The following is a 57,671-nucleotide window of genomic DNA, read 5'->3' on the forward strand; positions in this document are numbered from 1 at the left end:
GAGTTTGAAGCAACGTTGGACTTCGTCCTTCGTTTTCTTCGCTCGACAAAGTGAATAAATTCTCTTTGTACTCGCTTGTCGAAAACGTTCTTTTAGGTGGTTATAGCAGTGAGGTCCCACCTCTTCCCATTCCGAACAGAGAAGTTAAGCTCACTTACGCCGATGGTACTGCGGTTTTCCCGTGGGAGAGTAGGTAGCCGCCTCTTCAAGGTCAGATCGAAAGGTCTGACCTTTTTTTGTACTTGTACTTTTGCTGTCAGCTCCTGAAAAACGATCGCTGACCCTTCGGGGCGGGACGAAGCCGCTGTTTTTTATTTCTTACATCTTTTGTGAAACCCGCAGTGGCTGCATGTCAACTCGTAGGTATTCTTGTGGACGGAGAGTAGGTGCAATGAAATGTGATGGCATTTGGAGCAGCGCAGTGTCGATAATAACAATTCATAGTGTCTGAACAGGGGGATATTCATGCTGCTTACAGCGATGCAGGACAAGCCGAACCAAGGGTCTTGGCAGGCAAATGCAAGGAGCAACCCGCCTGCCATTATCAGAGAAAGTAGGGCCAGTCCGGACAAGCGGATGATTCTGTTCTGCATGTGTTTCGAGAACCAGAGCGGCAGTGTGGCGCAAATACTGACTGAGGCAGGGACGAAACTGATGCAGATTAGCAGTAGATAGCTATTCATAATATCAGTCAGCCGGTCCCTCGGCGTATGTAAGTGGGATTGTAGCATAAAAAACGTGGGACAAAACTCGTATATCTGCTTTTCGAGGTCTTAGGAAACCATGTAGTACAAATATAGAATGAAGCCCACGTTGGAAACGTGAGCGTCAAACTTCATTCCTCGTACTACTTCAGAAAGTTCCTAAGTTTCGAAAAGCAAGGTATAAAGCTAACGCTTTTTATATGTGTGCCCTGTTATTTTTGAATGCGAGGGCGTAATAATCTGAATTGGAGATCTTCTGTTGTTAATTCATAGGCAGCTGTATTTAATATTCTTCTCCGCAAATATATATAAAAAATCGGAATTGCCGAAATGGAGGCCGATCGCCGGCATCGTATGGAAATTTGATTATCTTTGCTGCAACACCTGAAATTGAAAAAATGCTCGAAATTCCCGAATCTTACTCGTTTGCACGGCAAGCTGCCGATATGCTCTCCGGCCGCACCGTCACGGATGTATTCAATGCCACCCATCCCCACAAATTTACTTGGTACTTGGGTGATCCGGCCGATTACCGGGCACGACTCGTCGGTAAAACGGTTCGTGCCGCCGAAGGGCACGGAGCATTCATCGACCTGCTTCTGGACGATGAGGCGCATATCGCTCTTTCTGACGGCGTCAATCTGCGTTATCATGCGCCCGGAGCCGAGGTTCCGCCGAAATATCAGCTTCTGATCGCTTTCGACGACGATAGTTTTCTGGTTTTTACGGTCGCCATGTACGGCGGGATCATCGCATTCCGGAAGAATTTCGACAATCCGTATTATCTCGGCGCACTCTCGAAGCCCTCTCCGCTGGACGACGCTTTCGATGAAGCCTGTTTCGGCCGGCTTCTCTCCGATGCCAAGTCCAATTTGTCGGCAAAGGCGTTCTTGGCGACGGAACAGCGTATTCCCGGACTCGGAAACGGTGTTTTGCAGGATATCTTGTTCAAGTCGCATATTCACCCCAAGCGCAGGCTGGCGACGCTGGGTGATGCAGAACTGGGGCGGATGTATTCATCGGTGAAATCGACCCTGAGGGATATGGCGGATCGCGGCGGACGCGATACGGAGAAAGATTTGCTGGGCCAGTCCGGCGGCTACAAGACCCTGCTCTCTAAAAATACCTTTGCGGAGCCTTGTCCGGGCTGCGGCGGTGCGATTGTCAAGGAGGCTTATCTGGGCGGAGCCGTCTATTACTGTCCTGTCTGTCAGCCGCTGATAAAATAGCGGGATATGCAAAAAAGCCGCCCTAAAAGGGGCGGCTTTTCTGTTGTATAAGTGTGCCGATGCGAAGGCTGGCGTACTGCTGCGGCGGGTTTTATTCCGGACAGTCGGTTTTATTCCGAATATGGTCGTTGCCGGATTTCTCGGCCGTTGAACGCGGGAACTCCGCTGCGGCTTGACGGTCTACTGCTGTTGTGCGGCCGTGTAGGCATCGGCTTTCTCTTTCATGCGCGCAGCGCGTTTTTCGCTGTCAGGATGCGAAGAGAACATTTTCTGTACCGTCGAGGACTTCGCTCCCTTGGAAAGCTCGACCAGCTTGTTCAGCGAATTGCCCATGCCGTAGGGGCTGAAACCGTTCTTTACGGAGAATTCGAATCCGTATTCGTCGGCTGCGTATTCCTGCTTCTGCGAGAACTGGGCGCCGGTGAATGCCGTCACGACCTCGCCGAGCTGCGAGTCGCTCAACTTGGCCAGCGTGCTGCCCTCGGCGGCTCCTGCGGCATTGCGCGCCGCCGATGAGAGGTAGGCGTTTTTCATCGCGTGTTTTACGTCGGCATGTACCACATGGCCGATCTCATGGCCGATGATCGCCATCTGTTCGTCGTCGTCCATCAGGTCCATCAGGGCGCTGAATACGCGGATCGAACCGTCGCCGCAGGCGAAGGCGTTGACGTCCACGACATGGTAGACCTTGAAGTTGAGCGGCAGTCCGTTGATCTCGGTGATCCCCTCGGTCAGCCGCTTGAGACGTGCGCCGTATTCGGTCGTTTCGTCGGCGATGGGGTTGTTGGCATCCATCCATTCGACCGCTTCGCGGCTCAGCTGGGCAATGTCCTTGTCGCTCAATGTCACGGCTTTGGCCACGTCCTTTCCCGCTTCGAGCAGTTTTCCGGTGTTGAGTTTCCGGCCGCCGATCATATAGTTTTATATTCGGACCAAATGAACAGCTTTGTGCCTCTTTTCAGCTGGGCTGCGGCGTCGGCGGGCCACATGGCGCACAGAAGCAGGGCAAAGCCCATAAAGAAAAGTTTTTTCATTTCAAGTATGTTTTAATTAGCGTTTGTGGTTTTTTCGGGACAAATATAACGCAATTCTGCTGCGGATACAAAAACGGACCGGAATTTCCGGTCCGCTTTCGTTATTTGCTCCAGCGCTTGAGCGTCGGAAAATACTCCCGCATCAGCCTGACAGCCTCTTCACGGGTATAGCTTTTGCCGTTCTCGTCGCGGAATTCTTCGTGGAACTCGGCGCAGTGCCGGATCATCTCTTCCATCGTGCACGCTTCGGTAAAGGCGCCGTTTTTGTAGCAATAGACGCAGTAGTCCGCGCTCGCGCCGCCGTCGGCTTCCGTGCCGAAGTCGCCCGCCGTCTGCATCGGCATGCCGCAGCTCTGACAGAATTTCATCTCTTCGTTCATCGTTCAAAGGTTTTATGTCCTGCCGGAACCGATGAGACGCGGTTCAGAGAGGATCGGTTTAGTCTGTTCCGGGAATGGGATCGAATCGCGCCGGCTGAACCCCGGAGAAATTATCGCCCGAACAGTTTTTTCGCGCTATTCGATTTTTTCATCGTGGACGAAATCCAGTATCGCCTGAGCCGCCGCTTCCGGCTCTTCGAGGAATCCCATGTGTCCCGAATTTTCCAGCCATACGACCTGCGCCTGCGGGTGTTCCGCAACCATCTTTTCGGCTGCTTCGGGCGGTATGTAACCGTCTTTTCGACCGAGTATGAAAAGCTGCGGGACCTTCGACGTGCGCAGCATTTCGTTCTGGTCCCTGCGGGCGATCATGCCGCCCAGCAGGGCTACGATTCCCTCGTCTTCGGTGACGAAAACCTGCTCGGTAAGGTCTTCGATTTCGTCCCGCATGCGTGCGCGGTTCTCTTCGGCGAATCCTGCGGCGGGAGCTACCCGCGCCAGCATCTCTTTCTTCCCGGCCTCGACGAGCGCGATCTCCCGGCGGCGGTTCTCGGCCTTCTCCGGCGTGTCGGGATTGGGCGTGGAGCTGAGCAGCACCACGCCGTCGAGCATTTCGGGATGGCGTTCGCAGAAAGCCAGCGCCACGTATCCGCCCATCGAATGTCCTACGAGCGTGCAGCGTCCGATGCCGAGGGCTTTGAGCGCGTCGGCGACCGTGTCGGCCAGAAAATCCATCGTGTGGACCGCGCCCGTCACCACCGAAATGCCGTGGCCCGGCAGATCGAGCGTCACCACGCGCACCTCCTTATATAGATAAGGTACGAAATCCTCCCAGACGAGCAGCGATTCGAGATAGCCGTGCAGCAGCACGACGCATTTGTCTCCGGCCTGCGAGTCGCAGACGTGCAGGGCCGTGGAGCCGGCCATAATAAATTTTTCAGTCATGATTACAGGGGTTACTCCTCGTCCTGATCGTCGAGGTAGTCGAGTACGGATTCGCGCCGGGGCATGAGTTCTTCCTCCTCCTCTTCGTCGATCGAACGGTAGAGCGAATGGCGCTCCTTGCCGCTTTTGCGCATCGGTTCGAGACGTTTGGCTTTCCGAAGTTCGTCCGCTTCATGTTCGCGAATTCCCTTTTGTGTTTTCATGGATGGGAAAAGATGAGTGGTTTAGAAATTGTCGGTTTCGAATACCCCTTTGAAGACGCGCCGCGCAGGGCCCGTAAGCCGGATATCCGTATAGGTCTGCGTGCCGGGTTCATGCGAGAAGCCTACGTGCAGTTCGCCTCCGGGCACCGTGATTCGGTATTTGGTCGTTTCGTGCTGCAAAGCGTAATTGGTTATGATCGCCGCGGCGGTAGCTCCCGTGCCGCAGGCCAACGTTTCGTTTTCGACGCCCCGTTCGTAGGTCCGCATCCGGATTTCGCCCTCGCCTGCGATCTCTGCGAAATTGACGTTCGTCCCCTGCGGAAAACGCGCCGTGTCGTGACGGATCATCCGTCCCAGACCCTTTACGTCCACGCCGTCCAGCTCCTCCGTGAATTCCACATAGTGGGGAACGCCCGTATTGAGGAACCACCAGCCTTTGCCGCTGCGGATTTCCGATACATTTATCATGCCCAGCTCGATCTCGCCCGTCCGGTTCTTCGCGCGGCGTATGCGCGCGGTGTGCATGCCGTCCGTGGCGTCGAAATACTTGGTTTCTCCGCCGATGCCCAGATGCTCGGCGAAAAGCGCGAAACACCGTGCGCCGTTGCCGCACATTTCGCCCGGCGAACCGTCGGCGTTGTAGTAGCGCATCGAGCAGTCCATCTCGACGCTGCGCTGCAGGGTCATCAGCCCGTCGGCTCCGATGCCGAAGTGGCGGTCGCACAAGTCCGCGATCAGCCGTGCGTCGGCGCTGAACAGCTCTTCGCGGTCGTCGATGAGGATGAAATCGTTGCCTGCGCCCTCGTATTTTACGAATGATACCAGCATTCCGGATAGTGGTTATATCATCGCAAAAATAATAAAACTTCTAAAAGTTTTACTATTTTTGTGGAAAATAAGCGCATTCGCCCGGACCGGCGGACGCTTGTATTGTTTTTATACAGAACCGATAAAAGAAAAAATCCATGAAAAGTGTGCTTTTCAAGCATCGTTCGATACGTAAATTCTGTTCCACACCCGTTCCCGAAGAGCTGCTGCAGGAGATACTGGCAGCGGCTTCGCGGGCTTCGACCTGCGGCAACATGCAGCTCTATTCGCTGGTCGTGACGCGCGATGCGGCCCTGCGCGCGAAACTCGCCCCGTGCCATTTCAACCAGCCGATGGTGACGCAGGCGCCTTGCGTGGTGACGGTCTGCGCCGACGTGCACCGCTTCTCGATGTGGTGCGAGCAGCGCGACGCCGATCCCGCATACGACAACTTCGCATGGTTCCTGAACGCTTCGACGGACGCCCTGCTTGCGGCCCAGAACCTCTGCGTCGAGGCCGAAATGAACGGGCTGGGCATCTGTTACCTCGGTACGACGATCTATACGGCCGGGATGATCGCCGAGATACTCGAACTTCCGAAGGGGGTGATTCCCGTGACGACCATCGTGCTGGGCTATCCCGACGAATCGCCCGAACTGACCGACCGTCTGCCGCTGGAAGCCGTCGTGCATTACGAGAAATACACCGACTATACGGCCGCCGAGATCGACGAATTGTGGGCCGAGCGCGAAGAGTCGGAGCTGACCAAGCGTCTGCTGGAGGAGAACGGGCTGCCTAATCTGGCGCAGATTTTCACGCAGCGCCGTTATGTGCGTGAGGACAACCTCTCCATCTCGAATTCCTACTTCGCTCTGCTGAAAGAGAAGGGGTTCTTTAACAACTGATCGGGGGCGTGCGGGGCTTGAGTCGTATATTAGCTGTCGCCGTGCTGGGCTTTTTGTGCTCCGCGTGCAGCGTTACGCGCAAGATTCCCGAAGGGCAGTACCTGCTGCAGAAGGTGACGATCGAGTCCGACAAATCGACGCCCCGCAAGGAGCGCATCACGGCTGCCGACCTCGAAAAATACGTGCGCCAGACCCCCAACAAGCGTTTTCTGGGGACGAATTTCTATGTCTGGCTCTACGAGCAGGCCAATCCGGGCAAGCAGAACTGGTGGAACAACTGGAAACGCAAGATCGGGCAGGAACCCGTGCTGCTCGACATGAGCCTGACCGAGCGGAGCGCGCAGAACCTGAAGGTCTATATGGACACGCGCGGGTTCTTCTCTTCCCAAGCGACGTTCGAAGTCGATACCACCTCGCGCCGCAGGCGCGCCAAGGTCGTCTACCGCACCCGGCAGGGCGAGCCTTACCGCATCGACAGCATTTCGTACGATTTTCAGGACAAGTTCCTCGAACAGATCATCCTGCCCGACACCGCCAATACGCTGATCCGTCCGGGCCGGGTTTTCGACATCGCGGTGCTCGACCGCGAGCGGGAGCGCGTCACGGCTTTCCTCAAGGAGCGCGGCTATTACAACTTTACGGTCAACAACATCGACTATGTCGCCGACACGCTCGGCGGAAACCATCAGGTCGATGTGCAGGTCAATATCAAGCAGTATCTTACGGGTTACAACGAACGCGGACAGGCCGTGATGGACAACAATATGGTCTACCGCATCGACCGGATCAACGTCTTTCCGGCGTACGATCCGACCGTCGCGCGGACCGATTCGACCTTTCTTTCGCGGCTCGATACGCTCTATTACCGCGGTCTGAATATTATCTATGAGAAGCATCCGAACCTGCGTCCGGCCATTCTGCGTCAGTCGGTGCCGCTCTATCCCAACTACGTCTACAACTCGGCGCAAGTGAACCGCGCCTATACCGACCTGATGTCGCTCGGCTATTTCAAGAGCGCCAAGATCGCCTTCGTCGAGCAGCCCCGGAGCGTCGATGTCACCAATTACGTCTCCTTCATCGGCGCCTCGGCGGATTCCACGCAGACCCGCTTTACGAAGGAGGGCTATCTGGAGTGCAACATTTTGTGCACCCCGGCGCTCAAGCAGAGTTTCAAGGTCGATCTCGAAGGCAGTACGACGTCGAGTTTCTACGGACTGAAGGCTACCGTCGGTTACCAGAACCGCAACATCTTCCGGGGAGCGGAGGCGCTGGACGTTTCGTTTACGGCGGGATACGAGTTTATGAAGGCGCCCGACGCCAAGAAAAAGCGCGCCACGGAATTCGGCGTTACCACCGGACTCACCTTCCCGCGTTTTCTGGTGCCGTGGCGTACGCGGCGGTTCCGTTCGGTGAACCAGCCGAAGACCAAGGTGGAGCTTTCGGTCAATTTTCAGGACCGCCCCTATTATCGGCGTACGCTTTCGAGTGCGGGAATCACCTACCAGTGGACCAACAACCGTTACTCTTCGTTCTCGCTGCGGCCCGTCGATATCAACGTCGTCGATGTGAATCGGCTGGACTCGACCTTCCTCGGCAAGACGACGAATAAATACCTGAAAAACAGTTTCCGCACCCAGTTTATCGGCGGCCTTTCGTTTGGCTACAGCTATAACAACCAGCGTAAGAATCTGGGCGGCAACGCCACCAATATCCGCTTCAATCTGGAGACGGCGGGCAACCTGATCGACGCGGTGGACCGGCTGTTCTATGCGCGGCCGAAGGAGGGCGAGCCTGCCAAAATCTTCGGCATCGAATATTCGCAGTATTTCCGTACGGACCTGAGTGTCAGCCGCAAGATAATGCTTGGCGAGGTGTCGGCTCTCGTGGGGCGTCTCTACGGCGGCGTGGCGATGGCCTACGGCAACTCGTCGGCCGTGCCCTTCGACCGGCAGTTCTATGCCGGCGGCAGCAACGGCATGCGCGGCTGGACGCCCCGCACGCTCGGTCAGGGGTCGGTGCCCAATCCGCACGACTCTTTCCCGATACAGACGGGCGATGTCAAGCTGGAGGCCAACCTCGAACTGCGCTTTCCGATCTGGGGTATGGTGCACGGCGCGACTTTCTTCGATCTGGGCAATATCTGGTATATCCGGCGGAATCCTTCGGAGTACTCCGACGACGCCGTCTTCTTTTTCGACAAGTTTTATAAGCAGCTGGGATTCAACACCGGACTGGGTCTGCGTTTCGACATCAAGTTCGCCGTGCTCCGGCTCGACTGGGGCGTGCAGCTCCACAATCCCAACAATCCGGCGGGCGAACGGTGGATTCACAACCTGCGCTGGAAGAATACCGCGCTCAACTTCGGCGTCGGATATCCCTTCTGACGAGGCTTCGCGACGACAAACCCCGGCGCAGTGCTGCGGCCGGGGTTTCGTATGCAGGAGGGTGTGCATACTGCCGGATATGCGCTGTCAGACATGCTCTGTCAGACATGCTCTGTCGGATATGCTCTGTCGGATATGCACTGCCGGATATGCCTCTCCTCGACATGCCCCGCCGGATGCTGGCCCTTGTCAGTTCTGCGCCTTGTACTGCGAGGGCGACATGCCCGTGTTGCGCTTGAAGTAGCTGCCGAAGAACGACTGGTTCGGGAAGTTCAGGTAGTAGGCGATCTCCTGTATGCTCATCGTCGAGTATTTGAGCAGGGTTTTGGCCTCCAGAATCACATAGTTGTCGATCCACTCCGAAACCGACTGTCCGCTGATGCGCTTGATGAGCGTGGTGAGGTATTTGGGCGTGATGCAGAGCTGGCGGGCGTAGAATCCGACGCTGCGCTCTTCGCGGAAGTGTTCGCCCAGCAGGTGGGTGAATTGCTTGAAATACTCTTCGGCACGGTTGTGCGAATTGTTCTGCTCTTCGGGATGCTCCGCGAGGTAGTGGTACATGATATCCCCGACCTTGTAAATCGTTGCGGCGATCAGTCCGCTGACGATGTCGAACGAGAAATGGGTCTCCGGCCCGCGGGTTTCGCGTTCGATCTGGGCGATCATGCCGCGCATGGAGCGGCTCTCTTCGGGCGTCAGCGTCAGTGCGGGGTTTTCGACGAATTTGAGGAACAGCGGCATCATGTTTTTGATGTCGATGTTGATGCGGCGCATGAAGTCGGGCGATATGGCGATGACGTCGGCCTTGAAATACTGCTGCGAATTTACCTGCAGGATATTTTTCGGGGTGAAGATGAACATCGAATCCTTCTTCAGCCGGAATTCATGCAGGTTGAACGATACGGAGGTCTCCCCTTCGGTGCCGACTCCGATTATGAAGGCGTCGATGCGGCACGGGAACCGGAAGACCTGCATCTGGGAGTCGCTGCTGGCCGTAATGCATTCGCGCATCAGGCCCTGACGTTGTTCGCCGGCCAAGTCTATAAGTTCGGCCAGCGTAAATGAGTTGATCGGTGTTTGGCTCTCTGTATTGTTCATTTCGTCTTTGGTTTTTGGATGAAATATAGCGATAAAAACTCATATTCAGTTCATATAGTTTTATATTCGGACCAAATGAACAGCTTTGTGCCTCTTTTGATCGCCGCTTGCGGCAGGGGCATGAAAAAGGCGCCGGAATCGCCGGCGCCTTTTTCATGTTCCATCGGGAAATCCCGGAGTGACTTATTTCGAAGCAGCGGGTGCGGCCGCAGCGGCGGGAGCATCCGTAATGCCGAGTTCTTTCTTCACTGCGGGGGCGATGTCGGTGAGGGAAGCCTCGTCGAAATAGGCGAGCGAACCCGTCGAAGTGTCGAATACTGCCAGATAGCCGCCTGCGGCAGCCACTTTGTCGATCGCGTTCTTGGCCTTCTCGATAATCGGGGCCAGCAGCTCGTTCTGACGCTTCTGGAAGTCCTGCTGGGCTGCCTGCTCGAACTCGTTGCGGCGCTGAATCAGGGCGTTGAGATCGTTCTCCTTGAGCTGGCGTACCGATTCCGAAAGAGTGTTGAAATTCTTCTGGAACTCCTGCAGTTTCTGGTTGTATTCGACGGTCATGGACTCCAGATTGTCCTGAAGATCCTTGGCATAAGCCTCCATGTTGGTCTGCATCTCCTTCGTTTCGGGCATCCCCACGATGATCTCCTGCGTGTTGATGCGTCCGAATTTCTGTTGTGCGAAGAGCGATGTCGCGCCCATCACGAATACAACCGCAAGGGTTAGTTTGATTGCTTTTTTCATAAAAGATTATTAGTTAATTGTTTGATGTTTCTACTTCTTCAGTATGTCGATCAACTGCTGCGTGCGCTCCACACTGGGATTCGTATAGAGCAGCGTGGGATTGTTCGCCGAGTCGAGCACCACGTCGGCGCCGGCCTGCTTGGCGTAGGCTTCGATGGCCGCGAAGACCTTCTTCTGGATCGGCTCGATCATTTCGATCCGCTTTTTCATCAGCGCGCCGTCGTTGCCGAAGAGGCTCTCCTGAAAGGTCTGCGCCTCTTTTTCGCGGGCGAGAATGGCGTTTTCGCGGGTCTGGCGGGTTGTCGCCGAGAGCGAAGCCTTCTGATTCATATAGGCGTTGTAAAGCGCTTCCACTTCAGCGAATTTGGCGTCCACCTGTTCCTGATATTGCTTGGCGAGTTCGTCCAGATCGGAGATCGCCTTGTTGTAGGCCGCGACGGATTTGAAAACCTTTTCGCTGTTGACGATTATGTAATTCTGCGCTGCCAGCGTGCCGGCCGTGAGAATGAATGCCGCGATTAAAATCAGACGTTTCATAATCTTATGTTTTTAAGTTAATATTCAGCCGGTTTCCCGGAACCATACCATAAATATAACTATTTTCTTTCAAATTTATTGCCAGCCTCTCTTTTTTTGCAAACGCCTCCGCCGGAATTCCGGGTCCCCCTTTTCAAAGGGAGATTCGAATACGTGGGGATTGTCCGCGGAATCGTGCGCCGGTTAGAACTGCTGGCCCATTACGAAGTGGAACTGGCTTCCGCTCTTGCCGCTCTGACCTGCCGGCGAGTCGAAGCCGTAACCCCAGTCGATACCCAGCATACCCACCACGGGCAGGTAGAGACGTACGCCGAAACCGGCCGAACGCTTGATCTTGAAGGGCGAGAACTTCTTCCACGAATCGAATGCGTTACCGCCTTCGAGGAATCCCAGCACATAGATCTGCGACGAAGGTTTCAGGATGACGGGGTAGCGGATCTCGGCGGTGTATTTGTTGTATGCCACCGAATAGTCGTTCGTGGGATCGAGGGCGCCGTCTTCGTAACCGCGCATCGAGATGATGTCGATACCGTAGATGTTGTATCCCGACATGCCGTCGCCGCCGACTTCGAAGCGTTCGAAAGGCGAAACCTTATATTTGTTGTAGTTGCCGAGGTAACCCATTTCGGCCTTGAGCATCAGCACGAGATTCGAGTTCTTGGTCAGCGCTTGGAACCACTGCGCCTTGAACTGCCACTTGTGGAATTCGACCCAGCGGTAACGTTCCTGATTGGCTTTGTCCGCCACCTTGCTGTCCGTGCTGTTGGCAAGCTCCGCCAGCTTCTTGTAGTCTTTGCCGTCCCAGAGCGAGTAGGGGGGCGTGAACTGCACCGATGCGCTGAACTCCGAACCGCGGCGCGGATAGATCGGCTGGTCCACCGAGTTGCGTGCGAAGACGAATTTGAGCGAGAGCAGGTTGGCGGCGCCGTTGGTCATGCCGAACGTATTCCAGTTTTTGAGCGAGAAGCGTTCGTAGCTCGCCTCGCCGTAAAGCGTGAAGTAGGGGTCGGGCCAGTTGAGACGCTTGCCCAGACCTGCCGCCAGACCGTACGTGCGGAAGTATTGCGTACTCTTCTGCCATACGTAATAGGCGTTGTTCTGCTCGGAGAAGTGGGCCGATATGGTGAACGAATTGGGCTTCTTGCCGCCCAGCCACGGGTCGGTGAAACTCAGGGCGAACGCCTTGTAGTAGGTGCCGTTGGTCTGCGCCGACAGCGACAGCCGCTGGTTCTGGCCCATCGGGTAGGGGCGCCATGCGCCCTTCTTGAAGAAGTTCTTGATCGAAAGGTTGTTGAGCGTGATGCCCACCGATCCGACGAACGTTCCCGAACCCCAGCCGCCGGCGATGTTGAACTGGTCGGAAGCCTGCTCTTCGAGCGGCCAGTTGACGTTCACCAGCTCGTTCGAAACGGGTTTGATGTCGGGCATGATCGCTTCGGGGTTGAAGTGGCCCAGCGAGCCGAGCGTGCGGATAGTCTGCATGAGCAGCGAGCGGTCGTAAAGCTCGCCCGGACGGGTGTAAAGCTCGCGGCGTATCACCTCGTCGTCCACGCGCTGGTTGCCCGTGATGCCGACTTCGTTGATGGTGAACTGCTTGCCTTCGAATACCTTGACCTCGATGTCGATCGAGTCGGCGCCGATGATGGTTTCGGCGGGTTCGATCTGCGACATCAGGTAGCCCTTGTTCTGGTAGAGCGACGATACGGACATTGCTTCGGGATCGGTCTCCTTGCCGATGCCCAGACGCTTGTGCATCGACTTCTTGTCGTACGTGTCGCCCTTGTTGACGCCGAACATGCGCTGCAGGTCGTCGGTTTCGTACACCGAGTTGCCGACCCACGACACGTTGCGGATGTAGTATTTGTTGCCTTCCGAAATGTCGAGGTCGATGGCCAGCCGCTTGTCGCTGATCGGATAGATCGAGTCGCTGACGATCGTGGCGTTGCGGTAGCCTTTCGAGTTGTAGAAGTCGATCAGCAGGTCCTTGTCGTTCTCGTAGTCGCTCTCGTTGAGTTTGGTGCCGCGGAAGAAGTTGATGCTCTTCTGGTGCGTCTTCTTGAAGGTCCGGCGCAGGCGCTTGTCCTTGAACTGCTCGTTGCCCGTGAAGTTGATCTTGCCGATCTTGACTTTGTGTTTGCGGTCGATCAGGAAGGTTACGTTGACCATCTGCGGGCGCAGCGTGTCGTTGGTGATGCGCGTCGAGACCTCCGTGTTGCGGAAGCCCTTCTCGGACCAGTAGGCCTTGATGAGTTTCTGGTTCTTGTCGATGACGTAATCCGAAAGCTCGCTGCCGCGTTTGAGCTTGAGCTTTTCGAGCAGGTCTTTCTTCTTGCCCTTCGAGATGCCTTCGAAGTCCCAGTTGTTGACGCGCGGCCGCTCTTTGAGGAACACCTCCAGATCGAGGCTGTCGCCCTCGATCTCGGCTCCGATCTTCACGTCCGAGAAAAACCGCTGGCTCCACAGACGCGAGATGGCGTTTGCGATGAAGTTGCTCGGCAGGTAAATCGAATCGCCGGGGATCAGCCCGGCCGAAGACTTGAGAATGTCGGGGTTGAGGTACTGCACGCCGTGAATGTTGACGTCGCGGATGTAGTAGAGTTTCTGCGCGCCGTCCTGCCGCAATATGGGTGCGTCTTCCGGGAATGCGGGCTTGGCCGAAGCCGCGGTGTCAGCAGGATTCTGCTCTTGGGCGAATATATTCGTGCAGCACAGCACGAGGGCAGCGGCTGCCGTGAATATCTTACCGAAATAATTCATCTATTTAAATCTAATCTTAACTTCATCTATTTTACCAGCCCGAAACGGCGGTCGCGCCGGGCGTATTCCTCCATTGCACGGTCGAACTCCTCCTCGGTGAAATCGGGCCACAGCACCTCCGGGAAGTAGAGTTCGGCGTAGGACGCCTGCCAGAGCAGGAAGTTGCTGAGCCGGTGTTCGCCGCTCGTGCGGACGATCAGGTCCGGGTTGGGGTAGGGTGCCGTGTCGAGCGCCGCGCTGATCGTGCCTTCCGAAATCTCCTCCGGCGCCAGCTCTCCCGATGCGGCCCGTGCGGCGATTTGGCGTACGGCGCGGGTGATCTCGCTGCGTGAGGAGTAGTTGAGCGCCAGTATCAGCGTCAGGGTCTTGCCCCCGGCGGTCCGCTGCTCGGCTTCGGCCAGATAACGCTGCACCTTTTCCGAAAAACGCGTGCGGTCGCCGATCATCCGGATCTCCACCCCCTGACGGATCAGTTCGGGCGTTTCGTTGACCACGCTTTTGCAGAAAAGTTCCATCAGCGCATCGACCTCCTGCGCGGGACGTCCCCAGTTTTCGGTCGAGAACGCATAGAGCGTCAGGTACTTCACACCCCAGCGCGCGGCGGCGCGCAGCGACGCCCGTACGGGTTCGACGCCGGCGACATGGCCTTCGTAACGCTCTTTGCCGCGCAACTCGGCCCAGCGGCCGTTGCCGTCCATGATGATGGCGACGTGTTGCGGTATGCGATTCTGCTCGCTCATATTAGGGCACAAATATAGGGAATAAAAATGAAAAATACCTATTAAATGAACAACTTTACACCGTTTTTGTGCAGGGCATTAACTGCGGATGTCGATGCCCCACATCATTTTATTCCGTAACGTGTCGTAAAATGATATATTGTGCGGTACGGCCAAAAAAATCTTCTGTTCGGCGCGTTTGACGGTGAATGTCGCCTCCTGCCCGACGGCATAGACGCGGTTGTCCAGAGTGACGAATGCGTCCGAGCGGCGCGTGTGTACGTGAAGCGTGATGACGGCGGTGTCGGGAATGACCACGGGGCGCATCGTCAGGTTGTGCGGCGCCAGCGGCGAGATCACCAGACAGGCGCACGTCGGAGCTACGACCGGGCCGCCCGCGCTGAGCGAGTAGGCCGTCGAGCCGGTCGGCGTCGAGAAGATGACGCCGTCGCCGTGGTAGGTGGCGACCATCTGGTCGTCCACGTAAGTTTCGACCGAGATCATGCCTGCGCCGTGGCGCTGAACGGTGAATTCGTTGAGCGCCAGTGTGGTGTCGGGCTGCTCGGCGTAGTCGCCCGTGACTTCGATCATCGAGCGGGCCTCGGTGGTGAGACGCCCCTCCGCGATCTCCTTGAAGATCAGGTTCAGGCCGGCGGACGGGGCGCTGGTCAGGAAGCCCAGATGCCCGGCGTTGATGCCCATGACGGGAATCGGCGCGCCGCAGAGACGGTGCACGCCTTCGAGCAGCGTGCCGTCGCCGCCGTAGCAGACCATCACCGAATTGGCAGGCTGTTTGCCCGTGCATTGTCCGTAGATCTTTTCCGGCGGAATGCGGATGCCCGTAAGCTCTTCGGCCAGAGGCGCGAACTCCTCGTTGACGGCGTAGTCGAACCCGAAAATGCGGAAGGCTTCGAACAGCTGGCAGATCTCCCCGGCGGTGTGAGGCAGCTGGCGGCGGGAAAAAAGTATGATTTTCATCGGCGGAGTTTCGAAAAAATAAGTAACTTTACCACGCCAAGACGATACAGGAAGCCGGTTCGTGCCTCGTCCGGATCGCCCGGCGCAACTTGGTTCAACATCGGGGACGGCGCAGTCCGCATTCCGGCTTCATCCGGCAGCGGCCGCAGGCGGCTCCCGAATGCAAATATAGCGAATTTTATGACAAAGTTGAGTGTAAACATCAATAAGATTGCCGTGGTGCGCAATTCGCGCGGCGGAAATCTTCCCGACGTGGTCCGTGCGGCCCTCGATATCGAGCGTTTCGGCGCGGAAGGCATCACGGTCCATCCGCGTCCCGACGCCCGCCACATCCGCTACGACGACGTGCGGAACCTGAAACGGGTCCTCGCCACCGAATTCAATATCGAGGGCAATCCGATTCCGAGCTTCGTCGATCTGGTGCTGGAGGTCGTGCCGACGCAGGTGACCCTCGTGCCCGACGCCCATGACGCCATTACGTCGAATGCCGGGTGGGACACGCTTGCCAACCGCGGATTCCTGACCGAAGTCACGGCGCGGTTCCATGAGAAAGGCATCCGGGTCTCGGTTTTCGTCGATCCCGATCCGGCGATGGTCGCCGGGGCGAAGGCCTGCGGCGCCGACCGGGTGGAGCTTTATACCGAGGCCTACGCCCGCGAATACCCCGCCGGCGCCGAAGCCGCGCTGGCGCCCTATCTCGCGGCGGCCGAGGAGGCCCGCCGTCAGGGACTCGGCCTGAATGCCGGACACGACCTCAATCTCGAAAACCTGCGCTTTTTCGTCAGCCGCATCCCGTGGACCGACGAAGTCTCGATCGGCCACGCGCTGATCTGCGACGCGCTCTATTACGGGCTGGAAAACACGGTCCAGCTTTACAAACGCGAACTCCGATAAATAGAAAATGATAAAAAGAAGCCGACCATGAAAAAAATCGTTCTCCTTGCCGCGGCGCTTCTCCTTGCTGCCGCATCGTTCGCCCAGAGCGAATACAACTACCAGAAACGCAGTCTTTTCGAGCAGTTGCCGATTCGCGGCAACGACATCGTTTTCCTCGGCAACAGCATCACCGACGGCGGCGAGTGGGCCGAGTTGTTCAACAACCGCCATGTCAAGAACCGCGGCATCAGCGCCGACCGTTCCGGCTGGCTGCTCGACCGGCTCGATCCGATCATCAACGGCCATCCCAAAAAGCTGTTCCTGATGATCGGCACCAACGATCTGGCTGTCGGTATCGCGCCCGAAGAGGTCGCCGCCAATGTCGAAAAACTGCTCGACCGTTTCGCCGAGGAGTCGCCGTGGACGAAGATCTACGTGCAGAGCATCCTTCCCGTAAACGGCGTGGATACGAAGGCCAAGCCGAAGAACCACTGGAAGAAGGGCGCCGAGATCATCGAGACCAACAAGCTGCTCGAAACGCTTTGCGAAGGGCGCAAGAACGTGATGTATGTCGACGTCTATTCCGCGCTGGTCGATGAGAAGGGCATGCTCGACAAGCAGTACACCAACGACGGCCTGCACCTGATGGGCGAGGGCTATCTGGCGTGGAAGACGGTGATCGAAAAATTCGTGAGGTAGCCGCGTGCCGCTGACGAATCCCATATTCCGGCGAATCTCGCGTCTGGCCGAGGAGCAGGGCGTGAGGGCTTTCGTCGTAGGCGGTTACGTGCGCGACCATTTCCTGCGCCGCCCCTCGACCGACATCGACGTGGTGGTCGTGGGCAGCGGTATCGCGCTGGCCGAAGCGCTGGGCAGCGAACTGCACGCCAAGGTCTCGGTATTCAAGACCTTCGGCACGGCCATGCTCCGCCACAAGGGCGTCGAGGTCGAGTTCGTGGGCGCCCGCCGTGAGTCCTATACGCAGGATTCGCGCAAACCGCAGGTCGAGGCGGGCACGCTCGAAGACGACCAGCGCCGCCGCGACTTCACGATCAACGCCATGGCGTGGTCGCTCAACGCCGGTTCGTTCGGCGAGCTGGTCGACCCGTTCGACGGCATGGACGACCTCGAAGAGTGCGTCATCCGCACGCCGTGCGATCCCGACGTTACCTTCTCGGACGACCCGCTGCGCATGATGCGGGCCGTGCGCTTCGCGTCGCAGTTGGGGTTCACGATCGAAGGCGAGACCTTCGACGCCATCCGCCGCAATGCGCACCGCATCCGGATCGTGTCGCGCGAACGCATCGCTGCGGAACTTAACAAGATCGTCCTTTCGCCCGTACCCTCGATGGGCTTCGAACTGCTGGAGCTGACGGGGCTTCTGGAGCTGATTTTCCCGGAGATGCACAACCTCAAGGGCGTCGAGAAGCGGGGCGCGCATGCCCATAAGGACAATTTTATCCATACGCTCAAGGTGCTGGACAACGTCGCCCGCCGCAGCGGCGATCTGTGGCTGCGCTGGGCCGCCGTGCTGCACGACATCGCCAAGCCGCTGACGAAGGCTTACGATCCCAAGGTCGGCTGGACGTTCCACGGCCACGAGGTCCTCGGCTCGAAGATGGTGCCGGCGATCTTCCGGCAGTTGAAGCTGCCGCTCAACGAGCATATGAAATTCGTGCAGAAGCTGGTTTTCCTCCACCTGCGGCCGATCATCCTCTCCGAAGATCTGGTCACGGACTCGGCCGTGCGGCGTCTGCTGTTCGAGGCGGGCGACGACGTGGAGCAGCTGATGATCCTGTGCGAAGCCGACATCACTTCGGGCATCGACGCCAAGGTCAAACGCTATCTGGCCAATTTCGAGCTGGTGCGCCGCAAGATGAAGGATTTGGAGGAGCGCGACCGCATCCGCAACTTCCAGCCGCCGATCACGGGCGAGATCATCATGCAGACCTACGGCATCGGTCCCTGCCGTGCCATCGGCGACATCAAGGAGGTGATCAAGAACGCCATTCTCGACGGCGAAATTCCCAACGATTACGACGCGGCCTACGCCCTGATGGAGCGGCTGGCGGCGGAGAAGGGATTGACCAAAGCCGCGGTTCAGAACCTCTGAAAACGGTCTTGTCCGTTCAGGGCGTATTTGTAAATCAAAAGGTTGAGTTGCAGATACTCAACCTTTTTTCATGCCCGCTTCCGCCTCCACCTGCGCCCGCGATTTGGATTTGGTCACCAGCCAGACCCCGGCGAAGACGCACAGGGCCGCTGCGGCCTTGGTGAACCCGAAGGAGTCGAGACCGATTGCAACCGAGAAAAGCACCGCCACGACGGGTTGTACGTAGTTGTACATCGACACCACCGTGGGCCGCAGGTAACGCTGTCCGATCGGCACCATGAAGTAGGAGAGGAAGGTCGAGCAGACGACCACGTAGCCGATTCCGGCCCATGTCCGGGGCGCGAGCGCGGCGTAGTCCACCGCCGTGAGCGGCCGGTAATAGACCGCGGCAGCGACGACGGCCGCGAAGAGGAACATCCACTTCATGGTCGTTACGGGCGAATATTTGACGATTACGTTGCGGAAAGCGGTGAGGTAGGTGGCGTAGCTGACCGCGCTGACGAGACACAATACGTCGCCCTTGACGCTGCTCGTGTGCCCCGTCCCGTGCCGGCTGACCAGAATCAGCAGCAGCGCCCCGGCGCAGCCGAGGAACACGCCGCCCGCCTTGAGCCATGTGATCGGCTCGCGCAGGAACAGCGTCGCCAGCACCATCGTCAGTACGGGGACCACCGTGGCGATGATCGACGAGTCGATGGGCGAGGTGAGCGACAGCCCCCAGAGGAAAAGCATCTGGTTGAGCTGGATGCCGAACACCGACGCGAAGAGCAGCAGCACGATGTCGCGCCGTGCGACTCTCTCGCGGGGCAGGAAAAACGAAACGCTCCAGAATAGCAGGCAGGCGCCCAGCATGCGGTAGACGCTCAGTGCGAACGGACTGACCCCGCCGGGATTGCTCTCCGACCAGAGCACGCTCTTGCCGATCGGCGCGTTGAGGCCCCAGACGAGATTTGCGACCCAGAGGGCCGCGTGGCCTTTCAGTTTTCCTTTGTCCATGTCATTGCGGGATTGACGCGGCAAATATAGGTAAAATTTGGTGTAATAATTGCCCCTCGGAATTCCCGTGAGCAAAACGCGTTACAATATCGATCTGGTATTTGCCAACCTCTTTTTCGGAGCGAACTTTTCGTTCTATGTCTCCCTTACGCGCAATTATCTGGACTTCCAGCAGATATTCATGCTTCAGGTCCTTTCGGCGGCGGTGTTCTTCATTCCCTTCGCGCTCTTCTCGAAGCAGTCGTTCCGCATCCGCTGGCGCGACGCGGGCAATATCCTGATCGTCACGATGCTGATTGTCTACGGCTGGATGTACATGCTGTTGTGGGGATCGTCCTACACCTCGCCCATCGACGCTTCGATCATCTCGACCCTCGGTCCCGCCGTGACGCTGATCACGGACCACCTGATGCACCCGCACAAATACATCAGGGCGCGGGTCGTGGGCGTCGTCTGCGCCCTGATCGGCGCCGCCGTCCTGCTCTTCGACCACGGGTTCGTGCTCACCCACGGCAGCCGCGCCTACGGCAACGCGCTGGTGCTGGTGGCCGTGGTGGCGATCGCCATCAATACGGTGATTATCAAACCCCAGCTCGAACGGCTGGGAACGCTGGTGGTGATGGGGTGGTACTACATCATCGGATTGGCCGTGACGGCGCCATTCTTCTGGAAATACATCGCCCATACGCAGTTCCTGAAACTGCCCCTTCAGGCGCAGGCCGAACTGGCCTATATCCTGATTCTGGGCACGGTCCTGCCCATGTACCTGCTGTACCGGGGTACGGAGAAACTCACCTCGGTCCATACGGCGCTCTACCGCTATATCCAGCCGGTGACCGCCGGAATTCTGGCCATCGTCCGCGGTCAGGCCGTCTTCGACACGGCCAACGTCGTGGCCCTTGTCTTCATCTTCGCAGGCGTGGTGCTGGTGGTGATCGGCTATAAGTATTACGTCCGCCACGGACTGCCGCCCGTGGGCAGCGACGGGAAACTGCGGGCCTAGTCCGCCAGCAGGCGTTCGCGCCACGCATCGGGCACGGGCATGCTTTGCTGCCGCGAGAAGTCGAATGCGACCATCACCGAGCGGCTCTCGCTGCACACCCGGTCGCCGGCGAGCAGCCGCTGGAAGAGCGTGAGGCTTTTGTTGCCGATCTTCTCGCAGGTGGTCGTGACGCGCACCCTGTCGTGCAGGCGGATCTGATCCATGTACGAGGTCGAAGTGGAGACGGTGACGATGCGCAGATCGCCGAGCAGCACCTCGTCGCCGAGTATCTTTTCGTAATACTCCATTTTTCCCACGTCGAAATACATCTGCTGCGAGACGTTGTTCACATGCTGGAACGGATCGACGTCCGAGAAGCGCTTCTGGATGAAGGTTTCCAACGTTTTTGCCATGTGTGTTATTCGCGTATGATTTTCACTTCGCCGCCCTCGCCGAAGGCGATGATCGACGACGCCTTTTTCGTGGGCTTGCCCTCGAAGCGGGGATTGACGACGAAATCGACGCCGTCGATGATCTCGCGCGACACTTCGGCGAGTCCTGCGGGCGTCGCCTCGCCCGAAATGTTGGCCGAGGTCGAGACCACGGGCCGCCCCAGCCCCCGCAGTATCCGGCGGCAGAATTCGTGGTCGGGAATCCGCACGCCGAGCGTCCGCTCTTCGGGAATCAGGTTCTCGGCGACGCCGGCCGCTCCCGGAAGGATCGCCGTCAGCGGGCTGGTCGCCAGCTCCATGACCTCGAACGCGATGCCGGGAGCCTTGTTTACGTAGCGCACGACCATGTCGGCCGACGCGCACAGCACGAGCATCGACTTCTTGTTTTCGCTCCGTTTGAGTTTGTAGATGCGCTCCACGGCTTCGGCGTTGGTCGCGTCGCAGCCCAGCCCCCAGACCGTGTCGGTGGGGTAGAGGATGATGCCTCCCGCTTTCATCACGCGGACCGCCTCATCGGCCTCCCGCTGCAATTCGGTGTTGTTTTGCATAGGTGTTTGTTTTGACGCGCCGCCGCCCTTCGGGCCGCATGCGCTGCGGTTTTGCGCCGTTTCGCGCGCCGCGGCTTCGGCCGGCGGCGCGTGAATGACGCCGTATGGGTATTCCGCTTATTTTACGGGCAGCACCTCGATCCAGTAGTCGTCGGGATCGCTGATGAAATAAAGCCCCATGTCGTGATTCTCGTAACAGATGCAGCCCATGGCGCGGTGGTATTCGCGGACGGCGTCGTAATCGCCCGCCACGCGCATGCAGAGATGGCTCTCGTTTTCGCCCAGTTCATAGGCGCCGGCGTGGTCGCGCAGCCATGTCAGTTCGAGGCGGAATCCCGTCTCCCCGTCGCCCAGATAAACCAGTATGAAGCTTCCGTCGCCCGCTTCCTTGCGGCCTGTTTCTTTCAGGCCCAGCGCCTTGTCGTAAAATTGGAGACTGCGTCCGAGGTCGGTGACGTTGATGTTGAAATGGTCGAATCTGCTTTTGATTTCCATAATTACCGGATTTAGTGCTGCGCAAAATTACACAAATATCCCAAAATCCGCATACGCGCCGCGCATAATAAATTTTGGCCGTAATTCTTAATTTTTAATTCTTAATTTTATACCTTTGCACCACGAACGAAAAATAATAACGAAAAATTCATATGGGAAGAGCTTTTGAGTATCGCAAAGCGCGTAAAATGAAGCGTTGGGGACATATGGCCCGCACGTTCACCAAACTGGGAAAAGAGATCGAGATCGCGGTCAAGGCCGCCGGACCCGATCCTTCGGGCAACACCCGTCTGCGTATTCTGATGCAGAACGCCAAGGCCGAGAACATGCCCAAGGAGAACGTCGAACGCGCCATCAAGCGCGCCACCGAGAAAGATGCCGCCGATTACAAGGAGGTCATCTACGAAGGATACGGCTCGCACGGCATCGCATTCCTCGTGGAGACCGCGACCGACAACACCAACCGCACCGTGGCCAACGTGCGCATGTATTTCAACAAATGCGGCGGTACGCTGGGCAACAGCGGCAGCGTGGCGTTCATGTTCGACCACAAGTGCGTCTTTAAGTTCCGCCCGGCCGAAGGCGTCGATATGGAGGAGCTCGAACTGGAGATGATCGATCTGGGCGTGGACGAGTTCTATCCCGAAGAGGACGGCGTTACGGTTTACGCTCCCTACGAGTCGTTCGGCGCCATCCAGAAATGGCTCGACGACAAGGGGTACGAGATCGTGTCGGGAGAGTCGGTTTACCTGCCCACCGATACGAAGGAGCTGGACGCCGAGGGCCGCGAGTCGATCGAAAAACTCGTCGAGAAACTCGAAGAGGACGACGACGTGACCAACGTCTACCACAACATGAAGGAGGCCGAGGAGGAGTAGTTTCCCGCCTCAGGACGATACGGTCCGCCCCGAACGGCAAGTCCGTCCGGGGCGGATTTTGTTTTGCGGCCGTTTGTCCTTATCTTTACATTCCTGAAAGGGGCGCCCATAATAATTGTAGCTTATGATTCGTGCCGATTTACATATTCATTCGCAATACAGCAGCGACGGAGAGTTCCGTCCCGCCGACATCGTCGGCAAATGCGCCGCCGGGGGCGTTGACCTCTTCGCCTTGACGGACCATAACACCGTGCGGGGGCTGGACGAAGCCTGCGACGGGGCTTTGCAGGCCGGATTGGAGTTCGTGCCGGGTATCGAGATCGATTGCAGCTTCGAGGGTACGGACCTGCATCTGCTGGGCTATCGCATCGACTGGAAGTCTCCCGATTTCCGTGCGCTGGAAGAGACCGTCGCCGCCAAGGTCATGGCGTCGTTCGGCGAGACGGTCGGGAAGCTCCGTCGGCTGGGCTTCGCCGTCGATGAGCAGGCCGTGCTGGCCGCCGCGGCGGGCAAGCTGCCGACGCTGGAGCTGATCGCCGAAGTGATGCTCTCCGACCCCGCATGCGATACGCCGCTGCTGGCTCCCTACCGGAAGGGCGGCGCGCGCGGAGATATGCCCTATATCAACTTTCACCTCGACTTCGGCGCGCAGGGCAGGCCCGCTTTCGTCCCGGTGGAATATATGAGCTTCCGCGACGCCGTCGAGCTGGTTCGCGACAACGGGGGCGTGCCGGTGGTCGCGCATCCCGGACTCAATCTGCGGGGCCGGGAGCGTATCGTCGAGAAGTTGCTGGAGCGCGGGCCGAGGGATTGGAAGTTTTCAATAATTACCACGATGATCGGCAGATCGCCTATTTCGCGCCGCTGGTCCGGCGCCGTGGGGCCTTGATGACCTGCGGCAGCGATTTCCACGGCAAAACCAAGCCCCTGATCCATGTCGGGTGGTTCGGATACGACGTGCGCTGGGAATCCTCTCTGGCCGATTCGGTCGCGCGGCTCGCGAAAGGCGTGTGAAAATCCGGATTCGGCGGTGCGTCAATCTTCGAACGCGACGAACCTCCGCCCGTCGGTCAGGCAGCAGGGGCAGTAGGAATCGCTGCACCCCGCCGGATAGATGTTGCCGCAGGTCGGACAGACCAGATAGCCTTTCGGTGCGTTGTCTGCCGTAGCGTCCGGCCGACTGTTTTCCGAACCTTCTGCTGTTCCGCGTCCTGAAGCGCGGGCCGTCCCGTTCGCCGGGACGCCTGCCGTGCCATTATTTGCCCTCCTGCCGGCGATCTCATTCCGTGCGTCCGCAGGTCCGTTGGCCGCCAGCCGGCGGCGGCAGGTCTCCATCAGCGCCAGATGCCGCATGTCCCCGGACCTCGCCCAGATCAGCACGCGGGCCGCATAGCGGTTGCCGCTTTGCAGGGCGCGCTCGATGTCGTCTGCATGCAGCTCCTCCGGCGGACGGCGTGCGAAGTCGATGCTCCGTCGCAGGTTGTCGTCGGTCGTACCCCGGAAAACGGTGACGTGCTCCGGCGGTGCGTAGCGGCCGCCGAGCCGGACGATGGCGTTGGCGCAGTTGTACTCCTGAAGTCGCTCGGCATGGGCCATGGCCCGGAACAGCCGTTCGGCGTCGTGTTCCCGCTCTTGCCGGGCGATGCCCGCGAAATGGTCGTACTGCGCCGATTTGACGTGCTTGCGGCGGCTGCATGCGTCGAGGTCCGACAGCACGCCGGCCCATTTGTCCTGCCGTGTCGTCGTTCCCTCGCGCGTTGCGGCGTAGTACATCCCTGCGAGGATGACTGCCGATGCCGCGAACAGCAGCAGAACCAATAACGGACGTCCTTTCATAATCATATCGACGGTGGAATAAATTTCCGGAAGCATTTTTTGTGCCAACGGGAAGCTGTTTTTCATGGACGGCCCCGGTAGATTCGGGCAAAATAAAAAGCGGAGTCCGGAGACTCCGCCTTCTTGCCTTATGTGCGGGCGTTACAGCCGTGCCTTGATGGCTTTCGAAGCCTCTTCGTAGCCGGGTTTGTCCAGCAGGGCGAACATATTCTTCTTGTACGCCTCCACGCCGGGCTGGTCGAACGGATTGACGCCGAGAATGTAGCCGCTGATGCCGCAGGCGCGCTCGAAGAAGTAGAGCAGCGAGCCGACGGCATGCGCGTCGATCTGCGGAATCTCGATGCGGATGTTCGGGACGCCGCCGTCCACGTGGGCCAACTGCACGCCCAGCTCGGCCATGCGGTTTATCTCCGAAATGCGCTTGCCTGCGAGGAAGTTGAGGCCGTCGAGATTCTCTCCGTCGGCTTCGACGACTACCTTGCCGGCGGGTTCGGCGACCGAAATGATCGTTTCGAACAGCGTGCGTTCGCCGTCCTGAATATACTGTCCCATCGAGTGCAGGTCGGCCGTCAGCGTCACGCTGGCCGGGAAGATGCCCTTGCCGTCCTTGCCTTCGCTCTCGCCGTAGAGCTGTTTCCACCACTCGTTGATGTATTGGAGCTTCGGCTCGTAGGAGCCGAGAATCTCGATCTTCTTGCCGCCTTCGTACAGCTCGTTGCGCACGGCTGCGTAAACTGCCGCCGGGTTCTTTTCGAACGGCGTGCCGTCGGCCGTCGCGCGCTCCATCTCCTGCGCGCCGCGCACCAGTGCGGCGATGTCCACGCCGGCGGCCGCCAGCGGCAGCAGGCCCACGGGAGTCAGCACCGAGAAGCGTCCGCCCACGTCGTCGGGAATGACGAACGTCGGGTAGCCCTCGTTGTCGGCGAGCGTCTTCAGCGCGCCGCGCGCCTTGTCGGTGATGGCCACGATGCGCTCGGCGGCTTCCTGCTTGCCGTAACGCTTTTCGATCTCGGCTTTGATCAGGCGGAAAGCGATGGCCGGTTCGGTCGTGGTTCCCGACTTGGAGATGACGATCGTGGCGATCGAGTACTCCTTCACGGCTTCGAGCAGTTCGTGGGTGTAATCCTCCGAGATGTTCTGGCCTGCGAACACCACGACGGGTTCCGTTCGCTTCTTGTGCAGGAACTTGAACGAATCGCTCATGGCTTCGAGCACGGCCTTGGCGCCCAGATACGAGCCGCCGATGCCGATGCAGATGATCACTTCGGCCTTCTCGCGGAGCTTCGCGGCCTGCTTCTCGATGGCTTCGATCCGGTCGGGCGTGATCGACGAGGGCAGGTGCACCCAGCCGAGGAAGTCGCTGCCGGCGCCTTTGCCCGATTCGAGCAGGGCGTTGGCCGCCTGCGCCTTGGCCTGCATTGCGGCCGAAACCGCAACGCCCGTTTTGGAGATGTCTAATTTCAGAGTTTCCATGTTATTGTCAAATTAATTTGGATGTCAGTTCTTTCATGCACTTGCGCGCCGAAGCCCCTTTGTAGAGCACGTTGTAAACCATTTCGGCGATCGGCATTTCGATCTTGTGGCGGGCGTTGATGTGACGGATGCAGTCGGCGGCGAAGTAGCCTTCGGCGACCATCGTCATTTCGTTGAGGGCGCTTTTGACCGTGCAGCCGTGGCCGATGAGCAGTCCCAGCCGCCGGTTGCGGCTGTAGACCGAGTAGCAGGTCACCAGCAGGTCGCCCAGATAGCCCGACACCAGCGTGTCGCGCTCGGCCGGATAGCTCTCTTCCAGAAAACGGCGCATCTCTCCGGCGCTGTTGGCGATCAGCACCGCGAGGAAGTTGTCGCCGTAACCCAGCCCGACGGCGATGCCGACCGAGAGGGCGTAGATGTTTTTCAGGATGGCGGCGTACTCGATGCCGTACAGGTCGGTCGAGTAGCTCAGGTGAATGTAGTCCGTGGCGAATTTCTCGCCCAGCATCTGGGCGTTCTCCGGGTCGGTGCAGACCACCGTGAGGTAGGAGAGCTTGCCGCGCGAGACCTCCTCGGCGTGCGACGGGCCGGTGATGATGCCGATCTGTTTGTACGACAGGTCGTAGCGGTCGTGGACGTATTCGACGATGGTCTTGTAGTCGCCGGGAACGATGCCCTTGATGGCCGAGACGACGAATTTGTCCTGCAGCGAGACCGTCAGCGGTTCGAGGAACGTCTTGAGGTAGGCCGACGGAGTGGCCAGAATGACGATGTCGGCTTCGCGGACCACCTCCTCGAGGTCGTCGGAGGGGGCGATGCGCCGGCGGTCGAACTCCACGTCGCTCAGATAGCGGGGGTTGCGGCCTTCGCCGAGCAGTCCTTCGAGCACTTCGGGATTGCGGACGTACCAGCCTACGCGGGCTTCGTTCGCGGCGAGCAGCCCCACGATGGCCGTCGCCCAGCTGCCGTAGCCGATCACGGCGCAGCGGGCCTCTTTTCCGATTTTGTATTCCATGTACGGATCGATTGTTTCGGTCTACAAATGTAATTAAAAAAAATAATAAAAAAATGTAAAAATATCCCTCGCTTTTTGTTACCTTTGTCCGGATATGTCGCCTTACGGCGGCAGCCCCGGCGGGAGGTTAGGCCGGGCGAGATACAGAACGTTGATTATAAAATAATTAAGGAAATATAACAGTTGGGTGTAGCACTATGGGAATTTTTTCACTGACACAGGAGCTGGCCATCGACCTCGGTACGGCCAACACGCTGATAATCTACAACGGCAAGGTCGTGGTCGATGAACCGTCGATCGTGGCGCTCGACGTGCATACGGGCAAGGTCGTGGCCATCGGCCATCAGGCGCGCCAGATGCACGAGAAGACCAACCCTAACATCAAGACGATCCGGCCGCTGAAGGACGGCGTGATCGCCGATTTCAACGCCACGGAGCTGATGCTGCGCGGCATGATCAAGAAAGTCAAGACTTCGGGCAGTCTCTTCGCCCCCTCGCTGCGTATGGTGATCTGCATTCCGTCGGGTTCGACCAACGTCGAAATCCGCGCCGTGCGCGACTCCGCCGAGCATGCCGGCGGCCGCGAGGTCTACATGATCTACGAGCCGATGGCCGCGGCGCTGGGCGCCGGTCTCGACGTCGAGGCTCCGGAAGGCAACATGGTCATCGACATCGGCGGCGGCACGTCGGAGATCGCCTGCATCTCGCTGGGCGGCATCGTCTGCTCCGAGTCGATCAACACCGCCGGCGACGTCTTCACCAACGACATTCAGAGCTACGTGCGCCAGCAGCACAATATCCGTATCGGCGAACGTACGGCCGAAGCCATCAAGTGTTCGATCGGTGCGGCCGTCTCCGATCTGGACGAGGAGCCCGAAGACTTCGTGGTGACGGGTCCCAACATGCTGACGGCCCTGCCCCAGACCGTGTCGCTCAGCTACAGCGAGATCGCCTATGCGCTCGAAAAGTCGCTCACGAAGATCGATGCCGCGCTGATGAAGGTGCTCGAATCGATGCCGCCCGAACTGTATGCCGACATCGTGAAGAACGGCATCTATCTGGCCGGCGGCGGCGCTCTGATCAAGGGGCTGGACCGGCGCCTGAACGAGAAAACCGGCATTCCGTTCCACATCGCCGAAGACCCCCTGCGCGCCATTGCGCGCGGTACGGGCATCGCGCTGAAGAACATCAACCGCTTCTCGTTCTTAATGAAATAGTTGTAACGCACTCCGGCCCGGCCGGAGGTGAGAGGTGAATAAATGAATACGGATTGCGGGCATAGTGTCCGCAATCTTAAATTAACGAGAACCCGTGCGCAAGCTCTTAGAGTTTATCCGAAGCATCTATGTCATGGTGCTCTTCGTCGTGCTCGAAGCGATAGCCGTCAGCTATTACGCCCACTCGACCTACTACACGCAGGCCCGGCTGCTGGCGCGTTCGAATCAGGTGGTCGGCGGCGTGCACGGCATGTTCGCGGGCATCCGGCATTACTTTTCGCTCGGACGCGAGAACCGCGACCTGCTCGCGCACGTGGCCGAGATGAAAGAGCGGCTGGCCGTGTACGAGGAGGCCGAGACCGCCGCGCGGCTGGACAGCTACATGCAGGACGTCGGAATCTCGAAATACCGCGTCATCACCGCGTCGGTGGCTTCGAATACGGTCAACCGTGCGCAGAACCTCGTCGTTCTCAACCGCGGCCGCCGCGACGGAGTGGCCGAGGAGATGGCGCTGCTGGCGTCCGACGGCTCGATGGCGGGCTATGTGGTCGACTGCACGGAGCGCTATTCGGTGGCGATGTCGGTGCTCAACACCTCGTTCCGCGCCAGCGGCAAGTTGGTGGGCTCCGATTATTTCGGTTCGATCTACTGGGACGGCGCCGACCCTCACACCGTGGTGCTGGACGAACTGTCGAAGTACGCCGATCCGCAGCCCGGACAGGAGGTCGTGACCACGGGCTTCTCGCAGTATTTTCCCGCCGACGTGCTGATCGGCTGGGTCGAAAGCGCCGAGCTGAACGAAACCCGCACGGCGTTCAAGGTGCGCGTGCGGCTGGCGGCCGAAATGTCGCGCCTGACGGATGTGATTCTGGTCGAGAACCGCGACCTGACCGAAATCCGCGATTTGCAGAACAGTGAAAAAGTAGAACAACATACCCGGCTGAACTAAATGCACAGAACGCTTCCATACATTTCGCTCTTCGTCGTGACGGTGCTTTTGCAGGTCTTTCTGTTCGACAACCTGTCGATCAGCATCTACCTCAATCCGCTCGTCTACGTGGCGTTCGTCGCCCTGCTGCCGCTGGATACGCCGCCCGTGGCGCTGCTTGCGTCGGGACTGGCCATGGGCGTGACGATGGATTTCGCCATGGGAGCCGCGGGCGTGAACACCATTGCCACGCTGCTTGTCGCCTTCGTGCGTCCGGCGCTCCTGCGGACGCTGTATACCCGTGACGATCTCCGCGAAGGCGGCGTCCCCTGCGCCGGGCGGCTCGGACGGCGCGTATTCCTGAATTACCTGATCGTGCTGGTGCTCCTGCACCATGCCGTATTCTTCTCGCTTGAGGCCCTTTCGTGGATGCACCTCGTGCGTACATTGGTGCGTATCGTCGTCAGCGGCGCCGTGTCGGTGGCCTTTATCTGGATTATCGCCCGTATTTTCACCGCAAAACTTCCCGTGCGCGTATGAGAGACTCCGAAGGATTCGTCCGGATGCGCACCCTGCAGTGCGTGGTGCTCTTCGTCTTCCTGCTGATCGGCGGCCGTCTGGCCTATATCCAGCTTGTCGACTCGCGCTACAACGAACTGGCCAAAGCCAACGTGCTGCGCCATGTGGTGCAGTATCCGCCGCGCGGCGAAGTCTTCGACCGCAACGGGGAGTATCTGGTCCAGAGCCGCGAGTGCTATGACCTGATGGTGATCTACAGCGAGATCGACAAGAAGGGCTTCGACACCCTGCGCATGTGCGAGGTGCTGGGCCTTTCGCGCGAAAAGCTCGAAAAGGAGCTTGCCAATGCCCGGATGCGCCCCCGTGCGCCCCGCGTGGTGACGAGCTATATCTCCAAGGAAGACAAGCTGCGTTTCGACGAATGCAACTTCCGGGGATTCTATGCCGTCTACCGTACGGTCCGCCGTTATCCCCGCAAGGTGGGCGGCAACCTGCTGGGATTCGTGGGCGAGGTGAACGCCGATTTCCTGAAGCGCCACCCGGACTACAAGTCCGGCGATTATGTGGGTATGAGCGGCGTGGAGTCGGCTTACGAACCCCTGCTGAAAGGCCGGAAAGGCGTGAAGATTCAGGAGATCGACACCCACGGGGCGATCAAGGGTTCCTATATGAACGGCGTTTACGACTCGCTGCCCGAACCGGGGCGCTACCTCGTCAGCACGATCGACGCCCGCCTGCAGCTGCTGGGCGAGGAGCTGATGCGCGGCAAGGTCGGGGCGGCCGTGGCGATCGAACCTTCGACGGGCGAGATACTGATGATGGTCTCCTCGCCGACGTACGATCCCGACGAACTGGTCGGCCGGGAGCGCGGCAACAACTACATGAAGATGATCTACAACAAGCGGCATCCGCTTTTCAGCCGTGCCGTGAAGGCCAAATACCCGCCGGGATCGACCTTCAAGCTCGTGCAGGGCCTGATCGGGCTGCAGGAGGGCGTGCTCAGGCCCTCGGACCTGCACGTCTGCCACGAAGGCTATCAGGTCGGCCGCCGGCGCATGAAATGCCACGCCCACGCTTCGCCGCTGGACCTGCGCTTCGCCGTGGCGACCTCGTGCAACGCCTATTTCTGCTATGTCTTCCGCGACATTCTCGACAACCGCAAATACGAGAGCGTGAAAGACGGCTACGACGTCTGGAAAGAGTATGTCGAGAGTTTCGGTTTCGGCCGCAAACTCGGCTCCGACTTCCTCGACGAGGGCAACGGCTACGTGCCCGACCGCTCGTACTACGACCGCCAGTACAGGGGTTCGTGGAATTCGCTGACGGTCATTTCGCTGGCCATCGGTCAGGATGCGCTGGGCTGTACGCCCTTGCAGCTGGCCAATCTCGCGGCCATCGTCGCCAACCGGGGCTACTACTACATTCCGCATATCGTCAAGAAGATCGAGGGGCAGGATTCGCTCGACCGCCGTTTTTACGAACGCCACTATACCAAGGTCGATCCCAAGCACTTCGAACCGATCGTCGACGGCATGTGGCGGGGCGTCAACGTCGGCGGCACCTCCACGGCGGCGCGTCTGGAAGGACTCGACGTCTGCGGCAAGACCGGTACGGCCGAGAATCCCCGCGGCCGCGACCACTCGACCTTCCTCTCGTTCGCGCCCAAGGACAATCCGAAGATCGCCATTTCGGTCTATGTCGAAAACGGCGGTTTCGGCGCTTCGGCGGCCCTGCCGATCGCCAGTCTGCTGGAGGAGTACTACCTGACCGACACGATCCGCCGTCCGGCCCTGCTGGAGCATATCAAGAATATGAACATCTATTACCCTTCGTATGACCGCTAACCGCCATAGTATCTTTTACGGAGTGGACCTCTGGACGGTCCTGCTGTACGTGCTGATCGTGCTGGCGGGGTGGGTGTCGATCACCTCGGCGTCGTACGACGAGGGCACGGCCGATATCTTCTCCTTCTCGCACTTCTACATGAAGCAGCTGATGTGGATCGGCGTGGCGTGGACCACGGCGCTCGTGGTGCTGCTGCTCGACGAACGGTTCTACCATATGTTCGCCTATCCGGCCTATTTCGCGGGATTGGCGCTGTTGCTGGGCGCGCTGTTGTTCGGCCGCGAGGTGAATGGCGCCAAGGCGTGGTTCGAATTCGGTTCGTTCCGCCTGCAGCCCGTCGAATTCGTGAAGATCGCCACGGCTCTCGCGCTGGCCCGCGTGATGAGCGCCTACTCCTTCTCGATCAACCGTCCGGGCGACCTCTTCAAGGTGGGCGTGGTGATCTGCATTCCGCTCTTCATCATCATCCTGCAGAACGACACCGGTTCGGGTATCGTACTGGGCTCGTTCCTCTTCGTGCTTTACCGTGAGGGACTCAACAAGTGGCTCTGCATCCCGGTGCTGCTGATCGCCGCGCTGTTCATCGTGTCGTTCCTGCTTTCGCCCATGACGCTGCTCGTGTCGATCATTCTGGTCTGCACGCTCTCCGAAGCGATGATGACCGGGGAGTGGCGCTCGCGCCTGATCTATCTGGCGTCGCTGGCGCTGGCGAGCATCCTGCTCTGCATGACGATGGCGCTCGTCGCGCCCGGCGTGATGGACCTGCACGCCTGCCTGCTGACCGTGACGCTGCTGTCGCTGGTCGGCGTGCTCGTCTATGCCTTCCGCATGAACCTGAGCAGCACCCTGATTACCGTGGGGCTTTTTCTCTGCACGATGATCTTCCTCCCCACCACCGACTATATCTTCAATTCGATTCTCAAACAGCACCAGCGCGACCGCATCCTGAGTTTTCTGGGCATCATCAGCGATCCCCTCGGCACGGACTACAACGTCAATCAGTCGAAAATCGCCATCGGTTCGGGCGGGTTCTGGGGCAAGGGATTCCTCGAAGGCACGCAGATCAAGTACGGCTTCGTGCCCGAACGGCATACCGACTTCATCTTCTGTACGGTAGGCGAAGAGTGGGGCTTTCTGGGGACGATGGTCGTGCTGGCCCTGCTCTGCATGCTGATCCTGCGCCTGATGCGCATGGGCGAACGGCAGCAGGAGCCTTTCGGCCGGATTTACTGCTACTGCGTGGCCGCGATCCTGTTGTTCCACGTGCTGGTGAACGTGGGCATGACCATCGGCCTGATGCCTGTGATGGGCATTCCGTTGCCGTTCATGAGCTATGGCGGTTCGTCGCTTATTGCGTTTACCATTTTGTTGTTCATCGCCGTGCGGCTCGACGCTTCGACGCGGCAGTTTTCCCTGAATTAAATACTGCATACCAATGATCCGTTACAATCCCAAAGGTTTATCCTCGCAAGAGGCCGCAGACAGCCGGCGGACGCATGGCGACAACGTCATCACGCCGCCCAAAGACGATTCGGCATGGAAGCTTTTCGTCGAGAAGTTCAAGGACCCGATCATCCGCATTCTGCTGCTGGCCGCGGTGCTGTCGCTTGCCATCGGGTCCGTTCACAAGGATTTCACCGAGTCGATCGGCATCATATGCGCCATTATTCTGGCGACCTGCGTCGGGTTCTGGTTCGAGTGGGACGCCATGCGGCGTTTCCGCCGGCTGAATCAGGTCAACGACGATATTCCGGTCAAGGTGATGCGCGACGGCTCGATCCGCGAGATTCCCCGCCGCGACGTGGTCGTGGGCGACGTGGTCTATATCGAAAGCGGCGAAACCGTGCCCGCGGACGGCGAGCTGGTCGAAGCTGTGTCGCTGCGCATCAACGAATCGACCCTCACGGGCGAACTGGAGGTGGATAAAACCGTCGACGAGGCGCATTTCGATTCCGAAGCGACCTATCCTTCGAACGTCGCACTGCGCGGTACGACCGTGGCGGACGGTTACGGCGTTCTGGTTGCTACGGCCGTGGGCGATGCGACCGAAGCGGGCCGCGTCACGGAGCAGGCGACCGTCCAGAGCGACGAGCAGACGCCGCTCAACCGCCAGTTGACGCGCCTCTCGAAACTCATCGGCCGGGCCGGCATTGCGCTTGCGGTCGCTATTTTCTGCGTCATGCTCGGCAAGGCGGTCTTCGTCGGTGGGTTGTTCGAGCGCGACTGGCTCGAAATATCGCAGCAGGTGCTGCACATTTTCATGGTCTCGGTGGCCATCATCGTGATGGCCGTTCCCGAAGGACTTCCGATGAGCATTACGCTGTCGCTGGCGATGTCCATGCGGCGCATGCTCAAGACCAACAACCTCGTGCGGCGCATGCACGCCTGCGAAACGATGGGCGCCGTGACGGTCATCTGCACCGACAAGACCGGCACGTTGACCCAGAACCGGATGCACGTGCAGGAACTGGTGCGTTACGATGCGCTTCCGGCGCATGATTTCGCCGAGATCGTGGCCGCCAACTCCACGGCTTTCCTCGACGCTTCGGGCGCCGTTATAGGCAACCCGACCGAGGGCGCCCTGCTGGAGTGGATGCGCTCGCAGGGCGAGGATTACGAACCCCTGCGCTCGGAGGCGAAGATCGTCGACCGGCTTACCTTCTCGACCGAACGCAAATATATGGCGACGATCATCGAAAGCGGCGTTTCGGGCCGCCGGATCGTCTGCGTCAAGGGTGCGCCCGAAATCGTGCGCGCCATGTGCGCCCCCGACGGCAAGGATACGCAGGTCGCCGAGCAGCTGGCCGGGTTTCAGGGCCGCGCGATGCGTACACTCGCCATAGCGTGGGCCGAAACCGCCGAGGACGACTGTCTGCGTGCCGTAGCGGCGTCGCAGCTGCATTTTTCGGGCGTGGCGGCTATCTCCGATCCGGTGCGCGAGGATGTCCCCGACGCCGTGCGGCGCTGCCTGAACGCCGGGATAGACGTCAAGATCGTTACGGGCGACACTCCCGCTACGGCGCGCGAGATCGCCCGCCAGATCGGCTTGTGGGACGATGCCCGCGACAACGACCGCAACCACATGACCGGTACGGAGTTCGCGGCGATGAGCGACGATGAGCTGCTCGGACGCGTGCGGGAACTGAAGATCATGTCGCGCGCCCGGCCGCTCGACAAACAGCGGCTCGTGCGGCTGTTGCAGCAGTGCGGCGAGGTGGTGGCCGTGACGGGCGACGGTACGAACGACGCCCCGGCGCTCAACTTCGCCAACGTGGGGCTTTCGATGGGATCGGGCACCTCCGTTGCCAAGGACGCCAGCGACATCACGCTGCTCGACGATTCGTTCGCTTCGATCGCGACGGCCGTCATGTGGGGCCGCTCGCTTTACCGCAACATCCAGCGTTTCGTGCTTTTCCAGCTGACGATCAACTTCGCGGCGATCGTGATCTGCTTCGTCGGCGCGGTTTTCGGCACCGACATGCCGCTGACGGTGGTGCAGATTCTCTGGGTCAATATCATCATGGACACCTTTGCGGCGATGGCGATGGCCTCGCTGCCGCCCAATCCCGAAGTGATGCTCGAAAAACCCCGTCCGCGCGACGAGTTCATCATTACGCCCGGCATGGCCCGCACGCTCTTCATCTGCGGCGGCATCATGGTCGCCGTCCTGCTGGGCATGCTCTTCTGGTGGACGATCACCGCAGGCGGACTCACCGTGCGCCAGCTGACGCTTTTCTTCTCGACGTTCGTTTTCCTGCAGTTCTGGAACATGTTCAACGCCAAAGGCTTCGAGACGCGCCATTCGGTCTTTACCTGCCTGCGCGGGTGCCGTGAGTTTTTCCTCATCCTGCTGGCCATCGCCGCGGGACAGGTGCTCATCGTCGAGTTCGGCGGCGAGGTGTTCCGCACCGAGCCGCTTGCGTGGCGCGAATGGGCGGCCGTCATCGGCTGCACCTCGCTGCTGGCTATCGGCGGCGAAGCGATTCGTGCCCTGCGGCGAAAACGTTGAACGACTGGCTCTGGATGAAGAGATCTTTTTTGCTTTGTCTGTCGGCGGTGTTCCTGATTTCCGGTCCTGTCTCGGCGCAGATTAAAGACAGTCTGGGCAACGAGTGTCTGATCCCTGCGGCGGAAAGTTCTTTCTCGCAGTATGTGGACCGCCGGACTTCGACCAAAGGTTACCGCATGACCTTCGTCGCCGTGCCGCTGATTCTGGGCGGAGCCGTGGTGTCGCTTTACGATACCGACTTCCGCCGTCTGCGCAACGGTTACGTCAGGTCGTTCCACCACGATTACGACGATTACCTGCAATATGCGCCCGCAGCCCTGCTGGTCGGGATGAAGGTCTGCGGCGTCGAAAGCCGCAGCTCGTGGGGACGCATGCTGGTCTCCGACGCTTTCTCCGCCGGGCTGATGGCCGCGGCGGTCAATTCGCTGAAGTACTCCTTCCGCGTGATGCGTCCCGATGGCTCCACGCGCAATTCGTTCCCTTCCGGCCATACGGCGACCGCCTTTATGACGGCGACGATGCTGCATAAGGAATACGGGCACCGCAGTCCGTGGTACAGCATCGGCGGCTATACGCTGGCGACCCTCACGGGCGTTACGCGGCAACTGAACAACCGCCACTGGATGAGCGACGTCATGGTAGGCGCGGGTATCGGCATCCTCGCCACCGAATTCGGCTATTTCCTCGCCGATCTGATATTCAAGGAGAAGGGGCTTAAGGTCCGCGAAACATACGTCGTTTTCGACCGCTACCGGCATCCGTCGTTCGTCGGGTTTTCCGTCGGGCTGACGGTCATTCCCGGCTCCTATACGCCTTATGCGGGGATGCACACCGATTTCAAAGTCGGACCGACGGTCGGCGTGCAGGGTGCATGGTTCGCCTCGCCCTATGTCGGCGTGGGTGGGCGGTTTGCGGTGACGAATCTGGAAATGAACGTAAACGGCGTCCCGCAGAACGATGAATTCGAGTGCTGTTCCGTGACGGCAGGTCCCTATTTTTCCTATCCGCTCTCGACGCGCTGGCGCATCGGCTCGAAGCTTCTCTGCGGTTATGAGCATTATAAACCTTACACTACTTCCGGCTACAGGATCGAAGGCCGGGGCGGATTTACGGTCGGAACGGGCTTTTCGTCCACCTATCTGGTCAATCGCAATCTGAGCGTGCGCTTTACAGCCGACTACGACGTCGCTCCGCCGCTCGTTTCCTCTTCCTGCGTAGCGATGCACAAACTGACGCTGGGCATGGCCGTAAGTGCGATGTTCTGAGATCTTGAATCCCCTAAAATATGGACGCGAATCACGGCTGGGGATTCGCTTTTGTGTTCCGGATATTTTTGCGTTTCGCCGAAAAAACAGCCCTGTAATCCGTCAGGATTGTATATGACATACCCCTTTCTCCCGGGCCAGTGTGATAAGGGGTATATTTCATGGACATTGACCGGGGCGAAAACCGGGCTTGAATGTGAAAACTGCGGTGCGGAATATTTGGGAGGCAGGAGCGTGAAGTGACGGGAGGGGGAAAATAAAGAGACCGAAAATGATTTTCATTTTCGGTCTCTTTTATTAGGCAGTTAATTTACAGCACACCCTGCTCGACCATCGACTTGGCGACTTTCATGAAGCCCGCGATGTTGGCGCCCTTCATGTAGTTGATGAAGCCGTCCTTCTCGGTGCCGTATTCCAGACATGCGTGGTGGATCGACGACATGATCTGATGCAGCTTGGCATCGACCTCCTCGGCCGTCCAGTTGTATTTCTGCGAGTTCTGGCTCATTTCGAGTCCCGACGTCGCTACGCCGCCCGCATTGACGGCCTTGCCCGGTCCGTAGGGGATTTTCGCCGCGATGAAGGCGTCGATCGCTTCGGGGCGGCAGCCCATGTTCGAGACTTCGGCCACGATCTTCACGCCGTTGGCCAGCAGTTTCTTGGCGTCCTCGCCGTCCAGCTCGTTCTGCGTGGCGCAGGGCATGGCGATGTCCACCTTGACCTCCCACGGTTTCTTGCCGGCGAAGAATTGCGCGTTCGGGAACTTATGGACGTAAGGCTCGACCACGTCGTTGTTCGAAGCGCGCAGTTCGAGCATGTAGGCGATCTTTTCGGCGTCGAGACCTTCGGGATCGTAGATGTAGCCGTCGGGGCCCGAAATCGTCACGACCTTGGCGCCCAGCTCGGTCGCCTTCGTCGCCGCACCCCACGCCACGTTGCCGAAGCCCGATATGGCGATGGTCTGGCCTTTGATGTCCATGCCTGCCTTTTCGAGCATCTGGCGCAGGAAGTAAACCGCGCCGAAGCCCGTCGCTTCGGGACGAATCAGCGAACCGCCGTAAGTCATGCCCTTGCCGGTCAGTACGCCCGTATTCTCGCGCGCCAGCTTGCGGTACATGCCGTAAAGGTAGCCGATTTCGCGGCCGCCCACGCCGATATCACCGGCCGGAACGTCTGTTTCGGGACCGATATGACGCCACAGTTCGACCATGAAGGCTTGGCAGAAGCGCATTACCTCGCGGTCCGACTTGCCTTTGGGGTTGAAGTCCGAGCCGCCCTTGGCGCCGCCCATCGGAAGCGTCGTCAGCGCATTCTTGAAAATCTGCTCGAAACCGAGGAATTTCAGGATCGAGGGATTCACCGAGGGGTGGAAACGCAGACCTCCCTTGTAGGGACCGATCGCGTTGTTGAACTGCACGCGGTAACCGGTATTGACCTGCACCTCGCCCTTGTCGTCTACCCAGACCACCTTGAAGGTAAAACTGCGGTCAGGCTCCACGATGCGCTCTGCGATACGGTTGGCCTCGAATTCCGGATGCTGGTTGTAGGTTTCCTCTACCGTCATGAGAACTTCGCGCACGGCCTGCAGGTATTCGCTTTCGCCGGGATGCTTGCGCTCAAGTTCCGCCATTAATTTGTTTACGTTCATATTGCCTGAAGTTTTAAAGGTTGTTTCTTTATTACAAATATAAAACTATTTCTTATAAATTGTAACTGCAACATGATTTTTTCCGAAAATTCGTTATTTATTTCTCCTTTTCTCCGGAAAATGTCGTATCGGTGCGCTGCGGGCTATTTTTCCCGCGCTTCGTCCGGCGTCTCTTTGACGATGCCTTTGTTCGAGCGGCCGTCGATGCAGACCCACAGCGGACGCTCGAAACGCACCTGCCGCAGGAAGCTGCCTTCGTAGATCGCGGCGCATTTGTCGAGCGTCTCTTCGCGGAATACGCCGTCGCCGCGGAAGGGGCTGATCGTCAGGTAACCCACGCCCAGCGAGGTGACGTTCTGGAAGAAGTGCGTGCCCTGCGACGGCTCGACGTCGAATTTCTCGATGCCGCATTCGACGATCACCTTGGCTTCGGAGATGTGGTTCCACTTGACGGGCACGCCGAGGAACGGGTCCGACGAACCCCAGCGGCCGGGACCGACGAGGATGTAGGAGCGTTTTTCGTCGCGCATGCGGCGGTTCAGCTCCAGCAGTTCGTCGGCGATCTTCTCGGTCGAAAGCGAACTGAACGTGCCGCTTTTGATGTAGATGACGTCCGAGATGTCGTTCATCATGCCGATGCCGAGGGCGTTCTCGCCGTAGACCAGCGCATCGGAGGTGTCCACCGCGCTCCAGTCGATCGGCCGGTTGTCCTGATTGTCGATGATCGGGCGGATTTGCAGCAGGTTGAAAATCTGCTGCTCCCCCGGCGCTACGTCCATATTGACGGCGAATTCGACCTCCACGGGGCAGCGCATCTCCTCGGCGCCCATGTGCAGGATGTCGGTGACGATCTCCGCCAGCGGGAAGGTGTTGTATTTCAGTATGTTGTTGAACGTTATGACTTTGCGGCCCCGGTCGAAGGGGCTGTCCGAGATGCGCTCGTTCTCGCGGTCCCACACCGAGCATACGAAGCGCGAATTGCGCAGCTCGGCGATCTGGGCGATGTCGAGCCGCCGCAGGTTCACCGCGTCGTCGATCGACGTGCGGAACTCTTCGGGCTGCAGGCTCAGGGCCAGCACTTCGTTCTGCGTGTCGCGCAGCGCCAGTTCGGGCGTCGAGGTCTGGAGCACCTTCTGCGGATAGCGGGGCGAGAAGCGCAGCGTGCGCCCTCCGTCCACGACCAGCTTGCCCAGTCCCATGGCGACGTTGCACACGCCGTCTTCGGGAGCTTCGTCGCCGATGGGGTAGTAGTTGATCGAACGCGCCACGCCCGAAAAGGTCGGGAAGAAAAGTCCGTTCTGCTCCGTGCCGCACACCTCCTGTATGATGACGGCCATCTTCTCCTCCGAGATCAGGTTCTGCGACGAGGAGAGGTAGGCCCTCGACGATGCGAAGTAGACCGAGGCGTATACGCTCTTGACCGCCTTGAGCAGCAGACGCAGCATCTGGTCCTCGTTGTCCACATAGGGGATCATGTAGGTCGAGTAGATGCCGGCGAACGGCTGGTAGTGCGAATCCTCCAGCTTCGACGACGACCGCACGGCCAGCGGCGTACTGACGGTCTTGATGTAGGCTTTCAGCTCGCGCTGCAGTTTGACGGGAATCGTCGAACTGACGAACTCCGAGAGTATCTCCTCGTCCGAAAACTCCTGCGAAATGATGTATTTGAGTCCGTTGTTGCGGATGAATTCGTCGAAATAGTCCGTTGCGATCACCACCGAGCGGGGAATCATGATGCGCAGGTTGTCGTGCTTGTCGTACTGGCGGTGCTTGAGCAGCATCGAGTTCATGAACGCCAGACCGCGGGCCTTGCCGCCGAGCGACCCTTCGCCGATGCGGGCGAAAGCCACCGCGTCGCTGTAGGTCTCGGTGTCGAAGCGCGCCACCACGCCCTGTCCGAGCAGGATGCGGTAGTCCTTGATGAGGTTCACGATGCGCTGGCGGTGCTCTTCGGTGGTGGCGAACTGGCTCTTGTTGCCCCGGCGGATGGCCGCGGCCAGCGGGAAGAGCCCCCGCGAGTAGAGCCATTTCGAGAGGTGGTTCTGCGAGGTGTGGTATTCGAACGCCTTGTCGGGAATCGTGGCGATCATCTCCTGCATCTGCGCCAGATCCTTGGCGCGGCCGATGACGGCTCCCGTATCGGGGTCCTTGAAGAGGAAGTCGCCGAATGCGAACTCCTTGGCGATATATTCGTGCAGCTGCGAGAGCAGCGTTTTCGAATTCTTGGCGATGAATCCGGCTCCCAGCCCGCGGGCCTGCGCCTCGAATTCGGTCTGCGACGACTGCAGCAGTACGGGCATCAGCGGGTTGTCCTCCTTGATGCGGCGGCAGAGGTCGATGCCGGCGTCGCGCTTCTCGCTTTCGGGCGGGTCGTTGCGGTGGAGTACGAACCCCACGTCGGAAATCACGCCCAGCATGTTCTTCTTGTAACGGTCGTAAAGCTCCACGGCCTCCTCGTAGTTGGTGGCGAGCAGGATCTTGGGGCGTGCGCGTTTGCGCAGGATCTGCTGCTGTTCGTTGAGGGCGTCCTTCAGGAATTCGGTGTTCTGCAGCAGGATCAGTTTGTAGAGTTCGGGCAGGTAGGTCGAGTAGAAGCGGATCGAGTCCTCGACCAGCAGAATGGCCTGCACGCCGCCCTCGACGATATCCTCCTCGGCGTTCATCTTGTCCTCGACCAGCTTGATGATCGCCATGATCAGGTCGGTGTTGCCGTGCCAGCCGAAGATGTAGTCGAGTCCCGAACGGTCCTGCTCCTCGATGCGGCGGTAGATGTCTTTCGAGAAGGAGGTGAGCAGCGCCACGGGAATCTGCGGATGGCGCTCCTTGACGATCTTGGCGAACGTGAAGACGTCCAGTTCCCCCACGTTGTACATCGTCAGGATGAAGTCGAACGAATCGTCGCGTCCGAGCAGGTCCAGCGCCTCGCGCGTCGAGCTGACGCGTGTGAATGACGGCGGGTTCGACATGTTCAGGTCGAGGTACTCCTGATTGATCTGCGACTCGATATGTCCGTCTTCTTCGAGAATATACCCGTCGTAGCTGCAGCAGACCAGCAGGATTTTGTGGATGCGGTATTTCATGAAGCGGTACTGGGGCCTGTTTCCGTCCGAAAGGGATTGTTCGAGATTCTTGTTCATCGTGTCGCCTGATTTGTTTTAACAAAAATAGAAAAAAATCCGCGAAATGAGAAACCGTGCGTTTTTACCTCCGTGCCGCCGCCCTGCCGTCTCCGTGCTGCTTCCGTGCCGTACCCCGTACTGCTTCCGTACCATACCCTGTGCTGCCTCTGTGCCGTTTCCGCGCTGTTTCGGCGGCATCTGTCTCCGTACGGCTCCGCCGGCCGGAACGGCAGCGGGGTTTTCACGGTTCCGCAGCCGGGTCGCAGGCCCGGACTTCCGCGGCCGCCGGCGCTTCGGCGCTGAACACCATGTGCCGCCACAGGTACGGGATGCGCCCCGCGCCGGTGAAGGCCATGTTGCGGAACCCGGCTTCCCGCAGCAGGATGGCGAGCGTCCTGCGGGACCAGAATTTGATATGGCCGCCCTCCCACAATGCGCTGTAGTGGCGGTCCGCTTTGCCGGCGAGGGCTATCGAGAGGTTTTTCAGGTACCCGTGGTAAGGCGTGGTGAGTATGAAACGTCCGCCGCCGTTGGCTTCGAGGATGCTGCGGACGAAGGCGGCGAATGTCCGCGGGCTGTAAAGGTGCTCGATGACCTCCATCGAGATCACGGTCCTAAAGGGGATCTTCCGCAGTTCGGGCGGCAGCTCGCCCGTCGTTACGTCGCAGACGAAGAAACGGCCGGGATTCCCCCCCCCGTCCGATTGGCGATGGCTATGCCCTGCCGCGATGCGTCGATGCCGTAAACGTCGTAGCCCTTGCCGGCCAGATAATTTGCGGTGAAGCCGTTGCCGCAGCCCACGTCCAGAATCGGGGTGCCGTCGGCCGGGAGCAGCCGCTCGATGTATTTGCAGAGGAGTTCGTGGTAGAATGCGGGCTGAGCATCGCTCCAGCCGAATTCGCTGTAGTCTGTTGCCATGGGGATCGGGGGATTGTGCGGACGCAGTTTCCACAAAGATAAACAATTTTTCCTTGCGGACAAGCGAACCGGCCGCCGCGTACGGGTCTGCGGCTTTGCGACTTTCCCGCCCGTTTCATTCCATTTTCGTTTTTTATTTCTATCTTTGTTCTGGTCTATAAAAAACATGCATGAATGAACAGTGACAAATACGTGCTTCAGGAGGTCGTCACGCCCGCACTCGAACGCGAGTGGCTCGACCTCCCCAAGAAGATTTACAAGGGCAACCGCAACTGGGTCTGCCCGCTGGATACCGATATCCGCAAGGTTTTCGATCCGGCCCGCAACGAGCAGTTCGCCGACGGCGAAGCCGTCCGCTGGGTGGTGCGCAACCGTGCCGGCGAGGTCGTGGGGCGCATCGCGGCGTTCTACAACCGCGAGAAGGCCTCACTCGAAGAGCAGCCCACGGGCGGCTGCGGATTCTTCGAGTCGATCGACGACCAGCAGGTCGCCGACCTGATGTTCGACGCTTCGCGCATGTGGCTGGCCAGCCGCGGCATGGAGGCGATGGACGGCCCGATCAATTTCGGACAGCGCGACGCGTGGTGGGGCCTGCTGGTCGAGGGCTACGAGTTCCAGCCGCTGTACGAGAATCCCTACAACCCGCCTTATTACAAGGAGCTGTTCGAGAACTACGGATTCCGGAACTACTTCAACCAGAACACCTACATCTGGAAAATCTACGACGACGACGTGAACGCCATGGTCCACGACCGGGCCAAGCGTCTCTTCTCGACGCCGGGCTACGGTTTCCGCCAGATCGACATGTCGCGCATCGAGGAGGAGGCCGAGAACTTCCGCATCATATATAATAAGGCGTGGTCGCTCTTTTCGGGCGTGAAGCCCATGACGCAGGAGGAGGCGATGAAGATCATGGAGACGATGAAGCCGATCATCGACCCGGAGATCATCTTCTTCGCCTATTTCAACGACGAGCCGATCGGTTTCTTCATCATGGTTCCCGACCTGAACCGCATCATCGGCAAGTTCAACGGCAAATTCGGACTCATTCAGAAGCTGCGGATGCTCTGGGACCTGAAGGTCCGCAAGGCCAGCGACCGCATTTTCGGCATCATCTTCGGCATCGCGCCCGAATTCCACGGCAAGGGCGTCGAGTCGGGCATGATGCGCTTCATCCTCGAAAAATACATGCGCACGCCGCGCAACCACTACAAGACCATCGAGTTCGCATGGGTGGGCGACTTCAATCCGGTGATGAACCGCATGATCGAAAGCTACGTCTGCGCCACGCGCCACAAGATGCACACCACCTACCGTTACCTGTTCGACCGGACGAAGGAGTTCCACCGCTGTCCGCGTCTGGGTGTCAAACGCCGCGAATAAAACCTTAAAATCCTGATATGAAAACCACTGCATTCACCAAGTACCACATTGCCGCGGGGGCTAAAATGGCCGAATTCGCGGGATACAATATGCCCATCGAGTTCACGGGCATCAACGACGAGCACATGGCCGTCCGCGGCGGCGCCGGCGTCTTCGACGTGAGCCACATGGGCGAAATCTGGGTCAAGGGACCTAAGGCCCTCGGCCTGCTGCAGCGCATCACGACCAACGACGTGTCGAAACTCTACGACGGCAAGGTGCAGTATACCTGCATGCCCAACGGCCGGGGCGGTATCGTGGACGACATCCTCGTCTACCGGGTCGATGCCGAGACCTACATGCTCTGCGTCAATGCCGCCAACATCGAAAAGGACTGGAACCACATCTGCGAACAGGGCCGGGCGTTCGGCATGGAGGCAGGCCACGGCAAGGAGCTTTACAACGCTTCGGACGAAATCTGCCAGCTCGCCGTGCAGGGACCTCTGGCCATGAAGATCGTGCAGAAGATGTGCGACGAGCCGGTCGAGGAGATGGAGTACTATACCTTCAAAAAGATGAAGGTCGCAGGCTGCGACGCCATCCTTTCGATCACGGGCTATACGGGATCGGGCGGCTGCGAGATTTACGCGGCCAATGAAGACGGCGACAAACTCTGGAAAGCGCTCTGGGAGGCCGGCGAAGAGTTCGGACTCAAGAATATCGGTCTGGGCGCGCGCGATACGCTGCGTCTGGAGAAGGGCTTCTGCCTCTACGGCAACGACATCGACGACACCACCTCGCCGCTCGAAGGCGGACTGGGCTGGATCACCAAATTCGCCGAGGGCAAGGAGTTCATCGACCGCCCCCTGCTGGAGAAGCAGAAGGCCGAGGGCGTGACCCGCAGGCTGGTGGGATTCAAGATGATCGACCGCGGCATTCCGCGCCACGGCTACGAGATCGCCGCGCCCGACGGCACGCGGATCGGCCATGTCACTTCGGGTACGATGTCGCCCTGCATGAAGGTCGGTTTCGGACTGGGCTACGTGACGCCCGAATACGCCAAGGCGGGTACGGAAATCGCCGTCGTCGTGCGCGAGAAACCCCTCCGCGCCGAAGTGGTGAAGATTCCGTTCGTTTAATCCGCTGCGGCGGGGCTGTGCCGAACAGCCGCCTGAGCCGGGCCATTCCCGGCCGTGAAAGCGATTAGTAACTATAAAAAGCTCGTTTTATGAAAGCAAAATACCTCGGACTCGACCTTTCGAGTCCCGTCGTGGTCAGCAGTTCGCCCTATACGGCCACGGTGTCCAACATCGAACAGTGCGTGCGCAACGGTGCGGGCGCCGTGGTCCTCAAGTCGATCTTCGAGGAGCAGATCATCCGCCATGCCGCGGCCCTCGACTATGCGTCGCAGCAGGGCATGGGCGATTCGGGCGAGTACCTCGAACGTTATATCGGCGATGCCTACAAGGGTGAATTCCTCAAACTCGTCGCCGATGCGCGCACGACGGGCGTGCCCGTCATCGCCAGCATCAACTGCATCGCTTCGGCCGAAGCGTGGACCGACTATGCCGTCTCGATGGAGCAGGCCGGCGCCGCGGCGCTGGAGCTGAACATCTTCCTGCAGCCGACCGACCGTCACCGTTCGGCGCAGGAGCTGGAACAGGAGTACGCCGACGTCGTCCGCCGCGTGGCCGAGGCCGTGAAGATTCCCGTGTCGGTGAAGCTTCCCATGCGCCTGACCAACGTGCTGGCCGTGGCCGATTCGCTGCTGGCGCGCGGCGCCCGCGGCGTGGTGATGTTCAACCGCTTCTTCGAACCCGATATCGACGTGGAGCGCATGACCTTCGTGAACGGCGATCCGTTCAGCGAGCCGGCCGAACTGCGCAACGTACTGCGCAGCGTGGCGCTCTGCACGACGGCCGTGCCGCAGCTCGACGTCTCCGTATCGACGGGCGTGCACGACGGCGAAGCGGCCGTGAAGGCGCTGTTGTGCGGCGCGAACGCCGTGCAGATCTGCTCGGCGATCCACGAGAAGGGCTACGGCGTGATCGTGGACATCAACCGCTTCATCGACCTGTGGGCCGAACGCCACGGCTTCGAGTCGCTGGCCGAGTTCCGCGGGAAGATGAATTACGGCAATGCCGAAAGCGACGTCTACCAGCGCGTTCAATACATGAAATATTTCCCGCACGACGCCGAATAGCGGCGCGCGGAACCGATCTGAGGAGGTGCGTCCCGGAGACCGTTGCGGTCTCCGGGACGTCTCTTTTCGGGCCGTTCCCGCCGCCGGGGCATGCGGAGCGGATTTTTTCATTCGTCAGGCAAAAACATCTTTTGCGGGTTACGTATTCGGAGCCGGATATGTGTTCTTAATATAGGCGTCGTTACGGCGGCGCCTCTGAACCGACCGAAACTCAACAAACCTTAAAATTAAAACGAATGAAAAGAATCTTGACTCTGATGTTCGCCGCTGCGACCGTTTTCGCTTACGGATGCAGCGACAACTTCGACGATTCGGCCCTGTGGAAGGACATCGACGGGATGTACAAGAGCCTCAACGAACTCAAGGCTCAGGTCACGACGATGCAGCAGCAGCTCGACGCGCTGGCCGCAGTCGTCAGCGGCGGTGCCGTCACCTCGATCACGCAGGATGCCGACGGGCACTATGTCCTCAGCTACAAGGATGCCGACAACGTGGAGCACACGATCGACATCGCGACCATGGACGACGCCAATACCCAGCCGATCATCGGCATGAAGGCCGACGGCGAAATCTACTATTGGACCGTCACCACGGGCGGCAAGACCTCGTGGCTGCTCGATACCGACGGCGCCAAAATTCCCGTTACGGGCCGTACGCCCGAAATCGGCGTAGACGATCAGGGCTACTGGACGCTCTTCGGCAAGCGGATAACCGATGCGTCGGGCAATCCGGTGAAGGCCGAGGGCAAGAGCGCTTCGGTGATCACCAAGGTCGAAATGAAGGACGACGGCACGGTGGTCTTCACGCTGGGCGACGGCGTGCAGGTCACGGCGCAGGTGCAGAACGGCTTCAACGTGCTGCTGAGCGTCGAACCCCGGACCGTAGTGCCCGACGTCGCGCAGCCGCTCGTGATCACCTATACGCTCGTGGGCGAGACCGAAACTTCGGTGCTGACCGTCGAGAAGGCCGAAGGACTCGCGGCCAAACTCGATGAGCAGGCCAAAACCATTACCGTGACCTTCCCCGACGGCTTCGAGGAGGGCCGTTTGGTCGTGATGTTCTACGACGGCGCGGACAACGTGATTATCAAGCCGCTGATTTTTACGACGATGGAAGGCGCGCCGACGGGCATCCGCAACGCCGACGATCTCAAGGCTTTCGCCTCGGCGGTCAATGCCGGCAAGAGTCTGGCCAAATATACGATCGACGGCGAAGTCTGCCTGATGAACGACATCGACATGGCAGGCACGGACTGGAGCGATTATGTGATCGGCGGAGTCGTAACTCCCAGCACCGCCGATGCGAACAAGGCAGTCACCTATGCAATGGGTGAAAATGTCTTCGATAAAGTGTTCAACGGCAAGAATTTCGCGCTGAAGAACGTCGATTGGACCTTCGACCTTGCGGACGGCAACGTCGCCCACGGCCTCTTCTCGGCCCTCGGCGCCGAAGGCGAAATCAAGAACCTCACCATCGAAGGCGTCATCCGTCTGACTGGCGCGGCTCCGCAGGGTGCGGCGATCGGCGCTTTCGCCGGCTATGCCGAAGGCAAAATCACCTCCTGCACCAATAAGGCCGCGATCGCATTCGCGGGCAGCGACGCCGCCAACATCTCGGTATGTCTGGGCGGCATCGCCGGATATCTCCAGAACGCGACGCTGACGCAGTGCGTCAACGACGGCGCGCTGACCTGCGGCACGATCGCCAACACGGGCAACGGCTCCAATTCGGGATTCCATCAGGGCGGTATCGTCGGTTACATGAAGACTTCGTCGCTGACCGAATGCACCAATAACGGCGCTCTGAGCGCTCCGTCGGGACGCAGCGGCGGCATCGTGGCCGTGGCTACCAGCGGTCAAGTGACCGCATGCGTCAACAACGGGAAGGTGCAGGACGACGTGAACGGTATTTTCGGCGCCAATCCGGGCTATAAGCGCATGGGCGGACTCGCCGGCGGCGCTTCGGCCGACGCCGCGTTCACTTCGTGCGTCAACAACGGCGACGTCTTCTCGCAGCTGGGCTGCCGCACGGGCGGCTTCGTCGGCCATAACGAGGCCAAGATCACCAAGTGCGAGAACAAGGGCGTCATCCTTTCGGACCACACGCTGTCGGGGACCAATTACCACGGTTCGGGTTGGGCGGCAGGCTACAACAAGAGCGCCGACCTGATTACCGAATGTGTGGTCGGCGGCCGCGTGGGCGACTATACCGCATACAAGGACAATCCGCAGTCGGCTCCCGAAGCGACCTATGCCATGGCGATCGTACACGGAAAATTCGATCCGACGCTCAACGGCCTGAGCGACCAGTACGAGGAGTTCTACGACTGGGAGGTGAAGGCGGAGACGCAGCTGGCCGAGGGTGTGAAGTTCTACCACTACGCGATGAAGAATTTCGCCCAGAACGTCTACGTCGTCGAGGCCGACCTGACCAATCCCAACGTGGTGCTCGAAACGGTCATGGCCGACGAACTCTGTCTCAACCCCAATGCCAACAACAACTCGAACAACGGCAAGAAACTGCGCGAAACGCTCTCCGAGACCTGTACGCGCCGCCGCGCCGAGGGCCGCAACATCGTTGCCGGCATCAACACGGGCTTCTTCAATTCGCACGACGGTTTCCCGCGCGGATTCCACATCGAATACGGCGAACCGGTCTTCATCAACAACCCGACCGTGCGCCAGTCGCTTTCGAACCACCGTCCCGGCTTCACCTTCTTCGAGGACCGTACCGTCAGCTTCGACAACCGCAGCTTCACGGGCTATCTCAAGGTGAACGATACGGACTACGAATACTACTCGGTGAACGATACGATCGTCCGGCTCAACAACACCGACGGTTACGACGCCAATCTCTATACTTCGCGCTTCCGAAAGGAGCCGCATCCGGGCATCTACAATCCGGTGGGCAGCGATGCGCTCTTCGTCGTGGGCCGCTGCTCGCAGCAGATGACCGTCAACGACGGCTGGTTCGATGCGACGGTCACGGCGATCGTGGACGGTCGCAACGGAGCCTCGGTCGAGGTGCCGTTCGTGAGCGAAAAGACCGACTGGGTGCTTCAGGTGACGGGCGAAAAGGCTGCGGCGCTGGCTGCGGCGCTCAAGGTGGGCGACGCTGTCCGGATCAACGCCAACGTGTCTATCGGCAGCGTCTCCAAACAGATTATCATGCACAACTCCAGCATGTACCGCTTCCTGAACGGCGGCAACTGGAATGCGGTGAACGACGCGACGCTCATGCCGGCTACCTGCATCGGAGCCGATCAGGCCGGCACGACCGTCAAGCTGGTCTGCGTGGACGGCCGCACGAGCATCGACACCGGCATGAACTACTGGCAGCTTTACATGACCATGAAGAAACTGGGGCTTCACAATGCGATCCGTTTCGACGGCGGCGGCTCCACGACGTTGTGGAAATGGGAGAACGGCGCCGGCGCGATCGCCAACAGGCCCTGCGACTCGAAGGGCGAGCGCAGCTGCATGAACTACATGCATGTCAGGATCAAGTAGCAAGGAACCCATAAACGACTAAATGAACAGAACGATGAAAAAGATATTGAATACGATCTTCCTCGCTACATTCCTGTTTGCAGCGGCATGCAGCGACGGATACGACGATACCCGTATCAAGAAGGACCTCGACGACGTGGGACAGATTCTCGATGAACTGGAACGGGCCGTGGACGGGCTCCGTACGCAGATGGACGCGCTCACGCAGCTGATAAACAGCTCGTTCGTGTCGCTCATCTCGACCGATGCCGAAGGCAACTACGTCATCACCTACATCGACCGCGGCGGGGAGAGCCGCACGCTCACCCTCGCCACCCAGAAAGAGGTCGTGACCCTGCCGATCGTCGGCATCGCCAAGGACGAGGACGGCGTGTGGTACTGGCGCCAGACCTCCGACAACGGCGAGACCTACGAATGGATACTTGTGGACGGCGAGAAGGTTCCCGCAGGCGGCGAGAAGCCCGAAGTGGGCATCGACGCCGAGGGCTTCTGGACGGTGAACGGCAAGCCGATCACCGACGCCAAGGGCAACAAGGTGCTGGCCGACGACGTCAGCAACATCCTCTTCAAAGAGGCTTACGTGGACGAAAAGACCGGCGAAGCCGTCTTCATTCTCGCCGACGGCACCGAACTGCGCCTGCAGATGTTCGAGGCGCTGTCCGTTTCGTTCGACTCGCCGACCTACACGGCCGTTCCGGACTATGCCTCGAAAGTGAAGATCAGATACATCGTCGGCGGTTCGCAGGCGGAAGGCGCGCTGGTGGATATCTTCACCTCCTATAACGTCGACGCCGAGATCGACGAATCCATATCGACGATCACCGTCTCGCTCAAGGAGGGCGCCCAAGAGGGCAATATCCTCGTCATGGCGCACGCCGGGGGCAATACGATTCTCAAACCGCTCTTCTTCACCTACGGCACGGCCGAGATTCAGGACCCGGTTTACAACGGTTCGACGGCCGACATCGTGCTCGAAGGCGACATGACGCAGTTCGAAGTCAAGGTTTCGGCCAGCATCGACTATGAAGTGACGGTCGAGGAGTCGGCCTCCAAGTGGCTCATATACAACTCGACCCGCGCGATGACGACCCTCACGCACGTCTTCACGGCCGATTACTACGAGGATGCGAGCGGCGCGCTCCGCACGGGCGAAATCCGCTTCTCGAATGCGCTTTACGACATCTCGGCGGCAATCGTCGTCAAGCAGTCGCCCAAGATTCCCGAAGGCGGCGGAGGCGGCATCTCGACCGCGGCCGACCTCATGGGCTTCGCCGCGGCGGTCAATGCCGGAGCCAGCGCCGCACGCTGGGAGAACGAGGCGGGCGAAGTCGTGCTGCTGAACGATATCGACATGGCGGCCGTCGAGTCGTGGACGCCGATCGGCGGCGTGGATGCCAGCGAGTACAATACGACGACTCCCTACAAGACGGTCAATCCCTTCAAGGGCACCTTCGACGGTCAGGGCTTCGCCGTCAAGAACCTGAACTATACGGCCGACATGTCCACCGGCAAGTGGGGCTACGCGTTCTTCGGCTCGCTCGACGGGGCTACGGTCCGCAACCTGACGCTGGGCGATCCCGACACCGACATCACGTGGACCTTCACGGGCGACGCCCCGAAGGCGACGAGCGTCGCATCGCTGGCCGTCTATGCGGTCAACTCGACGATCGAATCGTGCACCAACTACTACAACATCGACTTCGCCGGAGACAGCGGTTCCGAAGTGCTCTGCGTGGCTTCGGGTCTGGTCGGAGTGATGAAGAACTCGACCATCGGCGGCCGCGCCAAGTCGCTGGGATGCGCGAATTACGGGTTCGTACGCACGGGCAAGATCACCAACAACGGCAACGGCGGCAACGGCATGCAGACGGCCGGTATCTGCGGCTTCATGGCCAAGGACGAAGGCAACCTGATTCAGTTCTGCGTCAATTACGGACACATCAGCTGCCCGACGGGCCGCACGGGCGGTCTGGTCGCTACGCTGATGAACGGCAACGTGAAGAATTCGGACAACCGCGGTACGGTCGAGGACGACATCGTCGGCAAGTTCGAGGGAGCGGCTGCGCAGAATTCCTACAACAGCAAGCGTATGGGCGGCCTGATCGGCGGTACGGACGACCTGAAGAAGGTGCTGACGGCGACCGTGGAGAGCTGTACCAACTACGGTAACGTGTTCACCCATATCGGCTGCCGCACGGGCGGATTCATCGGCCACTCCAACATCCGGATCATCGGCTGCGCGAATCAGGGCGCCATTCTGGGCGACGTCTACAATTCCGACCACGGTCCGGCATGGGCCTGCGGATATTCGGGCCAGTCGAGCGGCGAGTGGGTCAACGTCAGCAGCTGTACGATGGGCGGATACGTGGGCAGCTACACCACCTACAAGGACAATCCGACTTCGGCGCCTGCCGCGACCGTTCACAATGCGTTCTCGTACAAGAACGACGAGTACTACGATCCGACGATAAACAACTAAAAGGCTGTAATCCAGAAAAACGGAACGACAATGAAAAAGATACTGAATATCATCATACTATTTGCGGCCGTGGTCTTCTGCGGTTGCAGCGACTTCGACGATTCGGAGCTGCGCGGCCGGATCGACGGCTACAAAAACCGGATCGAAGCCCTGAAAGCCAAGGCCGAGACGCTCGGCAAGCAGCTCGCGGACCTGAGCTATCTGACCAACGGCAACGTCATCACCACCGTGTCGCAGGACGCCGACGGGAAATACGTCGTCACCTACAAGGACAACAAGGACGTCGAACATACGGTCGTGCTGGCGACGATGGACGACATCGTCGACGTGCCGATCATCGGCGTGAAGCTCGACGAGAACGGCGTCTATTACTGGACCAAGTGCATCGACGGCGAAATCACGTGGCTGACCGACGACGGGGAGAAGTTCCCCGTGAGCGGTTACACGCCGACGATTTCGGTCGATGCCGACGGCTGCTGGACCGTGGACGGCGTGCAGATACTCGACGCTTCGGGCAACCCGATCAAGGCCACGACTGACGCCACGTCGGTATTCCGCTCGGCGGAGCTGGACGGCGACGGCAATTTCAGCCTGACGCTCGGCGACGGAAGCACGATCACCCTGCGGGTTTTCAACTCGCTCAACCTCAAGCTGGACGCGATGCCGGTTACCACCGTCGCAGACCCTTCGAAGAGCATTACGGTATCCTACGAGCTTTCGGGCGAGGCTAAGGAGACGGCCATTGTGGCCGTCGCCAAGGCCGAGGGGCTCGACGCCGTGATCGACCGCGACGCGAAGACGGTGACGGTTTCGTTCGACGCTTCGTTCTCGCGCGGTACGGTTATCGTCATGGCCTACGATCTGGCCGACAACGTGATCGTGAAGCCGCTCTTCTACAAGGCCGCGACGCTCGGTACGGTCGCCATTTCGACGCCCGACCAGCTGGTCGCTTTCGCCGCGGCGGTCAATGCCGGCGGCGAGGAGGCGGCCGCCAAAGCCGTGCTGACGCAGGATATCGACATGAACGACGTGGCGTGGACCCCGATCGGAAACGGCGCCTATACGACGGCCAACGCGATGACGGGACCGGCGTTTCAGGGCACCTTCGACGGACAGGGCCATGCGGTCAGGAATCTGAAGATCGTCGTTCCGGCCGACGCTGCGGCGGGTTCGGCTTGGGGACTCTTCGGCGTGCTGAAGGGCGCCACGGTCAGGAACCTTGCCATCGGCGAAGGCTCGTCGGTCGTTTCGACCGCGGCCGCGATGACGGCCGTGGGAGCCGTGGCCGGATATGCCTATGAAGCCACGATCGAGAATTGCGAGAACCGTGCGGCGATCGACATTCAGGGCGGCGGGGACAACGTACGCGAATCGGCTGGCGGCATCGTCGGCGCGATCTGCGCCAACGAAAATGACAGTCATATCCTCTCCTGCACCAATTACGGCAAGATCACGTCGAAGAACAGCGTGAACACCAAGAACGGAGCCACGGGCTTCTCGATCGGCGGCATCGTCGGTTTCGCCGACGCTTCGACGACCACCGAACGCTACAACAACGTCGTGGGGTGTGTCAACGAAGGAGCGATAGATGCGCAGGCGACCCGTACGGCGGGTGTCGTCGCCACGATGAACAAATACACGAAGCTCGAAAACTGCGCGAACAATGCGGCGGTGATCTGCAGCGACGTGACGGCTTCGAACAGCCGCGTGGCAGGCATCGTGTCGGCCATGGGCGGCCACACCTACCTCACATCGTGCGTCAATAACGGCACGGTCGCTTTCGCCGTTGCGGGCGATACGACGCACGGCTATGCCGCGGGCATCGCCGGCCAGACCAACGACAACAATACGGCCATCGACGGCTGCGAGAACTACGGCGCCGTACTCTCCGACATCATCAATGCCGCGGCGAACAAGTACATCGGCATCGTCTGCGCCAACACCAACAAGAAGACCATCGCGATCCGCAACTGCAAGATCGGCGGCCGGATAGGTCCCTTCTCGGACGGCCAGCAGGGCGCGACGGAGATTACGGAGCAGAATTTCGAACAGTATATCTACTTCACGCTCACGGGCGGCGGCGTGCCGACGCTGGAGAACAACAGCTTTTCGGGCGGACCCGCCAAGCCGGGCATTGCGACGGTCGAGGACCTGACGGCTTTCCGCGACGCGGTCAATGCGGGCGAAAGTACGGCGCAGTGGGAGGATGCCGGCGGCGTGGTGTCGCTGCTCGGCGATATCGACATGAAGGACGTCGCCGGCTGGACGCCGATCGGCAACGCCTCCTATAAATGGGAAAAGAACCTGCTGACTATCGAGGGCAACGCCTTCAAGGGCACCTTCGACGGGCAGGGATATGCGCTGAAAAACCTGCAACTCGCCTACGGGGGCAGTGCGGCCAATACGGCTTACGGACTGTTCGGCGTGCTGGACGGCGCGACGGTGCGCAACCTGACGGTCGGCGCGGCCTTGGGCGATGCGAGCGCATTGAAAGTCACCGCTTCGGGCGGCACGGCCGAGGTGGGCGTGATCGCCGGCGTATGCCGCGATGCGAACGTCTCCGACTGCGTCAATTATGCGAAGATCGAATACGACGGCACCAGCGCCGCGCGTGTTTCGGCGGCGATGGTGGGCTTCATCTTCAGCGAAACGGAGGGCACGAAGCTCGAACGCCTGCAGAATTACGGCGCGGTGGAGGCCGATACCCACGGCAATTCGGCCAACGGAGGCAATACGGCGATCCACATGGCGGGCATCTGCGGCTTTGCGACGGGCAACGCGACCAACAAGATCTGCAACGACATCGCCTACTGCGACAATTACGGCAATATCACCTCTAACTCGGCGCGCTCTTCGGGCATCGTCGCCGCGGCGAATACCTACACGCGGATCAACTCCTGTGTGAATCACGGCAACCAGCTCAATACGTGCGGTACGACGGGCCGTCTGGGCAACATCACCTGCATCACGGGTACGGGATGCTCGATGACCGACTGCATCAACAACGGCAATCTCGTCTCGACGGGCGGCGCCCGCTGCGGCGGTCTGCTCAGTCTGGCCAACCATGCGACCAACTCGTTCAGCGGCTGCGCCAATTACGGCGAGATCGTCACCGACGACGCCAACCGCGGCGTGTTCTTCGGCTACAGCGCCTATGCGACCAGCTGGATCAACTGCATCGCGGGCGGCAAGGTCGGGGTTTACAACGGCGGAACCACGGTTTACGATTCGTACGGCGAGAACGAGCAGGTGCGTTATCTGGGCGTGCAGAAGGCCACCGATCCGATCAACGCGGACAACATTACCTACCTGATCGGTTCGAGTTCGGGCGGTTCGGGCGGCGACGACGATGTGGAGCCGACGCTGCGCATTCTCTTCATCGGCAACAGCTTTACCAAGGACGCCGTCGAGCACCTGCCGAAAATGGTCTCGGCCGCCGACATTCCGACGCTGAAGATGGTGCATCTCTATTACGGCGGTCGTACGATTCCAGAATATGCCGACGGCTATGCGACCAAGTCCGACTATACCTGCTACAAGTACAACCCCGGCACTTCGCTCTGGCTCTCCTACACCGGATACAACATTCAGCAGATCGTCAAGTCGGATACGTGGGACATCGTCTGCCTGCAGGAACATACGGGCAACAGCTGCGGCTGGATATGGAACGACACCGAGAAAAACGCCATTCAGGGGTTGATCGCCGACATCAGGGCCGACCAGAACGGACATACGCCCAAGTTCGTCTATATCATGTCGCAGGCCTATTTCAATATGGACAAGATCGGTACGGCGCAGCGTCCCTACAAGAATTTCACGACGCAGGACGAGATGTTCGACGTGATCGTGGCGCAGGCCCGCAAGGTGCTCGACCAGACCGACGTGGAGCAGATCATTCCCACCGGGACGGTGCTGCAGAACCTGCGCACCTCGCCGCTCAACAACGACATGGACCTCACGCGCGACGGCTATCACATGGATTACGGCCTGAGCCGCTATGCCGCGGCCTGCGCCGTCTTCGAGTCGATCATCTCGCCTTCGTTCGACGGCAAGAAACTCGACGGCAACAGCTTCCGCTACAACGTGTCGAGTACGGCGGACGGCACTTATACGACGCCCGTGACCGACGACAATCAGCCGGTTGCGCTGCAGGCGGCGCGCTACGCCCTTGCCACGCCCTTTGCCGTGACCGACATGTCGCCCGGCACCCAGACGCCCGGCAACGGGATCGAGGACACCGATTTTGAAAACGATTCGAACAAAGAGTAAAGCAGAAATCCTATGAAACAGATATTTGCATGGTTATTCGCCGCGATTTTCTTCGCGGCAGGGTGCGCGCAGTCTCCCGATCTGGCGGAGCCGGTGCGGGGAGGCGGATATGAGAATGCCGACGGGCTGGTGATCGTGGCCGCCTGCCCGCCCGCGACCCGCACGGACATCGAAGAGGGTAAATCGACTTGGGAGGCGGGCGACCGCATCACGGTCGTTTACGACGGCGCGGCCTATGAATACACGGCCGCGGAAGCGGGACCGACGACCGCTTTCACGAGCGAAGCCGGCATCGCCGACTACGACGCTTCGAAGCCTTTGACGGCCTACTATCCCGCAACGACTGCCGAAGGGGTGGTCGCCGTGGAGGCCGAGCGGACGATTGCGCTCGACGCGGAGTCGCAGAGCAATCCGGCGCGGGCGCCGCTCGTGGGACTGCCCACTTCGGGGAATCTTGCCGAAGGTGCACTGGAGGTGACCTTCCGCAATATCTTCTCGGTCATCGAACTGCGTATCGACGCAGGGGAGTTGGCGAGTGCGGCGCAGTCGCTGACCGTCGAGCCGGCCGACGAAGCGGCTTTCGAAGGGTTTCTGTCGTTCGAAGGGACGGTAGACCCCGAAACGCTGGCGCTGACGCCCGCCGAGAACGGTACGGGCAACAGCTTGGTTTTCAACTTCGCCGAGGGCGTGGATCTGACCAAGCCCCAGACGATCAAATTCCCCGTCGGGCGTTTCAGATCCGAAGCGGGGCTGCGGCTTACGCTCGGCACGGCCGACGGCAAGAGCTATTCGAAGAATATCTACAAGACCGGCATCACCTCCTATGCCGAGCAGGGCGGCGTATTCCGCGCCAAGCATATGGCCAAGGCGCTTTACGCCTTCGCGCCGCAGGGCGGCATCAGCACGGCCGACGACCTGATCGAGTTCGCGGCGGCCGTGAATGCGGGCGAGACGCTCGCTCCGTGGCAGGACGACAAGGGCGTCGTGGTGCTGCTGGACGACATCGATCTGGCCGAGGTGACGGAGTGGACGCCGATCGGCGCGGCTACGTCCAAGCTGGCGAGCAATGCGCTTTCGATCACTTCGGGAAGACCTTTTACGGGTTATTTCGACGGACAGGGCCATACGATCCGCAACCTGAAGATGGTCTGCAAGGCCGCGCAGGCGACCTCGGCATGGGGATTCTTCGGGGCCGTGGCCAACGGGGCCGTGGTGGAGAACCTGATTTTCGACGCGAGCTGCTCGCTCGAAGACAAGGCGACGGCGGGCACCGACTGCGGTGTGGTGGCCGGTCTGGTT

The 57,671-nt window shown here is 59.6% G+C and carries 45 protein-coding genes, 1 rRNA gene and 1 pseudogene (1 of these 47 running past the window's edge); 25 read left to right on the forward strand and 22 right to left on the reverse strand.

Annotated features, from left to right (window positions below):
* The first annotated feature begins 92 nt into the window (after positions 1-92).
* A 5S ribosomal RNA gene (gene rrf / locus ACESTR_RS13805) occupies positions 93-206 on the forward strand.
* 896 nt (positions 207-1,102) lie between these two features.
* Positions 1,103-1,933, forward strand: coding sequence for a DNA-formamidopyrimidine glycosylase family protein (locus tag ACESTR_RS13810; protein ID WP_373179382.1), 831 nt, complete (start codon positions 1,103-1,105; stop codon positions 1,931-1,933).
* A 180-nt stretch (positions 1,934-2,113) separates the two neighbouring features.
* Here the strand turns inward: ACESTR_RS13810 and ACESTR_RS13815 are convergent.
* The 5 genes and pseudogenes from ACESTR_RS13815 to dapF all read right to left on the reverse strand — a co-directional run bounded on the left by ACESTR_RS13815 (position 2,114) and on the right by dapF (position 5,323).
* Positions 2,114-2,967: pseudogene (locus ACESTR_RS13815) on the reverse strand (M48 family metallopeptidase).
* Positions 2,968-3,068: 101 nt separating this feature from the next.
* On the reverse strand, positions 3,069-3,347 hold the full coding sequence (locus ACESTR_RS13825; RefSeq protein WP_278714073.1) for a zinc ribbon domain-containing protein: 279 nt from the start codon (positions 3,345-3,347) through the stop codon (positions 3,069-3,071).
* Between the two features lie 135 nt (positions 3,348-3,482).
* On the reverse strand, positions 3,483-4,292 hold the full coding sequence (locus ACESTR_RS13830; protein ID WP_042493524.1) for an alpha/beta fold hydrolase: 810 nt from the start codon (positions 4,290-4,292) through the stop codon (positions 3,483-3,485).
* Positions 4,293-4,303: 11 nt separating this feature from the next.
* The gene (locus ACESTR_RS13835; protein WP_014775656.1) at positions 4,304-4,495 is read right to left on the reverse strand and encodes a hypothetical protein; all 192 of its coding nucleotides are present in this window, start codon (positions 4,493-4,495) and stop codon (positions 4,304-4,306) included.
* A gap of 21 nt (positions 4,496-4,516) precedes the next feature.
* Positions 4,517-5,323, reverse strand: coding sequence for a diaminopimelate epimerase (dapF, locus tag ACESTR_RS13840; protein ID WP_302576447.1), 807 nt, complete (start codon positions 5,321-5,323; stop codon positions 4,517-4,519).
* Between the two features lie 137 nt (positions 5,324-5,460).
* On the opposite strand from dapF, the gene ACESTR_RS13845 reads away from it, so the two are divergent.
* Together ACESTR_RS13845 and ACESTR_RS13850 are read left to right on the forward strand one after the other, a co-directional pair.
* On the forward strand, positions 5,461-6,207 hold the full coding sequence (locus tag ACESTR_RS13845) for a nitroreductase family protein (protein WP_009596451.1): 747 nt from the start codon (positions 5,461-5,463) through the stop codon (positions 6,205-6,207).
* Between the two features lie 8 nt (positions 6,208-6,215).
* Positions 6,216-8,591, forward strand: coding sequence for a BamA/TamA family outer membrane protein (locus ACESTR_RS13850; protein ID WP_302576445.1), 2,376 nt, complete (start codon positions 6,216-6,218; stop codon positions 8,589-8,591).
* A gap of 189 nt (positions 8,592-8,780) precedes the next feature.
* On the opposite strand, the gene ACESTR_RS13855 is transcribed toward ACESTR_RS13850, so the two are convergent.
* The 6 genes from ACESTR_RS13855 to ACESTR_RS13880 all read right to left on the reverse strand — a co-directional run bounded on the left by ACESTR_RS13855 (position 8,781) and on the right by ACESTR_RS13880 (position 15,418).
* Positions 8,781-9,689 carry a helix-turn-helix domain-containing protein gene (locus ACESTR_RS13855; protein WP_217729717.1) on the reverse strand — a complete coding sequence of 303 codons (909 nt, stop codon included), beginning with the start codon at positions 9,687-9,689 and terminating at the stop codon, positions 8,781-8,783.
* 183 nt (positions 9,690-9,872) lie between these two features.
* The gene (locus ACESTR_RS13860) at positions 9,873-10,427 is read right to left on the reverse strand and encodes an OmpH family outer membrane protein (protein ID WP_009596382.1); all 555 of its coding nucleotides are present in this window, start codon (positions 10,425-10,427) and stop codon (positions 9,873-9,875) included.
* Positions 10,428-10,457: 30 nt separating this feature from the next.
* Positions 10,458-10,964 (reverse strand): OmpH family outer membrane protein, encoded by a 507-nt coding sequence (locus tag ACESTR_RS13865; RefSeq protein ID WP_009596385.1) that lies wholly within the window; start codon positions 10,962-10,964, stop codon positions 10,458-10,460.
* A 183-nt stretch (positions 10,965-11,147) separates the two neighbouring features.
* Complete coding sequence (locus ACESTR_RS13870) at positions 11,148-13,721, reverse strand: outer membrane protein assembly factor (RefSeq protein ID WP_130063396.1); 2,574 nt, start codon at positions 13,719-13,721, stop codon at positions 11,148-11,150.
* Positions 13,722-13,747: 26 nt separating this feature from the next.
* The gene (locus tag ACESTR_RS13875) at positions 13,748-14,461 is read right to left on the reverse strand and encodes an isoprenyl transferase (RefSeq protein ID WP_014775663.1); all 714 of its coding nucleotides are present in this window, start codon (positions 14,459-14,461) and stop codon (positions 13,748-13,750) included.
* A 78-nt stretch (positions 14,462-14,539) separates the two neighbouring features.
* Positions 14,540-15,418 carry an NAD(+)/NADH kinase gene (locus tag ACESTR_RS13880; protein ID WP_009596378.1) on the reverse strand — a complete coding sequence of 293 codons (879 nt, stop codon included), beginning with the start codon at positions 15,416-15,418 and terminating at the stop codon, positions 14,540-14,542.
* Positions 15,419-15,598: 180 nt separating this feature from the next.
* On the opposite strand from ACESTR_RS13880, the gene ACESTR_RS13885 reads away from it, so the two are divergent.
* Genes ACESTR_RS13885 through ACESTR_RS13895 form a run of 3 tightly spaced genes read left to right on the forward strand, consistent with a single transcriptional unit; the run spans position 15,599 to position 18,407 of the window.
* The gene (locus ACESTR_RS13885; protein WP_009596470.1) at positions 15,599-16,312 is read left to right on the forward strand and encodes a pyridoxine 5'-phosphate synthase; all 714 of its coding nucleotides are present in this window, start codon (positions 15,599-15,601) and stop codon (positions 16,310-16,312) included.
* Between the two features lie 27 nt (positions 16,313-16,339).
* On the forward strand, positions 16,340-16,993 hold the full coding sequence (locus ACESTR_RS13890) for a GDSL-type esterase/lipase family protein (RefSeq protein WP_014775665.1): 654 nt from the start codon (positions 16,340-16,342) through the stop codon (positions 16,991-16,993).
* Positions 16,994-16,997: 4 nt separating this feature from the next.
* Positions 16,998-18,407 carry a CCA tRNA nucleotidyltransferase gene (locus tag ACESTR_RS13895; RefSeq protein ID WP_014775666.1) on the forward strand — a complete coding sequence of 470 codons (1,410 nt, stop codon included), beginning with the start codon at positions 16,998-17,000 and terminating at the stop codon, positions 18,405-18,407.
* 57 nt (positions 18,408-18,464) lie between these two features.
* On the opposite strand, the gene ACESTR_RS13900 is transcribed toward ACESTR_RS13895, so the two are convergent.
* Positions 18,465-19,403, reverse strand: a complete 939-nt coding sequence (locus ACESTR_RS13900) for a DMT family transporter (protein ID WP_014775667.1) — start codon at positions 19,401-19,403, stop codon at positions 18,465-18,467.
* A gap of 49 nt (positions 19,404-19,452) precedes the next feature.
* Here ACESTR_RS13900 and ACESTR_RS13905 point away from each other — a divergent pair, with 49 nt between their 5' ends.
* The gene (locus ACESTR_RS13905) at positions 19,453-20,406 is read left to right on the forward strand and encodes a DMT family transporter (RefSeq protein ID WP_014775668.1); all 954 of its coding nucleotides are present in this window, start codon (positions 19,453-19,455) and stop codon (positions 20,404-20,406) included.
* On the opposite strand, the gene ACESTR_RS13910 is transcribed toward ACESTR_RS13905, so the two are convergent.
* From ACESTR_RS13910 to ACESTR_RS13920, 3 genes are all read right to left on the reverse strand, one after another.
* Complete coding sequence (locus tag ACESTR_RS13910) at positions 20,403-20,798, reverse strand: acyl-CoA thioesterase (RefSeq protein WP_022043936.1); 396 nt, start codon at positions 20,796-20,798, stop codon at positions 20,403-20,405. The two genes, ACESTR_RS13905 and ACESTR_RS13910, sit on opposite strands and share 4 nt — an antisense overlap.
* Positions 20,799-20,803: 5 nt before the next feature.
* Positions 20,804-21,385, reverse strand: coding sequence for an L-threonylcarbamoyladenylate synthase (locus tag ACESTR_RS13915; protein WP_009596392.1), 582 nt, complete (start codon positions 21,383-21,385; stop codon positions 20,804-20,806).
* 117 nt (positions 21,386-21,502) lie between these two features.
* Entirely contained in the window at positions 21,503-21,880 is a 378-nt protein-coding gene (locus ACESTR_RS13920) for a VOC family protein (RefSeq protein WP_014775671.1), read from the reverse strand.
* A 152-nt stretch (positions 21,881-22,032) separates the two neighbouring features.
* Between ACESTR_RS13920 and ACESTR_RS13925 the strand changes: the two genes are divergently transcribed.
* The 3 genes from ACESTR_RS13925 to ACESTR_RS13935 all read left to right on the forward strand — a co-directional run bounded on the left by ACESTR_RS13925 (position 22,033) and on the right by ACESTR_RS13935 (position 23,772).
* Positions 22,033-22,758, forward strand: a complete 726-nt coding sequence (locus ACESTR_RS13925) for a YebC/PmpR family DNA-binding transcriptional regulator (RefSeq protein ID WP_022043937.1) — start codon at positions 22,033-22,035, stop codon at positions 22,756-22,758.
* Between the two features lie 124 nt (positions 22,759-22,882).
* A complete protein-coding gene (locus ACESTR_RS13930) occupies positions 22,883-23,647 on the forward strand; it encodes a PHP domain-containing protein (protein WP_278714076.1) in 765 nt (254 codons plus the stop codon).
* Positions 23,644-23,772, forward strand: a complete 129-nt coding sequence (locus ACESTR_RS13935; protein WP_278714077.1) for a hypothetical protein — start codon at positions 23,644-23,646, stop codon at positions 23,770-23,772. The genes ACESTR_RS13930 and ACESTR_RS13935 overlap by 4 nt, the downstream gene beginning before the upstream one ends.
* 21 nt (positions 23,773-23,793) lie before the next feature.
* Here ACESTR_RS13935 and ACESTR_RS13940 read toward each other — a convergent pair whose 3' ends face one another.
* The 3 genes from ACESTR_RS13940 to ACESTR_RS13950 all read right to left on the reverse strand — a co-directional run bounded on the left by ACESTR_RS13940 (position 23,794) and on the right by ACESTR_RS13950 (position 27,082).
* On the reverse strand, positions 23,794-24,600 hold the full coding sequence (locus tag ACESTR_RS13940; protein WP_276807282.1) for a rubrerythrin family protein: 807 nt from the start codon (positions 24,598-24,600) through the stop codon (positions 23,794-23,796).
* A 135-nt stretch (positions 24,601-24,735) separates the two neighbouring features.
* Positions 24,736-26,067: a glucose-6-phosphate isomerase gene (locus ACESTR_RS13945; protein WP_009596512.1), complete on the reverse strand. Its 1,332-nt coding sequence runs from the start codon at positions 26,065-26,067 to the stop codon at positions 24,736-24,738.
* 7 nt (positions 26,068-26,074) lie between these two features.
* Positions 26,075-27,082, reverse strand: a complete 1,008-nt coding sequence (locus tag ACESTR_RS13950) for an NAD(P)H-dependent glycerol-3-phosphate dehydrogenase (protein WP_278974792.1) — start codon at positions 27,080-27,082, stop codon at positions 26,075-26,077.
* Positions 27,083-27,279: 197 nt separating this feature from the next.
* Between ACESTR_RS13950 and ACESTR_RS13955 the strand changes: the two genes are divergently transcribed.
* From ACESTR_RS13955 to ACESTR_RS13985, 7 genes are all read left to right on the forward strand, one after another.
* Positions 27,280-28,299 (forward strand): rod shape-determining protein, encoded by a 1,020-nt coding sequence (locus tag ACESTR_RS13955; RefSeq protein WP_009596510.1) that lies wholly within the window; start codon positions 27,280-27,282, stop codon positions 28,297-28,299.
* A 94-nt stretch (positions 28,300-28,393) separates the two neighbouring features.
* On the forward strand, positions 28,394-29,248 hold the full coding sequence (mreC, locus tag ACESTR_RS13960; RefSeq protein WP_014775675.1) for a rod shape-determining protein MreC: 855 nt from the start codon (positions 28,394-28,396) through the stop codon (positions 29,246-29,248).
* Complete coding sequence (locus tag ACESTR_RS13965) at positions 29,249-29,767, forward strand: rod shape-determining protein MreD (RefSeq protein WP_373179377.1); 519 nt, start codon at positions 29,249-29,251, stop codon at positions 29,765-29,767.
* Positions 29,764-31,590: a peptidoglycan D,D-transpeptidase FtsI family protein gene (locus tag ACESTR_RS13970; protein WP_009596417.1), complete on the forward strand. Its 1,827-nt coding sequence runs from the start codon at positions 29,764-29,766 to the stop codon at positions 31,588-31,590. The genes ACESTR_RS13965 and ACESTR_RS13970 overlap by 4 nt, the downstream gene beginning before the upstream one ends.
* A complete protein-coding gene (rodA, locus tag ACESTR_RS13975; protein ID WP_014775677.1) occupies positions 31,580-33,013 on the forward strand; it encodes a rod shape-determining protein RodA in 1,434 nt (477 codons plus the stop codon). Before ACESTR_RS13970 ends, rodA begins: the two co-directional genes overlap by 11 nt.
* Positions 33,014-33,026: 13 nt before the next feature.
* The gene (locus ACESTR_RS13980) at positions 33,027-35,600 is read left to right on the forward strand and encodes a calcium-translocating P-type ATPase, PMCA-type (RefSeq protein WP_373179379.1); all 2,574 of its coding nucleotides are present in this window, start codon (positions 33,027-33,029) and stop codon (positions 35,598-35,600) included.
* A 14-nt stretch (positions 35,601-35,614) separates the two neighbouring features.
* Entirely contained in the window at positions 35,615-36,865 is a 1,251-nt protein-coding gene (locus tag ACESTR_RS13985; protein ID WP_039939601.1) for a phosphatase PAP2 family protein, read from the forward strand.
* A 310-nt stretch (positions 36,866-37,175) separates the two neighbouring features.
* Here the strand turns inward: ACESTR_RS13985 and gdhA are convergent, their stop codons facing one another.
* From gdhA to ACESTR_RS14005, 4 genes are all read right to left on the reverse strand, one after another.
* Entirely contained in the window at positions 37,176-38,513 is a 1,338-nt protein-coding gene (gdhA, locus tag ACESTR_RS13990) for an NADP-specific glutamate dehydrogenase (RefSeq protein ID WP_014775680.1), read from the reverse strand.
* Positions 38,514-38,656: 143 nt separating this feature from the next.
* Entirely contained in the window at positions 38,657-41,650 is a 2,994-nt protein-coding gene (locus tag ACESTR_RS13995) for a PEP/pyruvate-binding domain-containing protein (protein WP_302576431.1), read from the reverse strand.
* A 223-nt stretch (positions 41,651-41,873) separates the two neighbouring features.
* Positions 41,874-42,278, reverse strand: a complete 405-nt coding sequence (locus ACESTR_RS14000) for a methyltransferase domain-containing protein (RefSeq protein ID WP_205760812.1) — start codon at positions 42,276-42,278, stop codon at positions 41,874-41,876.
* Between the two features lie 11 nt (positions 42,279-42,289).
* Positions 42,290-42,550, reverse strand: a complete 261-nt coding sequence (locus ACESTR_RS14005) for a class I SAM-dependent methyltransferase (protein ID WP_278714217.1) — start codon at positions 42,548-42,550, stop codon at positions 42,290-42,292.
* A 174-nt stretch (positions 42,551-42,724) separates the two neighbouring features.
* On the opposite strand from ACESTR_RS14005, the gene ACESTR_RS14010 reads away from it, so the two are divergent.
* From ACESTR_RS14010 to ACESTR_RS14040, 7 genes are all read left to right on the forward strand, one after another.
* Positions 42,725-43,933 carry a hypothetical protein gene (locus ACESTR_RS14010; RefSeq protein ID WP_022044619.1) on the forward strand — a complete coding sequence of 403 codons (1,209 nt, stop codon included), beginning with the start codon at positions 42,725-42,727 and terminating at the stop codon, positions 43,931-43,933.
* Positions 43,934-43,950: 17 nt separating this feature from the next.
* Positions 43,951-45,051 (forward strand): glycine cleavage system aminomethyltransferase GcvT, encoded by a 1,101-nt coding sequence (gene gcvT, locus ACESTR_RS14015; protein ID WP_022044620.1) that lies wholly within the window; start codon positions 43,951-43,953, stop codon positions 45,049-45,051.
* Between the two features lie 89 nt (positions 45,052-45,140).
* On the forward strand, positions 45,141-46,115 hold the full coding sequence (locus ACESTR_RS14020; protein WP_130063382.1) for a dihydroorotate dehydrogenase-like protein: 975 nt from the start codon (positions 45,141-45,143) through the stop codon (positions 46,113-46,115).
* Positions 46,116-46,351: 236 nt separating this feature from the next.
* Positions 46,352-49,624: a PL29 family lyase N-terminal domain-containing protein gene (locus ACESTR_RS14025; RefSeq protein WP_009596388.1), complete on the forward strand. Its 3,273-nt coding sequence runs from the start codon at positions 46,352-46,354 to the stop codon at positions 49,622-49,624.
* Positions 49,625-49,658: 34 nt separating this feature from the next.
* On the forward strand, positions 49,659-52,103 hold the full coding sequence (locus ACESTR_RS14030) for a PL29 family lyase N-terminal domain-containing protein (protein ID WP_227042424.1): 2,445 nt from the start codon (positions 49,659-49,661) through the stop codon (positions 52,101-52,103).
* A gap of 30 nt (positions 52,104-52,133) precedes the next feature.
* Positions 52,134-56,372 carry a DUF4886 domain-containing protein gene (locus ACESTR_RS14035; protein ID WP_373179380.1) on the forward strand — a complete coding sequence of 1,413 codons (4,239 nt, stop codon included), beginning with the start codon at positions 52,134-52,136 and terminating at the stop codon, positions 56,370-56,372.
* A gap of 12 nt (positions 56,373-56,384) precedes the next feature.
* Positions 56,385-57,671, forward strand: the 5' end (the start) of a protein-coding gene (locus tag ACESTR_RS14040) for a BACON domain-containing protein (RefSeq protein WP_014775688.1). The gene runs 2,433 nt beyond the window's last position; only the first 1,287 of its 3,720 coding nucleotides appear in the window; the start codon lies at positions 56,385-56,387; its stop codon lies beyond the right edge, outside the window.

Source organism: Alistipes sp. DJF_B185 (genome assembly GCF_964250025.1).
Taxonomy (GTDB): Bacteria; Bacteroidota; Bacteroidia; order Bacteroidales; family Rikenellaceae; genus Alistipes; species Alistipes finegoldii.

What these genes read in the sequence shown, in the direction of transcription:
- ACESTR_RS13810 (WP_373179382.1), top strand. Translation starts at nt 1,103, where the DNA reads ATGCTCGAAATTCCCGAATCTTACTCGTTTGCACGGCAAGCTGCCGAT.
- ACESTR_RS13825 (WP_278714073.1), bottom strand. Translation starts at nt 3,347, where the DNA reads ATGAACGAAGAGATGAAATTCTGTCAGAGCTGCGGCATGCCGATGCAG.
- ACESTR_RS13830 (WP_042493524.1), bottom strand. Translation starts at nt 4,292, where the DNA reads ATGACTGAAAAATTTATTATGGCCGGCTCCACGGCCCTGCACGTCTGC.
- ACESTR_RS13835 (WP_014775656.1), bottom strand. Translation starts at nt 4,495, where the DNA reads ATGAAAACACAAAAGGGAATTCGCGAACATGAAGCGGACGAACTTCGG.
- dapF (WP_302576447.1), bottom strand. Translation starts at nt 5,323, where the DNA reads ATGCTGGTATCATTCGTAAAATACGAGGGCGCAGGCAACGATTTCATC.
- ACESTR_RS13845 (WP_009596451.1), top strand. Translation starts at nt 5,461, where the DNA reads ATGAAAAGTGTGCTTTTCAAGCATCGTTCGATACGTAAATTCTGTTCC.
- ACESTR_RS13855 (WP_217729717.1), bottom strand. Translation starts at nt 9,689, where the DNA reads ATGAACAATACAGAGAGCCAAACACCGATCAACTCATTTACGCTGGCC.
- ACESTR_RS13860 (WP_009596382.1), bottom strand. Translation starts at nt 10,427, where the DNA reads ATGAAAAAAGCAATCAAACTAACCCTTGCGGTTGTATTCGTGATGGGC.
- ACESTR_RS13865 (WP_009596385.1), bottom strand. Translation starts at nt 10,964, where the DNA reads ATGAAACGTCTGATTTTAATCGCGGCATTCATTCTCACGGCCGGCACG.
- ACESTR_RS13870 (WP_130063396.1), bottom strand. Translation starts at nt 13,721, where the DNA reads ATGAATTATTTCGGTAAGATATTCACGGCAGCCGCTGCCCTCGTGCTG.
- ACESTR_RS13875 (WP_014775663.1), bottom strand. Translation starts at nt 14,461, where the DNA reads ATGAGCGAGCAGAATCGCATACCGCAACACGTCGCCATCATCATGGAC.
- ACESTR_RS13880 (WP_009596378.1), bottom strand. Translation starts at nt 15,418, where the DNA reads ATGAAAATCATACTTTTTTCCCGCCGCCAGCTGCCTCACACCGCCGGG.
- ACESTR_RS13885 (WP_009596470.1), top strand. Translation starts at nt 15,599, where the DNA reads ATGACAAAGTTGAGTGTAAACATCAATAAGATTGCCGTGGTGCGCAAT.
- ACESTR_RS13890 (WP_014775665.1), top strand. Translation starts at nt 16,340, where the DNA reads ATGAAAAAAATCGTTCTCCTTGCCGCGGCGCTTCTCCTTGCTGCCGCA.
- ACESTR_RS13900 (WP_014775667.1), bottom strand. Translation starts at nt 19,403, where the DNA reads ATGGACAAAGGAAAACTGAAAGGCCACGCGGCCCTCTGGGTCGCAAAT.
- ACESTR_RS13910 (WP_022043936.1), bottom strand. Translation starts at nt 20,798, where the DNA reads ATGGCAAAAACGTTGGAAACCTTCATCCAGAAGCGCTTCTCGGACGTC.
- ACESTR_RS13915 (WP_009596392.1), bottom strand. Translation starts at nt 21,385, where the DNA reads ATGCAAAACAACACCGAATTGCAGCGGGAGGCCGATGAGGCGGTCCGC.
- ACESTR_RS13920 (WP_014775671.1), bottom strand. Translation starts at nt 21,880, where the DNA reads ATGGAAATCAAAAGCAGATTCGACCATTTCAACATCAACGTCACCGAC.
- ACESTR_RS13925 (WP_022043937.1), top strand. Translation starts at nt 22,033, where the DNA reads ATGGGAAGAGCTTTTGAGTATCGCAAAGCGCGTAAAATGAAGCGTTGG.
- ACESTR_RS13930 (WP_278714076.1), top strand. Translation starts at nt 22,883, where the DNA reads ATGATTCGTGCCGATTTACATATTCATTCGCAATACAGCAGCGACGGA.
- ACESTR_RS13940 (WP_276807282.1), bottom strand. Translation starts at nt 24,600, where the DNA reads ATGATTATGAAAGGACGTCCGTTATTGGTTCTGCTGCTGTTCGCGGCA.
- ACESTR_RS13945 (WP_009596512.1), bottom strand. Translation starts at nt 26,067, where the DNA reads ATGGAAACTCTGAAATTAGACATCTCCAAAACGGGCGTTGCGGTTTCG.
- ACESTR_RS13950 (WP_278974792.1), bottom strand. Translation starts at nt 27,082, where the DNA reads ATGGAATACAAAATCGGAAAAGAGGCCCGCTGCGCCGTGATCGGCTAC.
- ACESTR_RS13955 (WP_009596510.1), top strand. Translation starts at nt 27,280, where the DNA reads ATGGGAATTTTTTCACTGACACAGGAGCTGGCCATCGACCTCGGTACG.
- ACESTR_RS13965 (WP_373179377.1), top strand. Translation starts at nt 29,249, where the DNA reads ATGCACAGAACGCTTCCATACATTTCGCTCTTCGTCGTGACGGTGCTT.
- ACESTR_RS13970 (WP_009596417.1), top strand. Translation starts at nt 29,764, where the DNA reads ATGAGAGACTCCGAAGGATTCGTCCGGATGCGCACCCTGCAGTGCGTG.
- rodA (WP_014775677.1), top strand. Translation starts at nt 31,580, where the DNA reads ATGACCGCTAACCGCCATAGTATCTTTTACGGAGTGGACCTCTGGACG.
- ACESTR_RS13980 (WP_373179379.1), top strand. Translation starts at nt 33,027, where the DNA reads ATGATCCGTTACAATCCCAAAGGTTTATCCTCGCAAGAGGCCGCAGAC.
- ACESTR_RS13985 (WP_039939601.1), top strand. Translation starts at nt 35,615, where the DNA reads ATGAAGAGATCTTTTTTGCTTTGTCTGTCGGCGGTGTTCCTGATTTCC.
- gdhA (WP_014775680.1), bottom strand. Translation starts at nt 38,513, where the DNA reads ATGAACGTAAACAAATTAATGGCGGAACTTGAGCGCAAGCATCCCGGC.
- ACESTR_RS13995 (WP_302576431.1), bottom strand. Translation starts at nt 41,650, where the DNA reads ATGAACAAGAATCTCGAACAATCCCTTTCGGACGGAAACAGGCCCCAG.
- ACESTR_RS14005 (WP_278714217.1), bottom strand. Translation starts at nt 42,550, where the DNA reads ATGGCAACAGACTACAGCGAATTCGGCTGGAGCGATGCTCAGCCCGCA.
- ACESTR_RS14010 (WP_022044619.1), top strand. Translation starts at nt 42,725, where the DNA reads ATGAACAGTGACAAATACGTGCTTCAGGAGGTCGTCACGCCCGCACTC.
- gcvT (WP_022044620.1), top strand. Translation starts at nt 43,951, where the DNA reads ATGAAAACCACTGCATTCACCAAGTACCACATTGCCGCGGGGGCTAAA.
- ACESTR_RS14020 (WP_130063382.1), top strand. Translation starts at nt 45,141, where the DNA reads ATGAAAGCAAAATACCTCGGACTCGACCTTTCGAGTCCCGTCGTGGTC.
- ACESTR_RS14025 (WP_009596388.1), top strand. Translation starts at nt 46,352, where the DNA reads ATGAAAAGAATCTTGACTCTGATGTTCGCCGCTGCGACCGTTTTCGCT.
- ACESTR_RS14030 (WP_227042424.1), top strand. Translation starts at nt 49,659, where the DNA reads ATGAAAAAGATATTGAATACGATCTTCCTCGCTACATTCCTGTTTGCA.
- ACESTR_RS14035 (WP_373179380.1), top strand. Translation starts at nt 52,134, where the DNA reads ATGAAAAAGATACTGAATATCATCATACTATTTGCGGCCGTGGTCTTC.